Source organism: Vibrio sp. V04_P4A5T148 (assembly GCF_963875605.1).
Taxonomy (GTDB): domain Bacteria; phylum Pseudomonadota; class Gammaproteobacteria; order Enterobacterales; family Vibrionaceae; genus Vibrio; species Vibrio anguillarum.
In genome coordinates, this window is the sequence record NZ_CAWNMS010000024.1 from 1 (window position 1) to 57,671 (window position 57,671).

The following is a 57,671-nucleotide window of genomic DNA, read 5'->3' on the forward strand; positions in this document are numbered from 1 at the left end:
CGGTAAGGCAGCGGCTTTTGATGCCGCCATTCCCTGGTTCGAATCCAGGTAGCCCTGCCATATTTCATATGGTTAGCGATAAGCTACCCATAACAACGATAAATTGAGTAACCAATCCTCAGTTTATCTACAGCATAAGTTGCGGAAGTGGCGAAATTGGTAGACGCACCAGATTTAGGTTCTGGCGCCGTAAGGTGTGAGAGTTCAAGTCTCTCCTTCCGCACCATTATTTAGATGAGCAATCATCTTGTAGGGCTATCGCCAAGCGGTAAGGCAGCGGCTTTTGATGCCGCCATCCCCTGGTTCGAATCCAGGTAGCCCTGCCATTATTTGTAGTGTTAGCGATAAGCTGACCGTAAAAAGATAAGCTGAATCAATAACATTCGGTTTATTTAAAGAATACGCTGCGGAAATGGCGAAATTGGTAGACGCACCAGATTTAGGTTCTGGCGCCGCAAGGTGTGAGAGTTCAAGTCTCTCTTTCCGCACCATGATTTAAGATTGTCAAATGGCTACGTAGCTCAGTTGGTTAGAGCACATCACTCATAATGATGGGGTCACAGGTTCGAATCCCGTCGTAGCCACCATTTACAACGATAGTTTGAATAACCAATGTTCAATCTATCTACAGTACAAGTTGCGGAAGTGGCGAAATTGGTAGACGCACCAGATTTAGGTTCTGGCGCCGCAAGGTGTGAGAGTTCAAGTCTCTCCTTCCGCACCATCAATTCAAACCCAGCTTAGGCTGGGTTTTGTTTTATTAGCCTCATAACAATATATCCTTTCCTCCCGTTTTAACCGTTGATTCATTTTTCAGATCCATTATTTGATCACGTGAAAAGTGAGGCATAAAAAAATCCAGCCGAAGCTGGATTTTTAATTTAAAAGTTAACGACTTAACCAAGCAAACCAAGAGCAGCATTAGGCGCTTGTTTAGCTTGTGCCAACACTGAGCTTGATGCTTGAGAAAGGATCTGCGATTTAGTCAAGGCAGTGGTTTCTTTCGCAAAATCAGTGTCTTTGATTCGGCTCTTAGAAGCATTTACGTTTTCGTTGATGTTATCTAAGTTGTTAATCGCATGGTTGAAACGGTTTTGGAATGCACCCAGTTGAGCACGATGGCTGTCTACAAATTGCAGTGCCGCATCAACAATGGCAACTGATTCTTGCGAACCACCGACAGAGGTGACATCAATGGTATCGACTGTCACATCTTTTGCAGCTTGGAAACTCAGTTCACCCGCTAAGCTGCCACCAAAGGTTGCTACGCCATCAATACGGTTGCTATCAGTAAAGATTTGCAGTTTGCCTTCATCGTCAACAGAAGCTTTTAACATGTCGGTTTGACCATTGATGTAAGTGGCCAACTCTTCGATGTCATCGCCATCTTTTGCACTTAGGTTGATGGTTTGCTCGCCAGTACGTTTGTCAGTCAACGTAATGGTAAGATCATTAGCACCCGCTTTAACGGTCCAATCTTTATCTTGTCCATTTGCCGCTTGGTAACTCTTACCGCCCATCATTGCGTTGTCGCTGCGCATATTATTTAGGCTTAGCATGACCGCTTCACCGTTATCCGCACCGATTTGGAATGATTTCGTCTCAAAAGTACCATTGAGCAACTTATTGCCACCAAACGATGTAGTTTCAGCAATACGGTTGAGTTCGTCATTCAGCGCGGTGATCTCTTCTTGAATCGCTACGCGGTCGGCTTTCGAGTTCGAACCATTTGACGATTGTAGAGATAAGTCACGCATACGTTGCAAAATGTTGGTGGTTTCGTTCATTGCACCTTCAGCTGTCTGCGCAATTGAAATGCCATCATTTGCGTTGCGCACGGCAACATCTAAGCCTCTGCTTTGAACATTCAAACGGTTAGAGATTTGCAAACCTGCTGCGTCATCTTTTGCGTTATTAATTTTGAAGCCTGATGATAAACGTTCCATTGATAACTGTTGCGCATTGCTAGCACTGTTTAGGTAGCGTTGTGCTGTCATAGCTGAAACGTTAGTGTTTACATTAACCGCCATAGTGGTTCTCCTATTGATTTTCCGACTTAGCGTCATAGACAAACGGTTTCCGACGTCTCGGAAAACCAAGTAGTTCTCTCAAAGTACTATTATTAGCGACTGCGGTTAGGAATCCTTTAACGGGAAAACGACGATTTCGTAAAAAATAACCAATATCGATTAAAAGTGGGATAAACGCTGCAAAACTGGCTGAAATACAAAAATAGTATTAAAGATTTGACGTGATTGGTCGGCTTCACGGGCGATTGAGGAGCATTGATGAGAGCAAGAAATTATAGATAAAGAAAAGCCCCTTTTCCTTTGAGAGAACCGGGGCTAGTTGGTAGCCAGAGCCAATGTGGAGATCAGAGAAATGAACACATTACCGACTGACCGGGGCGTATGATTATCTATGACTATAAAGCAGGGTACATCTTGAGAGAGCTTTATATTCGGCCATAATCATACTTTGCCAAGGATTCCTTCACCTAACCCACGTCTGAGCTGTTGGATGAAGGGTCCTAACATTACTGCAATAGTGACATTGCAGAATTTGGCAACTGTTTTGCTTGAGCGAGAATCGAGGTACCCGCTTGTTGCAGAATCTGTGCTTTCGTCATTTGCGTGGTTTCTTTCGCAAAATCTGTATCTTTAATTCGACTGTTGGATGCTTCAACATTCTCTTGGATATTGGCCAAGTTGTTGATGCTATGGCTTAAACGGTTTTGCTTCGCACCGAGCTCTGCCCGTTGTGAATCCACATATCTCAACGCAGCATCCAGAACGCCCACTGCATTTTGAGAACCACCAACTGAGGTGATATCAATATCTTGAACCGTCGTCTTAACGCCCGGTCCGCCGTTTAGGCCAAGTTCGGTTGCCAAACCACCAGAGATGGCAAGGTCACCTTGTAAATTCGGTTCTGCGGCAAAAATTTGCAGTTTACCGTCTTGATCAACCGATGCTTTAAGCTTGTCGGTTTGACCATTAATGTAAGTCGCTAGCTCTTCAATATCATCGCCATCTTTGGCTAACACATCGAGAGTGACAAGCTCACCTGCCTGGGTGGTGAATTCAAATTTCAAATCACGCGCGCCCGCTGGAACTCCCCAATCCTTGTCCTTTCCTTGCTCTGCAAGGAACGATTGGCCGCCCATACGGAAGTCATCAGCACGTATGCTGGTAAGCCCCATAATGATCGCCTCACCTGAGCTCGCACCAATCTGGAACGATGCTTCACCAAACGAGCCGTTGAGCAGTTTACGTCCACCGAATGAGGTCGTTTCTGCAATACGGTTTAACTCATCTTGCAATGCGGTCGACTCTTCATCCAAAGCTTGTCGTTCTGACGCCGAGTTGGTGCCGTTTGCTGATTGAAGAGCAAGATCACGCATACGTTGCAAGATACTGGTCGACTCATTCATTGCCCCTTCCGCGGTCTGAGCAATCGAAATACCGTCGTTGGCATTACGCATTGCCACATCTAGGCCACGAGACTGAGCGGTTAAGCGGTTTGAAATTTGTAAGCCTGCCGCATCATCTTTAGCGCTGTTGATTTTATTACCTGATGATAAACGTTCCATCGAGGTATTTAATTCACCCGTCGCTTTATTAAGGTAACGCTGAGCAGTCATTGCTGAGACGTTAGTATTTACTGTAATGGTCATAGTTTGCTCTCCTAGTGAGTTCGCAAGCTTTTTGCGAAGCGGCCAGCTTTACTCTCATTTGGAAGCACTGACCGTGAACTTGCTAAATCCGCTATTTGCCGATTTAAAAACTTGTTGTATCAACTCTGATATAGACAATTCAATTAGTATGCCAACTTTTAAAACATCTGATATTAAAATTAATATTCTTTGTTTTTTAATCACTTAGAAGAACTTCAATCATTCTATCTTTGTGAGTGAGCATCCAGTTTTTTCTCGTTAGCAACAGAGTTGCCACTTTCGTTTGCCGCTCTATTGCCTCTTTATCTCTCGATAGTAGATGAGCAATTTCCAGGCCAATTTTTCAACACATTCCACTCTTCGCGCATATGGCTTAGCACATAAGGCATTGAAGATTAGATATAGTTGAAAAGGGTCAAATCTTTCGTTTTACCAAAAGCCAGCTGTGAAGCCTGCAACGCACGTGAATTCTCATTAAATTCAATCACCGCTTCCGCGTAATCAAGATCTTCAAAGTTACTTTTTGATTTCGCTAAACTGATTTTGAAATCTTCATGCTGTTCTTGTTGAATATCTAAAGTGCTCAAGCGTGCACCGACATCAGTACGCACTTTATTGAGATGAATAAAGGCGGCATGGAACTCTTCCGTAATTTGGTGCAGTTTCGCTGTCGTCGATGCATCCGATACGGAGCCCTGCGAGAGCTCAATCGCGTCTTTATAGCTATCAAATAAGGTAAAGGTTGAACGTGGCTCTAGGCTTAACACATCACCTTTCGAAATTTGCCCTTTTACGTGCACCGTCAGATCTTGATATCGAATGCCTTTTTGTGGATCAAACTCATCGGCCTGTACCACGCTGCCATCTTTCTCTAATTGGTAACCATATTTGCCGTTAGCCATATCAACAAACGTCACGGTATAGCGTGATGTATCATTCGAGTCTAAATTAGTTGCGCGCTCGAGCAGTAACTCTGAACCTTCGTTTAATTGATAGTTTGGTTCGTAGTTACCAAACGGGTTATCAATCTCCATAAACACTTTATTACCCGGATTATTGAACGGGATCTCTAAGCTGTTGGAGATACGCATTTTGCGCTGATAATCATCGCCGGAATAAGTCACGTTACTGGCATTATCTCTAAAAAATGGCTGATTCTTCGGCTTGGTGCCGGCAAACATGTAGTTACCGGACTCATCTTGCGTATTTGCTAGTTCAATTAAGTTGTTGAACATCTCTTGCAGCTCACGCGCTTTCGCTTCTCTATCTTCTGGAGAGAAAGAGCCGTTAATCATTTCCATAACAGTACGCTTTGCCTCATCGGTCGAGCTTTCCGCATTGGCAATGATTACTTCTTGATGCTCTAAGCGGTTTCGAACCAGCACGATTGCATCAAGATATTGGCGTAATTGCTCTTCTTGCTGCCCTACTTTTTGGATGTAATGAGTGGCTAATGGGCTATCACTGGCCGAAAGCAACTTCTTACCTGACGCTAGCTGCGCTTGGTTATGATGGATCTTTGATTCTTGACGGCGCATATCGTTTTGCACCGATTGATAGTTATGGAAGCTCGATATTCTGGTTAACATTTATCGCCTCCTATCTCAGCTGCAAAATCGTGTTGAAAGTATCATTAGCCACCTGCATGATGCGTGAGGAAGCCATATAAGCTTGTTGGAACTTCATCATGTTCGCGGCTTCCTCATCAAGGTTGACTCCGGAAATGGACGCAATGCGCTCCTGCGCTGACTCTTTTTCAAGCCTGGCCACATCACTTAAGCGTGACGCGGTGGCCAGCTGCAAACCAAAATCCGTATTGAGATCGTGATAAACCCCGAGCACGGTCGTTTCACCGTCGTTGAGTTTTTTCTCCGTTTGAATTTGCTGCATCTTACGTAAATTGCCGTTATCACCTTCTGAGGGGACAAGGTTTGCCGTAAATTTATCATTGGGTAGCGCGCCAGCCGTCAATTCAAACGTTGTACCAAGCACAGTAATCGAATTCGATGGTGGGTAGGCCTGTGGTTCTAGCAGCACGTTGCCTTTGGTATCCGTGACCGCAAATTGATCGCCCGTTGGTGAGATCACCACTTCAAATTCACGCAACCCACCTGCCGATAAAATATTAAATTTTGCCTGCCCTTGGGCAAAAGTGGTGGAGGCTTCATAACTTTGTGCGGCAATGGCTGTCGGATCGTTGGTCGCCATTTTCATAATAGCGGCACCATTACGCGTTGGACGCAGCAATATGCGCTCCCCTGCTTGAGGGGCGTTGCGAATCTCAACTCGCATTCCATCTAAAAATAAACTGCTGCCAACGACCGGAACGTTAACCCGCTCGCCCGTTGGCTTTAATACGGTATAATTGCTGCCGTTGTACTGTAGGGAGTATTCACCACTTTTCAACGCTGAAGTATCTTCGATATAGACCGCCATATCGGCTTTTGAATTGCCAGCGATGATCGCTCGCGAGCGGGCATTGACTTCAGAGTTCACATCCGTAAACAACGCTCTTCCTACATTGCCACGTAAGTCCAAGCCTTGTGATTGCAATTTGTTAACTTCATAAGAGAAAGATGTTGCCATGCGGCCAAGTTCATCCATTAGGTAAGGAATGTGCTTATCTCGCATCGTAAACAGCGCACTTAACTTACCGCCAATATCCTCAGTGGTAATGGTCTTGATCCCTTTGCCTTCAATCATGGCCAAGCGGCGCTGACTCACATCAGGATAACCATCAACCATCTTCATTTGGCTGGCTTCTGTACCTGAGACGAGCGTGTGCCCGCTCCCGATATGGATGTTAAACCCTTCAGCATTTTTACGTGGCGTCACGGTGACCTTGGTGTATTCAGACAACTCAGCCACCAATTTTTCATGCTGGTCCATTAAGTCATTGTGAGGACCAGGAGTACGCATCATTAAGCGTTGTAAATCTCGCAGCTCAAGCGCCAATTGGTTAATACGCTCAACGGCAACATCTAGCCCTTTGTTGGTCGCATCAGATTGGCGGCGAATGTTCTCGTGAAAATCATTCATGTTTTGAGTGATCAGATCCGCTTTCTCAAGTACAACTTTACGCGCACCTACATCATTCGGGCTGTCGGCGAGGGTTTTAATCGCATCAAACCATTCGTTTAAGTTTTCAGGGATTTTTTTCGAGGCCACTGACGACAATAACTTTGAAAGCATGTCTAAATTTTCTTCGTCGTCACGCTTAAAGGAAAAGCTGGTGGTAGATAGGTTTAATTCATTAACGGCAAATTGATCCCATGAGCGGCGAACTTTTTCCACATGTACGCCCATACCGTAGGTTTCACCACCGTATTGGCGAGGCGTATTGGTCCCTTGGATCACAGACTGACGGCTGTAACCTTCTGTATTAACATTAGAAATGTTATGACCTGTGGTGCTGAGTTGTCTCTGAGCGGTAAGTACACTTTGGGTACCTAGATTCAGAAGATCCGACGCCATACTGCCCCCGAAAACCTAATCAAATCAGTGGTTACTGAATATCTAAGTTAGTAATTGCAATATGTATGCCAAAGGAGTTTCAAAGAGGAGATTAGACAAAACAAAGGAAAGATAAAAGCCAGCAAAGCTGGCTTTAGAGGGGTTATTCCATTGCTTCAATTTGAGATTTTACTCTCAGCACTTTTTCAGCATAGTACGGGTCCGTCGCGTAACCAGCAGCGTGCAGGCCACGAATGAAAGACTCATCGCTGCCATTATGGTTCAGCGCCACAGTGTAGCGCGGATTGTCATTGAGAAAACGAACATAGTCATTAAAACTGTCTTGATAATTTCCATAAGAACGGAACGCAGCTTTTTCCATCACGGGTGTATTATCATGATATTCAATAGTTTGCGTCGCCACTTTCTCACCTAACCAACTTTTATCCGCTTTGATGTTGAATAAGTTATTACTGCTACCACGAGCATTTTGAACAACTTTTTGTCCCCATCCGGTTTCTAATGCCGCTTGAGCAAGTAGCAGTGAAGAGTCAACACCTAATGCCCGCGCTGCTTTTTCAGCATAAGGTTTCATTGAAGCCACAAACGCTTGCGGCGAATCAAATCGACTCGATTCGACCTTGCTAGGTTCGATCGTTTCTTGCGTTGAGAGGCGGCGGGTGTTACTGCGTTCGATACGGCGCATGGCTTCTTGGAAACCATCTTGCGTCGGGTCGGTTATTGATGGATCGTTTTTCGAGGTGCCGTTAGCCTGACTGAGCTGCGCCACAATCATATCGGCAAGCCCTAAAGAACCGGAGGCACTGAGCTCGCTCGACATTTGTTCATCAAGCATTTGTCGATAGAAATCTTCGTTTTGGCTGTTGAACATCTCAGATTTAAAATCGGCATTGGCGTCGCGCATCGATTTGAACAACATTGAGGTAAAAATCGCTTCAAACTGTTTGGCTGCGGCCTTGAGCGCCGCTGACTCGCCTTCTTTATCACCGGTTTTTGCTTGCTGACGTAGCTTATCTAAGCTAGCAATATCATGAATAAAGCCAATATCATTGGGATTATTAATCATCTTCCTCTCCTAGATAATGATCAGTTGGCCTTCAATCGCGCCTGCTTGTTTCAATGCTTGCAGAATCGCCATCAAATCTGAAGGGGCTGCGCCCACTTCGTTGACCGCGCGCACTAAATCATCCAAGGTCAAACCCGGTTCAAATTTAAACATTTTACCTTGTGCTTCAGACACTTCTATTTGGCTATTAGGCACCACAGCTGTCTGACCACCCGCTAACGCATTGGGCTGACTGACATTCAAATTCTCTTTAATGGCAACAGTCATACCACCGTGTGTCACCGCAGCAGGTTTTAAGCGCACATGCTGGCCGACAACAATGGTACCAGTTCGAGAATTAACGATAATTTTGGCTGAGCCATCCGCTGGATCAAACTCAACATTTTCGATTGCAGAAAGAAACGCGACGCGCTGCCCAACATCTCGTGGTGCACGGATACGTACTGACGTTGCATCAACCGCGGTCGCCATCTCTGGGCCTAGGAAGTTATTCACTGCATCTGCCATACGTTGCGCCGTGGTGAAGTCAGATTCAAGCAAATTGAAGGTAATAAAATCGCCACGGCTAAAAGGTGTTGGCACTTCGCGTTCCACCATAGCGCCGCCTGAAATCAGGCCAACCGTTGGGTTATTGCCGACAATTTTAGAACCATCAGCACCGGTGGCACTAAAACCACTGACCACTAAATTACCTTGGGCCACGGCGTAAATTTGACCATCCAACCCCTTAAGGAAGGTTTGCATTAGAGTGCCGCCACGTAAACTTTTAGCAGAGCCGATAGAAGAAACGGTGACATCGACACTTTGACCTTGCTTGGAAAACGCTGGTAATTCGGCCGTCACAATCACGGCGGCAACGTTCTTTGTTTTCGGTTTAGTGCCCGGCGGCAATTGAATGCCGAAATTTTGCAACATGGCGTTAAAACTTTGGTCGGTGAACGGTGTCGATTCGCCCGTTCCCGGTAGCCCAGTGACTAGACCATAACCCACTAATTGGTTACTCCGCACGCCCGCAACTTGAGAGACATCTTTGATACGGGCCGCTTGTGCATGGGTTGCGATGAGCAACAGACTTAAAACAAGCAGGGTGAATTTTTTCATGGTCTAGTACCTTAATTTCTACGTTTCTTTACGCCAGAACTCCGGCGTTACAGAGAGACATTAAAGAATCGTGCCAAGAATCCAGGTTCTTGCATATCTTGATTGGTGCCTGTACCTGAATATTGGATGCGTGCATTAGAAATACGAGTAGAAGCAATGGTGTTGTCAAAGTCGATATCATCGGGACGAATGGTACCGCTTAAGCGAATGTATTCATCGCCAGTGTTCAGTGTGAGCCATTTTTCACCACGGATGACTAAGTTGCCGTTGGCGAGTACTTCAATCACTTCAACCGTGATCGAACCAGAAATACTGTTACTTTGGTTGGCTGCAGAACTGCCATTGAACTTGTTGTCATTTTTCAACGCATAAGAGAAGTTGTAATCACCCACGGTGAGATCTTTACCGCCGACAGCGAGTGGGTCCATAGACGCATCATTGGATTTGGATAGATCCGCATCAGCACTCTTGGCCGCTTTAGTACTTTCATCAAGATTGACGGTAATAATATCGCCAATGCCACGCGGTTTTGAATCATCATAAAGACTGTTCATTTGTGCCAAATTAAACAGTGAACCAGTTTCCGCGGCATAATGTTCTGGTTTCTGTTTTGGATGAATGGGGGCCCAAGCGGGATCACCGGCTACGGGATCGGAACGCTTACGCATTGAGTCCAGTAAACCAGAACCTTCTTCTGCAGACTTATCCCCTTCAACCGCGTCCACCACGGTTGTACCTTGAACCACTTCAGGAGTATCGACGGGTGGCGGCATTAACGAGCAACCAGACAAAGCAGTAACCAATACAAGACTCAATAGACGTTTCATCGCAGCATTCTCTTAGTTAATGATTAGAGTTGTTGGTTCACAAAACTCATCATCTTATCGACTGCTGAGATGACTTTTGAGTTCATTTCGTAAACGCGTTGCGCTTCAATCATGTTGACCAACTCTTCTGTGACGTTCACGTTAGAGGTTTCAAGCATGGATTGACGAACATCACCGAGGCCGTCAAGCCCTGGCACCCCTTCTTGTGGATCACCACTAGCACCGGTCGGTAGATACAAGTTTTGACCAATCGGCTCTAGACCGCCTGGGTTGATAAAATCAACCGTGGTAATTTGTCCAACCACTTGGTTATTTTGCTGGCCACGAAGCCTAACTGACACTTCACCATCATTACCGACAGTAATAGAGATTGCATCAGGTGGAATAACAATTTCCGGCTCTAAATTATATCCAGCACCGGAAGTCACAATTGCCCCTTCGTCGTTGAGGGTAAATTGACCATTGCGGCTATAAGCGATATTGCCATCTGGCATCAGGATTTGGAAAAAGCCGTCACCTTCAATCATCATATCGAGGCTATTGGTCGTGGTTTGTACGTTGCCGTGGGTATGCACTTTTTGTGTTGCCACGACTTTAGAACCCGCACCAAGCATCAAACCGCTTGGCAGTTTGGTATTTTGCGAAGATTGACCGCCCGGTTGATTAATATTTTGATAAAACAGATCTTCAAATACCGCACGACCCTTTTTAAAACCAATAGTCGAGGCGTTCGCTAGGTTGTTTGAGATAGTGGCAATATTGGTTTGTTGGGCATCAAGCCCGGTTTTACTTACCCATAATGCAGGTTGCATAGTAATCTCCTTTAACGCTTATCAGCTCATACGAAGTAATGAGTCGGACGATTTGTCCATCTCTTCTGCGGTGCTCATCATTTTGACTTGCATTTCAAATTGACGTTGTAGCTCAATCAAGCTAGTCATCTCACCCACCGCATTGACATTACTGCCTTCCAGCGCACCTTTTAATAGCTTTACGCTAGCATCTGCTTCGAATGCTGCATTAGGATCTTTAGCACGGAATAAACCATTCGTATCTTTGTATAGGGATTGATTATTGGGTCGAACCAGTTTAATTCGGCCTACCACTTCCATCGCATCGGCTGGAGCGCCTTGCGGACGAACGGAAATAGTACCGTCATTACCGATTTCTACTTTACTCAATGGAATAGGTAGAGTGATTGGCGCGCCCGTTCCATCTAGCACTAGATGGCCGCTACCATTTATGAGCATGCCATTTTGGTCAATGCTTAGGTTGCCACTGCGGGTTAACCCCTCTTTGCCGGTTTTATCCATCATGGAAATCCAACCGTCACCTTGAATGGTGATATCGAGATCGCGCCCTGTGGTAATGACACTGCCTTGCGCAAAATTATGTCCCGGACGTTCTGTCATGCTAAACACGCGGCTCGGTAACCCTTCGCCATAAGCTTGCATTGAGCGAGCTTGCGCCAAATCAGCACGGAACCCCGTGGTACTGACGTTTGCTAAATTGTTCGCTCTTAATTGCATGGCTTGCATGTTTTGCTTTGCGCCACTCATGGCGAGAAACAGTGCGCGATCCATAATCTGCTCCAATAATCATCGTTCGATCATTAAAAGCAATTGACGTGCCAACTTATATTTAAACTAAAAATCAATAGGTTAAATGTAATTGCACAAAAAATAGGGAGGATATAACGAAGATTGCCGCGAACAGATGGCAACAATACCAAGCTAACATTGCCGCTAACTTGGTATTGCCATTGGATGACGTTAAAAGAATTAACGGATCTGCAGTATGTTTTGTTGTAGCTGGTTGTGAACTTCAAGCGCACGCGAGTTCGCTTGGAAGTTGCGCTGAGCAGAGATAAGATCCACCAGCTCTTGAGTCATATCAATGTTGGATTGTTCAATAACACCATTGCTGATGGTACCAAATGAGCCTTTGTTTGATTCACCCCAAATTTTATCACCTGAGAATTGAGTCGAATCCCACTGCGTACCACCTTTTTTATCTAAGCCTTGTTCATTGGCTACGCGGACAAGCCCCACACGTCCTAGAATGGTATTTTGACCATTTGAGTAAGTGGCTAGCACACTGCCATTTTCATCGAAATCGATCTTCGTCAAAAAGCCCGTGGTTGCACCATCTTGTACAAATTTAGTCAACTCAAATGGAGCGGCAAATTGCGTAGCCGAATCGAGACTGAACGACAATGTTTGGTTAGCATCCGCACCGTTGAGTTCAACTGGGTTTGCCCCCAAACCTAAAGGCTCGGTTACAATTTGCTGACCATTATTCATGCTGGCTAGCGTACCATCATTATTAAACTTCATGGTATGCCCAATATGACCCGTCGGCGTAGTAGCATCACCACCAACTACATTGATTGGTTTCTCACCAGTTTTATCCGTCACGGTGTAATAGGTTTGCCATGTGTTAGCTTGCGTCTGATCTTTGAGGTAATAGGATGTCAACTTATAAGGCTGACCCATCGAATCGTAGATCGTAGATGAGGTGGTACGGTTGTACGTCTCAGGATCAGTAATATCAAATAAGGTTGGGTCTTTTAACTTACCATTAGCTGGCAAGTTCGCGCCAAGTTCAACATTGGCTGTCTGTTTAGGTTTACCAAACTGAGCAGGAATATTGATAGGTTTTGGCTCATACGAAAGAACATCACCAGTATCAGGGTTAACATCATAGCCAAGCAAAAACTCGTCATTTGACGTTACCATGTAATCATTTTTATCGAGGTGGAAAGCACCATTTCTGGTCAACTCATTTTGTTGAGGCGTCAGCTTATCTTTCGCAACCGCAAAGAACCCCGTTCCCGCAACGCGCAAGTCCATCGGGTTATTAGTATAAATACTGGAACCTTCGTGGAATTGTTGTGCCACTTTGTTCGCCTGAACACCTTGACCAGGAGTGGTTTTGGAGTTGGTAAACAATGAGGTTGAGTAAACATCACCAAACTCAGCACGCGACTCTTTAAAACCAAAGGTATTCGCGTTAGCAATGTTGTTACTGGTGGTGTTCAGATCTAACTGAGCTGCGGATAAACCGCTTAATGATATATACGACATTCCAAAATCTCCTATCTAGCTAGCATATCTACTCTATAAAGAGTTACGCTTTGCCAACTTCTAGTACTTCAGCAAGTTTAACTGGCGATGTAAATCCAGCCAGATTGAGCAGTACGTTACCATCACCTTTACCCAGCAGAACGCTATTGACGTTTGCGTAAGTCGATACCGCAAACTCCTTGCTTTCTCCATCGAGCAAACCCGAAGCTTTCACTTGGTATTTGCCGCCCGGCAATGGATTACCGTTTTGATCGTTACCGTCCCATTCAACGCGATTATCACCGGCTGATTTAGCCCCGACATCAAAGGTACGAACCAATTGTCCAGCTTCATTCTCTATTCGGACAAACAAGTTCTCTAAACTTTGAGGAAGTTTGACCATCGCAGCCATCCCAGCACCCTCTTTTTTGATCCCTGCCGCTCCCGGGACTAAGACATCACGGCCAACCAGTGATGAAGCCTGTAGAGCTTGGTTGGATGTCATCGACGAGTTGAGACTCTCAAACTGAGTGTTCATTTTGCCGATACCATCAACTGTGGCAAATGACGCCATTTGGGCGATCATCTGGTCATTACTGACCGGTTTAAAAGGATCTTGCTGAGCCAGTTGTTTGGTGAGTAACGATAGGAAGTCTTCTTGTTTAAGATCTTGCTTCCCCGTTGTCTCTTCTGTTTTCTTTTGGTCTTGAAGACTTTTCAGCTGGTCAACATAAGACAAGCCGCTTTGACCAATGTTATTTATTCCGGCCATACGCTACCTCCTTATCTTATTGACCCATCTGCAGCGTGCGCAGCAGCATTTGTTTACTTGCATCAGCCACCTGCACGTTCGTTTGATAAGAACGAGAAGCCGAAATCATGTTAGCCATCTCTTCCATCACATTGACATTAGGCTTGTAAATATAGCCTTCATCGTTGGCAAGTGGGTGATCTGGGTTATATTCTGCGTTAAGCGGTTTATCGCTTTCAACAATACCTAATACTTTTACAGGTACATTATGATCACGGTTATAACGCGCTTTACTTAACTCTGCACCAAACACCGCGTGACGCGCTTTGTAAGTATCTTTCGCCGAACTACTCACACTATCCGCATTGGCTAAGTTACTTGAGGTCGTATTTAGACGAACAGATTCAGCACTCATTGCAGAACCAGTCACATTGAACACATTAAATAAGCTCATCTACTTATTCCCCTTTGATTGCTTTCGTTAAGTTCTTGAATTTACTTCCTAAGAAGTCCAGTGAGGCTTGGTGTCTGATCTGGTTTTGCATAAACAAGTTACGCTCTAAATCTACGTCCACCGTGTTGCCATCACCCGTATCAGGTTGAGTCGGAATTCGATAGAGACTCTCGCCAGTTACTTTCGTGGAGGCAGATATATGCCGACCATCCGTACGGCTAAGACCAATGCTTGCCCCTGAACTTGCCGCCTGCAATGCTTTTTGAAAGTCCATTCCTTTTGCTTTAAAGCCCGGTGTGTTCGCCTGTGCAATATTGGTGGAAATCACCTCAGCATTGCGCTCACGTACACCAACCGTGTGTTGGTGAATACCTAATGCGTTGTCAAAAGAAATAGCCATGTTTGCCTCTACACTAAAAACTGACTGTTACTACTCATATTAAAAGCAATTAACGTACCAACTTAAAAAAACGAACAATGTTTACAACAATTTTTTCTAAATAAGAATCAATCGAAATGTAAGCAAAATATACGCCGCTTTATCCACTTGTCGCCCATAACTTCAGTAAATCTCACCAATCAAAACGAAATTAGGGGAAAGAAAAAGCCCAGCAAAAGCTGGGCAAGTAACTAAAAGTAAGCAAGTAACTCAACGTAAGAATGTGGCTATTTGAGTTTATAAATGATGCCAGGGTTACAACGAACCATTTCAAACTTATCGGTCAATCCTGTCAGTGACTCCGATGCGCCGAGCAATAAGTAGCCACCGGGGTTTAAGCTACTAGCCATTTGATTTAATACTTTCGACTTCATATCAGGTGAGAAATAAATCAAAACGTTACGACAGAAAATAATATCGAATTTACCCAATAAGGCATAGCTCTCCATTAAGTTCTGAGGACGGAAGTTAACTAAACGCTTAACGTTATCTTTGATTTTCATTCGGCCATCACCAGCATCCTCAAAAAAGATTTTGCGACGCTCCGGTGATAACCCTCTGCCAAGTGCTAAATTGTCATAGATCCCCGCTTTACACATATCCAGCATGCTGGCAGAAATATCCGTCGCGGTGATGGCTACGCTCGGCAACATACCCGGCTTGCGCTGTTGAGTTTCCAGCACCGTCATCGCCATTGAGTAAGGCTCTTGACCTGAAGAGCTTGCCGCTGACCAAATTTTTATAGGGCGTTTATTTGCAGCGACCTCGGGTAATAGACGTTCCGCTAAAACGGTGAATGGATAAGCATCACGGAACCACAGTGTTTCGTTGGTGGTCATGGCATCGACCGCTGCAACTCGTAGCTCACGGTTTCGCCCCGTAACCACATCACGTAACAAGTCAGAAAGAGAGGTTAACTTGAATTTAGCAACCAGTGGACTTAAGCGACTTCTCACTAAGTACTGTTTGCTATCTCCAAGTACAATCCCGCACTGAGATTCCAAAAAACGGCTGAAATCGCGATATTCTTGATCGCTTATAGTTATAGCAGTCATTAATTTCTCTTTAGTTAACTAGTGCAGCTTTCACCGCATTCCCAAGCTCATCAGGGTTGAATTTAGCAATGAATGAGTTTGCACCCACTCGCTCAACCATGGCTTGGTTAAAAACGCCGCTCAGTGAAGAGTGAAGAATAACGTATAGATCTTTCAAATCTGAATTTCTACGTATCTCTGCTGTTAATGTATAGCCGTCCATTTCAGGCATTTCAATATCAGAGATCACTAAAGATATTTGATTGTAAATTGGCCCTTCTGCTGCCATCTCGATCAATTTTTCATACGCCTCTTTACCATCTTTAACAGCAACGACTTCAAAACCTATCGATTCTACTGCTCTTTGAACCTGTTTACGCGCAACGGTTGAGTCATCGGCAATTAAAATTCGACGGATGATCTCTTTTTCTGTTTCTACTTGGGCGATCGATTCACCAATCGATGAATCCATTGTCTCATTAACCGGAGAAATCTCTGCCAAAATTTTCTCTACATCGAGAATTTCTACCAATTCGTTATCGATATTGGTGACTGCGGTTAAGTAGTTATCTTTGCCTGAGCCATCTGGTGGAGGAAGAATGGCTTCCCAGTGCATGTTTACAATTCGATCCACCGAGCTGACCAAGAAAGCTTGGATAGATCGGTTGAATTCAGCAATGACCACAAAACACTTATCAAGGTCCGCGGTGGGACGTCCGCCCACGGCCAAACTCAAATCAATGACAGAAACGGTTTGACCACGAATATGAGCAACACCTTTGACTAGGCGATGTAAATTGGGCATCAAAGTTAACTTAGGGCACTGGAGCACCTCTTTAACTTTAAATACGTTGATACCATAACGTTGCCGTCCCATTAGACGAAACGTTAAGAGTTCTAATCGGTTTTGACCAACGAGTTGCGTACGCTGATTCACAGAATCAAGAATACCCGTCATAAGCTCATCTCCATCTCAAACTTTTATGCAAAAAAGTGGTAGTCTACTACAGGCTATGAAGAAACCAGAGAAACAGAATGATGCATACAAAAATATGTTTACATCTACTTTCCATAACTAAGTGTAGAGCTTTCTATAGAAATTTTTATCTCTCTATCGGCTTTTTATTGTTTTTCTTTAATTTTTCTCTTCATTCTGCCACTTTGCCGCAAGTTGAAGCCATTCAACAAGCTGCGGAACAACATGTTTTAGAAACTATTGAGTGGCCTCCCAGCGGGGAGTTAAACGTAAAAGCGGCAAATGTTGATGACCGAATTTATGCCACCGACTGCCCCACACCGTTATCGACCTCTTCCTCATCCAGTAATGGTTCTGCAAGTAATATCACAGTTCTGGTTGAATGCATTGAAGATAACTGGAAAATTTATGTTCCTGTAAGACTGACCATTTCACTGCCACTTGTCACCGTTGCCGTACCCATTTCTCGTGGGCAGCAAATTACGCAGCAAGATGTCTTGATTACAATGGTAGACTTACACCGCTTTAGACGACAAGGTTTTTCCGATATAAATCGTATCGTCGGAGCTAAAGTGAAAAAAAACATGCGTATTGGCGATGTCGTTGAGCAAGATGATATATGCGTCGTATGTCGTAATGAAAACGTTATGATTCAAGCAGTCAAGCAGGGAATGATCATCACAACCAAAGGAACCGCTTTAAGTGATGGTATTTTTGGTGAGCAGATAAAAGTGAAAAATGATAAATCAAACCGTATAATAGATGCACAAGTAACCGGTATTGGCGAAGTCACGGTTCAATTTTAACGCTTTCATTACACTTCTAAATGTGTTTACGTTGTTAAGAAAGTGAAACAGAAAAAAAAGCTAAAGTAATCACAAGCACCGTCGATATTGACTGTACAGGTTTCCATTATTATTAATAAGGCTCACATATGGCAGGTATTGATAACATACGTTCGGGGCAAACATTAACGACGACAAATCGTAGTAATGCTCGTACTGAATCGAATGCATCTCCATCGACATCCGGCTCGGTCACTCGTTCACCTCAAAATCAAGATGCGGTATCACTTAGTACCCAAGGTAAGGCCATTGGTGAAATGCACAACCAAATGGTATCTCAGCCAAGTTTTGATAGTGTCAAAGTCGCTGCAATTAAAGATGCGATAGCCAATGGCTCATATAGAGTCGACCCAGAAAAGTTGGCTGATAATATGATTAAATTTGAAAAAGAGTTGGGTGGTTTTAACTAGCCCTACTTTTGACTAATTAAGGCAACATACAATGGCTGTATTAAAAGACTTAGTCGATTTCCAATTGAAAAATGCACTAGAACTCTCTTCGCTACTTGAACAAGAAAAGTTAGCAATTACGAGCCGTTCATCAAGTGAAATCGAAGCTATTGCCAAACAAAAGATGACCTTAGTTGGACAACTTCAACAAACTGACCTCCGAATTGCGAAACATCCCCATGTCGTGAGCCTGGCTGAAGATGTACTCCTGTCGCAAATCGTTGATCAGATTCGTTCCATTGTTCACGATTGCCAGCAAGCAAACCTTGTTAATGGTGAAGCGCTACAACGTGCACAACTCAGTTTTAATAAACTCAATAATTTGATGCAGCAAAGCCACGGAAAAATTGGCATGACGTATAACGCTGGTGGGCAAACCCACACTGTGTCCACTTTAGGGACCAATATTAAAGCGTAATCAACATGCAGCTGAGTGACTAAACTTTTAAGCTGAAACGAATTAAACAGAAAAGCGGCAAACTTTGCCGCTTTTTCGATCTGGAGAGAAGGAAGATTTAGAAGAGTGTTTGTTGACGTTTTTCTGGTACTTGCTGAACTTCTCCGTAGTCACGCAGTTTATCCATCTTACGGATATCGAGACGTAACTCAGTAACATAACTGTCACCCACCTTATAACTGCGGACCACTTCTGCTCCGCGGATAACACCATCAACCGCTCCCGACGTCAGCTCTGTGCCCAATCGCTGATCTTGTAGTTCAGCACGACCACTCACTCGCATTCCATAGACTTGCTCTGCCAGTTCGCGATAAGCATCGATTTTAGAGGCACGCATTGCACGGACTTGCTTTTCATCCACACTACGCCCAGTTTGCTCACTGATATTGGCATAACCTACCGCCGTCAACCATTCATCAGCGCGCATGGTTTGCAAGGGCTGGCAACCCACCATCATGATAGTCACTAGAAGTAATAGCCATTTTTTCATTGGTTTCTCCTATGGACGCAAGATAACCGTATACGGCTGCTTAATCGTAGGGTCAGAGCGAATTAACACACCATCTTGTGTACGGATACTGTTGAGCGTATCAAGATCACGACCAATACGATCGGCAGGCAAGAAGCCTTGTGCGGTAGCAACCACAACACGAGACTGCATTCCCACAACACGAGCATTGACTAATACACCGCCTTCTTGACGAAGCATTGTCCCTGTCAGTATGTATTGGATTTCTTGCTCTTGAGCGAGGTCTTTCCAGTCACGACTGAAAGCAAAATCACCTTGCTGCGTTACCTGAATCGAGCCTGTGGTTTTGAAATCAACCACTTTAAATCCTCGACGCTGAAACTGATGGATAAATCCTTCAGAAACCGAGTTACCCAACCAGTTAGTCGCGTCCATACTTTGCAGGTCCACAAACGATGTTACAGCAATAGGAGTGCGAGCAGAAACACTAGTATTGGACACCATCAAATCTTCTGTCATGCTTTCAACAAAGAAGTCCAACGTGTGACGTGGGCTCTCCATTAGCATAAACTGTGAACCATTGTATGGCTCTTTACCGTTATAAATCGGGGCGTAGGCACAAGCAGTTAACAAAACTGCTGGCACTATCGAAAGCCATTTTTTCATTCTCTTATCTCCAGATATACTGAGGCAATCTTGATTCCAAACTTCAGATTAAAAAACTTGGAACACTCTTTGCTTTTCAAAACTTGTTACACTTTCAAAACGCACTGCCTACATCAGCTAAGATTTTAAAAGCAAAATTTATACCCAACTGGTAAATAACAATGAAAAAAATTATTTCTGTTATATTTTCAATATGTTGCACCATTACCTTTTCTCAAGCCGTTAATGCTGCTTGGTATGAAGTGACCGGATCGTCAGCCATTGTTTCCTCAGAGGAAGTCGCTCGCCTCAATGCATTGGAAGATGCCATCTATAAGGCGGTAAACTTTGCCGGGGCAGACATCGGTAGTATCAGTAACTTGCGACCACTGCTGGAATCAGACCGTAAAGAGTACCAGTTTACTAACCATGAAGTACGCTATGTGTTAGTTGAAGAGAATAAAACACGTCGGGGAGTGATGTATGTTAAAGCTCGAATTGATATTTACCCTTCGGCAACAGGTTGCCACGTTAGCCAATATAAGAAAACGTTTTTAGTGGGTAACATTGATCTTGCATCGCCACAACAGGCGGTTATGGGGCAAATTTACAGTGTGGGAGATGATTTTGCACAGGTACTCAACCGCCAACTCGATCAAGAATCTCGCAGTTTTGTGTCGGTTGGCACCACAGATTATGCAATTGAAAAACAGCACCCAGAACGCTTAACCATGATTGCAGAGGACACGGGGGCACAGTACATTTTGGGGGGAACCATCATCGATTTAACTGCCACGATAGAGCAAAAATTACTCGCCGATGATGTGATTAACCGTCAATTTGCTATGCAAATCCAAGTGTTTGATGGCAAAACAGGCCAAGAAGTCATGACTAGGCATTATAGAGAAGTCGCTAAATGGCCCTTCGCCAAAACCAGTCAGATAGATACGCGCAGTGCACGTTTTTGGTCTTCAACCTTTGGCAGCATGATGCTGCGTGTCAGCCGAAATATCATGCTCGATCTTGAATCGGAGCTTTCATGTAAAATAACTCTCCCCGAGGTTGTGGCTAAATATGGTAATACCATCACGATAGATTTAGGACGTGTGCATGGCGTTAAAACCGGTGACCAATTGCAGTTGTGGCATACAGGTTCATTCATTGATCAGAAAGGGCTACCACGAAATAAAGTGACTCAAAGTGATATTACCCTTACGGTTACTCGCGTCTATGAAAATGAAGCAGAGCTGAGTGTTGATCAAGAAAATCTCGCCTCTAGCATACAAATTGGCGATGTTATGCACAAACAGCTTTAATTTTCGTTTTAACTAGTTAACTTCACAAAATTATTGAGTAAACTAGCTCACCTTGCTCCCGTAGCTCAGTAGGATAGAGCGGCCCCCTCCTAAGGGGCAGGCCACAGGTTCGACTCCTGTCGGGAGCGCCATTTTGATAAAGCCTCAACACCCAACCGGTATTGAGGCTTTTTTTTCTGACGAAAAATTGACCTAATATTGATTTGAGCCACTACTATTCATATACAGTGATTACTGTAAGTTCTATGTCAAATAATCTAGAATTAGTATTAACAGATTTATCGATAGATAAGATCATGAAAAAGAGTAATCTAATCACGAATACTGGTCACCGCTTTATCTCTAAAGCAAAGACCGCCTATAAAATTCATATCCATACGCCGGACGATACGGTGCTGCACCGTTCTGTCGGCTACATACGTATTGGTGAGAAAAAGGGGCTTAAAAAGGCGATAAAGCTGCGTAATGAATTAGGTTCAGAGATGTGGGGCAAACATTGGCGTCGTCTGCTCAAAGATCCCTACTTGATGACTCGCCTACCACACAGTTTAGAACCTAAAATCATATACAAACCCAGACCAACGCTCGATAACCCGGAAGCTAGGGATCCTTGTTATATCGCGGCTTGGAGACACTATGATGAAAAAGGTAACTGTATATTTCAAAGCGTCGTTTGTTCGATCAACAAGCATGGCAAGCTTGCCGCTTATACCAAAACGAAGAAGGCGCTATTAGAGGCTTATAAAGAAGACTTGGATATTCTTGTCTACATGGGCCGATTGAATAGTATTGATTTGAAATAACGTGGCGTGATACCGGAGCGGTTAGAGGCTAAAATCCATTGTTTTACAAGAAGAAAGCCCGCGTTTTTCACGGGCTTTCTCTATTTTCTAATACTTAAGCGTTATTATTTCACTTCATAATCAAAGCTTGGAATAACGATATCAACACGACGGTTTTGCTTTCGACCTTCGACTGTATCGTTCGATGCGATTGGGCTATTTTCCCCTTCACCTTTTACGGTAAGACGGTTCGCATCCACACCTTTAGCAATCACAACATCAGCAACAACTTGTGCGCGTTTTTCTGATAGTTTCTGGTTGTAAGCCGCAGCGCCAGTTGAGTCAGTGTGACCAATAATTTCAGCATCGGCTTGTGGGTAAGCTTGCAAATATTTCACTAGTTTATCAAGCTGGTTAGTACTCTCTGCTGTTAGCTTAGTACTGTTATGGGCAAAGCTACTGCTGTCCAAACGTTGAAATGGCACATGCTTAACAACTGTTTCAGGTTCTTGGGGAATAACGACAGGCTCAACCACTGGCTGTGCAACTTCTTCAACAAACACCTCTTGCACGATGACTGGCGCAGGTTCTGCTTTACTTCCACCAAATTTATACGAAACACCTAAGGTAGCCGAGTTACCTGCCGCTCGGACAAGATCGTTATTAATATCGGTGAGGCTTTGATATTCCAAACGTAAAGTGACGTTATTATCGGTGTTGAACTCAATACCAGCGGCACCTAAATATGAGTAATCATCTTTATTGCCATAGTCAACATAAGCACCGCCGACTTTAGCATATAAGGCAATGGCATCAGTCAAAGGAAGGCTGACTTTCGGTGCGAGTGTAATGGCCGTTACTTTTTCATCATTCAGCCCCGCACCACTAAATTTGCCCAAGTAATCGTAACCTGCCTCTAATGAAAGCCAATTAAACGCTTGGTAACCAAGGTAAGCACCGACGGTAGAAGATTCATCTTCACACACATCTCCAGCACGACAAGCGTCATCAAGCCAAGATTTACCAACTTTAGCACCTACGTATACTTCAGCCATTGCGGCAGAAGATGCAAAAACAAGCGCCATTGAAACTGCTGCTGCTAACTTTTTCATACTTTTTCCTTTCCTATTTATCGTTATCATAATGCGGTTGCGGTACCCAAAAAACGGTTTACTTTTCGCCTACACACATACCTGCATAACTCGGAACCACTATACTGTATGTAAAGAAAGCTTAAATAGCGCATTAGTTTATTCTCTGTCATCGTTTTGTGAAATATTGTCAGTGCTCTACACCAAAGGATTTAACAAAGCCGATATAAAGAAAAACCGCAGCATAAGCTGCGGTTCAAAGCGTTGTTCGTATGATTGACTTATTGAGCGTTCGCTTCACGCTCAGCAATAAAGGCCAATGCCATATTGATACGAGCAATGACACGCTCTTTGCCAATCAGTTGCATAACAGCATCAACCGATGGCGATTGACCACCGCCAGTGACAGCAACACGCAGCGGCATGCCTATTTTACCCATACCGATTTCAAGCTCTTCACACACTTGAGCGATGACAGCGTGCAGGTTTTCCGTTGTCCAGTCACTCAATGCTTCTAATTTGCTTAAAGCAAGTGCTAGCGGCTCTTTCGCCACACCGCGCAAGTGTTTTTTCGCCGCATCAGCATCAAACTCAGCAAAATCTTCAAAGAAGTAACGAGATTGAGCAGCAAGTTCAACCAAGGTATTGCAGCGTTCACCAACCAGTTTAACGATCTCAGCTAATGCTGGGCCATTGTCTTTATTGATGCCTTGTTGCTCAAAGTGCCATTCAAGGTGTTTTGCAACATATTCAGGCTCTGATGTTTTGATGTAGTGATTGTTCAACCACAGCAACTTATCAGTATTAAATGCAGATGCCGATTTGCTAATAGCATTTAAACTGAAGAACTGAATCATCTCTTCACGCGAGAAAATTTCTTGGTCGCCATGAGACCAACCTAGACGAACTAAATAGTTATTCAGTGCTTCAGGCAGATAACCTTCATCGCGATACTGCATCACAGAAACAGCGCCATGACGTTTAGATAGCTTCGCGCCGTCGTCACCTAAGATCATTGCGCAGTGCGCAAACACAGGTACAGGAGCACCTAACGCTTCGTAAATGTTGATTTGACGAGGTGTGTTGTTGATGTGATCTTCGCCACGAACGACATGAGTAATCCCCATATCCCAGTCATCCACCACCACACAGAAGTTATAGGTGGGTGAGCCATCAGTACGGCGAATGATCAGATCATCCATCTGGCTGTTGGAGATTTCGATACGGCCGCGGATCTGGTCGTCAAAAATTACGCTGCCTTCTTTAGGATTACGGAAACGGATAACACACGGATCCCCTTCTTTTGCGGCGTCGTTAACCGCTTTGATTTTTGGGTGATCAGCATCGTAGCGCGGCATCTCTTTGTTCGCTTCTTGCTCGGCACGAACTTCATCTAACAGCTCTTTAGAGGCGTAACATTTGTAGGCTTTATCTTCAGCAAGCAGCTTATCGACAACTTCGTTATAACGATCAAAATGTTTAGTTTGGAAATATGGGCCTTCATCCCAATTCAAACCTAGCCAAGTCATACCTTCAAGAATCGCGTCTACGGCTTCTTGCGTCGAGCGCTCTAGGTCGGTGTCTTCAATACGCAAAACAAACTCACCACCTTGGCTTTTTGCATAAAGCCAAGAGTAAAGTGCAGTACGCGCACCACCAACGTGAAGATAGCCTGTCGGGCTAGGAGCAAAACGAGTTTTAACCGTCATTTGATTTCCTTAGGGATAAAAAGACAGCGGAGAACATGTCCACTGCAAGTACCAGGATAAAAAGTGGCGACATTTTACCACTGACGGCTAAATCTACAATCCTCGATTGCCTTTCGTTTTTCTGCGCTCAAGAATAACGCTTAAAATTCGCTTAACTTTCCTTTAGTGGAACTTGACCTTGCCCTAAAGGTAAGGTTTATGCTTCTAGCTATTGAGTTGGTTTACGGGGAATTTATCAATGAAACGCTTTCAATTGCCTTTATCAGGGCTGAAATGCATGGGGTGCGCGAAGAAACTTGAGCAGCATCTCAAGCAAGAATTTGAGGTACAAATCCACCAGCTGTCACCCACATTCATCGAACTGAGCACTTCGGCCTCTTTAAGTGAACTCATCGCCGCTATCGAATCCTTAGGCTATCAAGCCTTGCTCAGCACGAACAGCGATCCTCTGCCCTCATCGCAACCCACAACCTTGGTTAGCGATACACAGCCACTCGCACAAGAGACAGAAGTCTCAACAACGGGTTTGGTTAGTACCCACTTACTGATCCAAGGAATGACTTGCGCAAGCTGTGTTTCTTCGGTGGAAAAAGCACTTCTAAGCGTTAACGGTGTACAAAAAGCGCAAATCAATTTAGCTGAACAAAGCGCCTTAGTGCTCTCGCAAGCAGATATCGCTGACCTTGAACTGCAATTGCTCAATGCCATTACTCATGCAGGCTACCGTGCAGAGCGAGTCGATGATCCAGCCCAACAGCAAGAAAAACAAAAACAGCAATCACTTGATTTACAAAAGCAACATAAAACCAATGCATTACTAGGTTTAATAATGGGTATTCCGTTAATGCTCTGGGGCCTTCTTGGTGGCAGCATGATGATTGTGACCACTCAGCAGCAAATATACTGGGGCGTTATCGGCATTGTGTGCTTAGCCCTATTGGCCACCGCTGGCCGCCACTTTTTTAGCCATGCTTGGCTTGCGTTAACCCATAGGCGCGCCACCATGGATAGCTTAGTTGCCCTAGGAACCGGAGCGGCTTGGGCCTATTCAATGTTGGTAGTGATTTACCCAACTTGGTTTCCCGTCGCCTCGCGTCATGTTTATTTTGAAGCCAGCGCGATGATTATCGGTTTGATTTCACTGGGCCACTACATTGAGGCGAAAGCCAAAGCAAAGACAACCCAATCCTTGCAAGCCCTAATTAACTTGCAGCCACAACAAGCAACACGCATCACGGCGCAAGGCGATCAACAGATTGCGGTTGAATTAGTACAACTTGGCATGCAACTACGCATAAAACCGGGAGAAAAAGTGCCGATAGACGGCAAAGTCCTCAGCGGTGAATCTTATGTTGATGAGTCCATGCTCACTGGTGAGCCGATCCCCGTCCTAAAAGTGGCAGGCGATGCCATTGCGGCAGGCACCATCAATCATGATGGCAGCTTAGTCATCGAAGCCACTGGCGTAGGGGCGCAAACCATGCTCTCGCGCATCATCCAAATGGTGCGTCAGGCGCAAAGCAGTAAACCAGCCATTGCCAAACTGGCAGATCAGATATCCGCTATTTTTGTACCGACAGTGGTTATGATTGCCCTGTTTTCTGCTCTGATTTGGTACTTTGTAGGCCCTGAACCTAAGGCCAGTTATATGCTAGTGGTTGCGACAACAGTATTGATCATTGCTTGCCCTTGTGCCTTGGGTTTAGCTACTCCACTCTCGGTTACGGTAGGAGTTGGTAAAGCCGCTGAAATGGGTATTTTGATCAGAGATGCCAATGTATTGCAATCGGCAAGCAAAATCACCACTGTAGTATTTGATAAGACAGGTACGCTCACTCAAGGTAAACCAACTGTTCAGAACTTAGTCACGTGGGGAATTGAAGATAGCAAATTGTTAACCCTTGTTTACGCTTTGGAACTGCGCTCTGAACATCCTCTTGGCAAGGCTATCTGCCATTATGCGCAACCGCTGGTATCAACCAGCGCCGAAGTCGAGCAATTTACCAACCTAAGAGGCAAAGGGCTAATGGCTAATATTGGCGGTGATTCCGTCGTCGTTGCCTCTTTATCGCACCTTGAGTCACTGGGCGTTCCTCTTACTCAAGCACAAACGACCATTGAACACTACGCAGAACAAGCGTGGACGCCGGTCGCGGTTGCCATTAACGGTGAACTCAAAGGTCTCATCGCAATTGCTGATCCAATCAAACCTAACGCTGCACAAGCTATCAGCACACTGAACAAAATGAACATTCGTACCGTGATGCTAACCGGAGATAACCAAAGCGTGGCCACTGCAATCGCCAAACAACTAGGCATACAGCAAGTGATCGCTCAAGTACTTCCGGATCAAAAAGCACAAAAAATCGTGCAGTTACAAGAGAAAGGCCAAATCGTCGCCATGGTCGGTGATGGTATTAATGATGCGCCAGCCCTTGCGCAAGCCGATATTGGTATCGCAATGGGCAGTGGCAGTGATGTCGCAATAGAGAGTGCGCAAATGACATTGCTCAACTCCTCACCGCTTGCCGTAGTCAATGCTATCGCTCTTTCTAAAGCGACAGTAAAAAACATGAAGCAGAACCTATTGGGCGCGTTTATTTATAACACCTTCGGCATTCCCATTGCCGCTGGTGTGCTTTATCCCGCTTTTGGCTTTTTACTTAGCCCTGTAGTTGCAGGAGCGGCAATGGCTTTGTCCTCAATCACAGTCGTGAGCAACGCTAACCGCTTGCGTCTATTTAAATCCCCTTTTCACTCTTAGAGGTTAGATAAAAATGAAAATGATCACAGCCGCTATGCTTAGCACCTTGTCTCTTATGAGCTACTCCGCATTCGCCACGGTGACCGAGATGACCAATTACAAATCCCCTTATTGTGGCTGCTGTACTGAGTGGTCCACTCACATGCAACAAGCAGGATTTAAGGTTAACGAGCAATTGCAAGAAGATATGACGGCGATAAAACAACAATTGGGCATTACACCCAAGCTCGCCTCTTGCCATACAGCCGTTATCGACGGCTATGTTTTCGAAGGTCACATTCCAGCCACAGATATTCAAGCCTTTCTCGCTAATCCACCGAAAAATGCCAAAGGGTTAGCCGCGCCCGGTATGCCAATCGGTTCTCCAGGTATGGAATCTGGTGATAAGAAAGAAGCCTATTCGGTTTTTGCTTTTAACGAGCAAGGTCAGGTGTTTGAGTTTGCTCACCACGAAGGTAATTGATTTTATGTAATAAAGCCTCCGACAGATGCGGAGGCTTTCATTTGGGTGCATTGATATGGCTACGAGTTATTTAACACTAGTTACTCGGCTGACTCGCTCGCCTGAAGCAGAAATAGAACGGATCCAGACCTCACCGGACACCTTCGGTTGTTCGATGCTCGAGTAAGTAAGCCATTGTTGACCATCTAATGAGTATTGCAGCTCAACGCCTGGGAATGACGAATTCATCGACAATTTACCCGCTTCAATCTTAGCTCCGGGAATTGGCAGGCGATAATCAATGCCAGCTTTTTCCAGTTTCGCCAGCTCACGTTGCCCAACAATATTAGCAAAACGAGTCCAATCTTGATTCAGTGCAGACTTATTGACTAAGTTCGTTTGCTGAGAGTATTCAACCCCTACTTTATAGTCGTTTTCCCACTCCGCTTTATGCCAAGCACGTTCAGCGGCAGCCAACACTCGAGGGAAAACCATATACTCATACTGCTCATCATTACGAACCGTTTCTGACCACAATTGAGCTGACAAGCCGTAGAATGGTTTCGACGTCACCTCTCCTTTACCGACAAAACCATTACCATCACGATCTAATGAAGTTTCAGCGTTTTGCGGCATATTTTCCGGTGCAAAACCAAACATTTTGCGCGTATCGGTCGCACGGGTGGCCCAGTAATAACCGCGCTCTTTAGGATCCGCTTCATAAGGCATATCCATGTAGACATAATCAGGGTTAGAAACAATTACGTCGTAACCTTGTTTTGCCCATTCATAAACAGAGCTTGTACCGCCCCAATAGAGGACATCCCAAAAGTTCACACGTGTATTGCGCGTGGCAAAAGAGGATTCTCCCTCGCTGTATTTCAAGCCATCTTGCCATGCTTGGAAATTCTCAATCCCTTTATCGGCGACAATTTCCGATACTTGCTCAGCAAAATAACTCGGTAAATGAGCAAAGTCACTTACTACTCCTTGGCTGACTAATGCTTGGCACTGTGGCGATTTCGCAAATGGTTTATCTTGTTGTGAAAGATCTAAGTTACCTTTCCAACTGACTTTTTCCGTCGCATTAATATCTTGGAAACCCGCGCCCAATTTGATGTTTTTCGCCTCATCGCCACCAAAATGCCAAGTCGATAAAGGCATGCCCGCCTCACTGTGCATCAAGGCCACTTCAGTGATCACCTTATCCACAAAACGTTTAGACGAGTCTAAACAAGGGTTAATAAAACTCTGCTTATCATAAAACTGAACCGTCGTAACATTGGAGCTGTCTTGAGGATCCATCAAGCGATACTGGCTAGCCTGTTCGGTTTTCCCCTCTTGGCTCAAACGATCAAAACGAGCCTCCATTGAAACAACCGCAGAGCGAGCATGGGCTGGCATATCAATTTCAGGGATCACTTCAATATTGCGCGCTTTAGCGTGCTTGAGGATTTCAATGTAATCGGCTCGACTAAAATAACCCGAGCCAAAGTTATCAGAATTTGGACCGGAGCCAAGCTGTGGCAGCAAGCAGTTTTTCTCATCTAAATCAAAGCAGCGCTGTCCACCAATGTCGGTCAATTCAGGTAAGCCCGGAATTTCTAAACGCCAACCTTCATCATCGGTCAAATGAAGATGTAATTTATTCATCTTATAAGCCGCCATTTGATCTAACGTGGCCAAAATCGCTTGCTTAGAATGGAAGTTACGTGCGACATCCACCATCACACTACGGTAATCAAAACGTGGAGCATCTTCGATGCGGATCGCTGGCAGCGCTGTGACATTCTGGCTATCCACTAAACCCAAAATAGATTGAACGGCGTAGAAAGCTCCCGCCTCATCAAATGCACGAATAGAGATAGCATTCGGTGCAATCTCCAACTCATAAGCACCCGATGTCGCCATCTGGTCAGAAAATTCGCTCGGTGTAATCGCAACACCAACCGCCAACTCTCCATCAAGCTTCAGCCCAATCGTTTTAGCACGCGCCTGCAATGCTGAAAACTGATCCGTCGCAAAGTCCTTCACATCAAGCTTAAGGCCACGAGTAATGTCAACAACACCTTGACCAAGCGTTGTTTTTAGAGGCGTTGGTAACAGAGCCGTTGATACATCTTGCAGTGATACATCGCTATTTCTCTCAAATCGGCTGATGGCCGTGGCAAACACATTATTATCGCTGGTGGTGCGTTTTATATTGTCGCCCTCAAGCCCACGCACAAATGACGACGTGTCCTCTGTATTGAGAGATACAATAAGTTTAGGCTCTGTATTGGGCGCCGCAACGAATGCACGCGGCATAAAGTCCGTTTCAAACAACTGCCAATACTCAGCGACCAGAGGCAAAACAACCTCTTCGCCCGCAGCAAAACCATCAAATTTATCAGTAGGTTCAAGCTTATGTAAATCACCCGTTAAACGGGTAATTTTGAATTGATCATTTTCAACATCCAGAATCAGTCGAATGCTGTGGAAATAGATAGCCCACTGCTTTGAATTCACGGCTTCACCTTGGTTAACCAAGGTCATGTTCACTTTATTACACGATGCCCATTCCGCTTCGAGAGCCTGACATGCCAATCCTTCATCTGCCCCGTGATTGGTTACTACGGTGTAATGAATATCCAAATTTTCCGCCAGCGCATCGACTACTTTCTGCTCTGGTGATTGCAACAAAGAGCAACCTGATAATGTGGCGATAACCGAAACAGCAATCAAACTAGGTTTCAACATTTGACTCACCCTACCTTTAAAATAAAAACCCAATATCCTGTTAAAAGGACTCAAAACAGCAACAAGCATAAAGGCTTGTGACCTAAGGCATTCACCATACAAGGAGTTATTTCTAAGCGTAAAATAATTAGCTACACGAAGTGATCCAGTTCAAATTCCCTAAAACACAATCAGAATAAAACCATTTAAAATCAACAAATTAAAATTAACGTCAAAACCGTAATTTATTATTTGACGAGTTTAACTTGAGAAAGATCACATAAAAATGCATAACAAAAATGAATTTATGAATAGAGATCACTACTCACTACAAGGCGAGAAGTTCATTAAAGGGATTTGGCAGGTTAAATCGTGATATAGGTCATAAATTGTAATGACTCATCAAACGTCAAAATGCGCTAAAGTGACGTTTTATACACATCCTAATGCTATTTATTATCGTGGAATATTGACTGCTATTTTCAATAGTTGAATTTACTCTGTGAAGGGTGGACAGTGAAAGAGCCTGATAGAGAAAGAGGAAAAGGAAAACCCTTTCTCTTTGGTAATGAAAATGATCACATCCAGATGTAACAAAGCCTCACATTACTGCGAGGCCTTTAATGTGGTCGGTGAAGAGCCAGATAGTGAAAGAGGCGAACCCTTTTCTCTTTGGTAACGAAAAAACTTACCGCTTCCAAATGCAACAAAGCCCCGCATTACTGCGAGGCCTTTAATGTGGTCGGTGAAGAGCCAGATAGTGAAAGAGGCGAACCCTTTTCTCTTTGGTAACGAAAACTTACCGCTTCCAAATGCAACAAAGCCTCGCATTACTGCGAGGCTTTTAATGTGGTCGGTGAAGAGCCAGATAATGAAAGAGGCGAACCCCTTTCTCTTTGGTAACGAAAAAACTTACCGCTTCCAAATGTAACAAAGCCCCGCATTACTGCGAGGCTTTTAAATATGGTCGGTGAAGAGGGATTCGAACCCCCGACCCTCTGGTCCCAAACCAGATGCGCTACCAAGCTGCGCTATTCACCGAAATTTTTGCTCTGCACTTAGCGAGCAGTTCCGAGCTTTTTGCCTAGAACGGATGCGTATATTACTCATCTAAAACTAAGACGCAAGCCTTTAATCTTATTTCCATCAAATAACAAACTCATTGGCTAAATCACCATCAAATACACATAAAAACGTGACTAATTACACACCAATAGAAACATCAAGTTAACCTATGCAACATAATTGATCCAGATCAGTGTCAGCAAACAGAGCAAACTTTAACTTGGCTGTGTCTTCGAAACTTTGGAGGAAACATGGACTTTTGGCTTGATCTCCTATTTGGTAATGCTGTGGGACTATCTTCAATGATAGTAATCTTTGGTGCTTTTGGTCTTATGCTGTTTTATGGCGGTTTCTTCATTTATAAAGTGATGAATGACAAATCTCCTCACTAGATCGCTTAGCACCTATTGAAAAATAGTGTGACGCTATGCACCGGGGTGGATTATCTGTCTGCTCCGGTTTTTTATCGCGTTAATAACTCTATCTTTTTGATGAATGGCATCATTCAGCTACTCAAGAGCGGTTCGATAAGAACACCTGTCTCAAAATAGTTTCCATTTTTTCATGCAAATAAGAGTATTCCCTCAGCGCATAAATAAAGACGTCAATGCCGTCTATATCTTGTTGAGGAAAAGTGATGGGGAAAGGCTGGAAACCATGAGTGTCATTAAAAACGCCTTGGTTAATTAATATTAACTGCTAAAATATAGCAACGTTAATAGGCAACACTTAGAGTGTTGCTTTCTTTTTATTCACCGCCGTTGGGAAACGTAAGAGCAATCTATGTCACAACAAGCCACCATTCGTTTAAACAAATACATCAGTGAAACTGGTTTCTGTTCTCGTCGAGAGGCCGATAAGTTAATTGAACAAGGCCGAGTAACCATCAATGGACTATTGCCGGAAATGGGCACTAAAGTCACGCCAAACGATGATGTTTGCATTGATGGTAATCCATTAAAATCAAAAGAAAAACCGATATATATTGCCCTTAACAAACCGACTGGAATCACCTGCACAACAGAGCGCGATATTCCAGGTAACATTGTTGATTTTATTGGCCACCACAAACGTATTTTCCCGATAGGTCGATTAGATAAACCATCAGATGGACTGATCTTTCTGACTAACGATGGTGACATAGTCAATAAGATATTACGTGCTGGTAATAACCATGAAAAAGAGTACGTCGTCCGAGTAGATAGACCCATCACCGACGAATTTCTACATAAGATGGCCTCTGGTGTGGAAATTCTTGATACGGTGACACTGCCTTGCAAAGTAACCCAAGAAACGAAGTTCTCCTTTAGAATTGTGTTAACACAAGGGTTAAACCGTCAAATTCGTCGTATGTGTGAGGCCTTAGGTTACGAAGTGTTTAAACTACGCCGAGTTCGTATTATGAACATCAGCCTAGACGGTATCCCGAATGGTGAATGGCGTTATTTAAGCGACGAGGAAGTCGCTGAAATATTAGCAATGTGTGAGAGTTCTTGCGGTACGGAAGGCGCGTCCAAGCTTGATGTGACGGGTAAGCGTATTCGCAAAGCTACCGATGCAAAACTGTTTGATAGTCGTGAGCAAAATCAAACCTCGACGGCACGCAGAAATCAAAAGCCAAAAACGTTCCAAGGACGCAATGCCGATGAGTTTCGCCATGCTCCAAATACAAAAAGAGCACCGCGCCGACCCACAAATTCATCACAAGGTGCGCCAGCTAATAGCCACAGAAAAAGCAGTACGTTAAGCCTTAAAAAATAATCATCGAACAATGCGTTAATTCTGTTGAGCAATAAAATGACCGTAATGACGCATCACTGAAGCAACTATAAAAAAGGAGAAACTTTCGTTTCTCCTTTAAGACAGTATAAAATTAACGCTTATTTCGTACCAAAAATCTTATCACCAGCATCGCCAAGACCAGGAACGATATAACCTTTATCATTCAATTTCTCATCAATTGCCGCCGTATAGAGCTCAACATCAGGGTGCGCTTTTTCTAACGCCGCGATGCCTTCAGGCGCTGCAACTAAAACGAGAATTTTAAATTGGTTACAGCCGCGCTCCTTGAGCAAATCGATCGTCGCAATCATGGAACCGCCAGTTGCCAGCATTGGGTCAACCACAAGCGCAATTCGCTCCTCAATATTAGAAGCGAGTTTGTTGAAATAAGGGACAGGCTCAAGCGTTTCTTCATCACGATAGATGCCAACAACACTAATCCGCGCACTTGGAATGTGCTCCAAAACGCCGTCCATCATGCCAAGACCAGCACGCAAAATAGGTACTACCGTTACTTTTTTACCTTTGACTTGATCAATTTCAACTGGGCCATTCCAGCCTTCAATCGTCACTTTTTCTGTTTCAAAGTCTGAGGTTGCTTCATAAGTTAGTAGGCTACCCACTTCTGTAGCTAACTCACGAAAACGCTTAGTGCTGATATCCCCTTCCCTCATTAACCCAAGTTTGTGCTTAACTAGAGGGTGTTTAACTTCAACAACTTTCATTTTCATCTCCGACGACATTTAAACAAACCTTCGAATTGTACACACTTTTTATGCTAATTTCAGTGCCAATTATAAACAAAAAAACTGACGCAAACGTTTTCCTTTTTGTTTTAAGCCCTGTTAGAATAGCGCCGTTTTCATATCCAACTTATGACCGAGGACTTCCCCGTGAGCGGTAATAACACTTCTCTTAGTTACAAAGATGCTGGCGTAGATATTGATGCAGGCAATGCACTTGTTGAACGAATTAAAGGCGCCGTCAAACGCACTCGTCGCCCTGAAGTTATGGGTGGCATTGGTGGTTTTGGCGCGCTTTGCGAGCTACCAACCAAATATAAACATCCTGTTTTAGTCTCTGGCACCGATGGAGTTGGCACAAAACTTCGCCTCGCATTGGATATGAATAAGCACGACACCATTGGCATTGACTTGGTTGCAATGTGTGTTAACGATTTGATTGTTCAAGGTGCTGAACCGCTTTTCTTTTTGGACTACTACGCCACGGGCAAATTGGATGTAGATACAGCTGCTGATGTGGTGTCGGGTATTGCCGATGGTTGTGTGCAAGCAGGTTGCGCTTTGATCGGTGGTGAAACCGCTGAAATGCCGGGTATGTACGAAGGTGAAGATTACGATGTCGCTGGCTTTTGTGTCGGTGTGGTTGAAAAAGAAGAGATCATCGATGGCTCAAAAGTAGCAGCAGGTGATGCTCTGATTGCGGTTGGCTCTAGCGGCCCCCACTCAAACGGCTATTCATTAGTTCGCAAGATCCTCGAAGTATCAGGTGCCGACAAAAATGAAGACTTGGCTGGCAAAACGATTGGTGAGCACTTACTGACACCAACCAAAATTTACATCAAATCAGCACTTAAAATGATCGCCGAGCACGATATTCACGCCATTTCACACATTACTGGCGGTGGTTTCTGGGAAAACATTCCTCGCGTTCTTCCGCAAGGGACGAAAGCGGTGATTGACGGCAATAGCTGGGAATGGCCAATTATTTTCCAATGGCTGCAAGAAAAAGGGAATGTAACCACTCACGAAATGTACCGCACATTTAACTGTGGTGTCGGACTGATTGTTGCGCTTCCAATGGATCAAGCACAAGCGGCAGTTCAATTACTGCAAGCGGAAGGCGAAAATGCGTGGGTTATCGGTCATATTGCTGAAGCTCAACTCGATGAAGAGCAAGTAGAGATCAAATAACTGATGAAAAGTATTGTTGTTTTAGTTTCAGGAAATGGCACCAACTTACAGGCTATCCTTGATGCGTGTGAAACGAAAATTAAAGATGGCAAAGTAACGGCTGTTTTTTCAAACAAAGCAACTGCTTATGGCTTAGAACGAGCTAAAAAAGCAGGTGCGGCGGCGGTGCATATTGACCCAAATGCCTTTGACACGCGAGATGCGTTTGATGCGGTATTGATGGAGAAAATTGACCAATACGCGCCTGACTTAATCATTCTTGCTGGCTACATGCGTATTCTGAGTGGTGAGTTTGTGCGTCACTATTTAGGACGGATGCTCAATATTCATCCTTCTTTACTTCCTAAATATCCTGGGTTGAATACCTACCAACGCGCGATTCACGCAGGTGATGAAGAGCATGGCACCAGTGTGCATTTTGTGACTGAACAACTTGATGGTGGCCCAGTCATTCTACAAGCAAAAGTGCCTATTTTTGATGAAGATACCGTTGAGATTCTGACTCAACGTGTCCAAGCTCAAGAGTATCGAATTTACCCACTAGTGGCACAATGGTTCGTTGAAGGACGCTTGGAAATGCGTGAAGGTAAAGCCTATTTAGATGGACAATTACTTGGCATGCATGGTTATGCTTTCGATGAATAAATCGTATCTCTAAATAGTGCGAAAAAGGTTGCCTCAACAGCAACCTTTTTTATTGTCATCTCAAATACAATTCAAACAGCAGTAAATAGACAAGCTTAAGAATACAAAACTTAAATGGGTGCTTGGCAGCTTGGCTTTGCCGCGGCAAACGGAATGTCAGCTAAGAACTGCGCATTGCCATCAACGTATTCGCCATAATGGAAAATCGCATATTCGCCTGGCTTCATTCGTTGCCAAGTTTCATTTCCCGTCAGTGGCTGAGTCGCAATCACTGACACAACATCATCAGGCGTTGTTTCTTCTTGGAAGTTAATCTCGACATCTTCATCAAGTAAACTTGCTTTCCCAAAGGGGGCACGTCGAGTAATCCAGTACAGATGATTCGTGCAATAGGTCACCACAAACTCACCGTCAGAAAGTAGCATATTAAACACACCTTGCTGCTTAAGTTGATCGCAACACTTCGCAACGAATTGAAACATGCTGAGCATATCTTGAGGCGGTTCAGGATAACGCGCTTCTAACTGCTTTAACAACCAACAGAAAGCTTGCTCGCTATCGGTTTCACCAACAGGGCGATAGCGCCCAGTTTCTAGCTGCTGATGATCAGCCAATTGTCCATTGTGAGCGAACGTCCAATATCTCCCCCACAATTCTCGAGTGAATGGGTGAGTATTTTCCAAATTCACCCCACCCCGATTTGCTTGACGAATATGGCTAACCACTGCCCGACTTTTTATAGGGTAACTCTGCACAAGCTCTGCAATTTTTGACTGAAAGCTAGGGTTAGGGTCTTTAAAGGTGCGAAAACCCTTCCCTTCATAGAAAGTGATTCCCCAACCATCACGATGCGGCCCCGTGTTGCCGCCACGCTGAATCAACCCAGTAAAACTAAAGCAAATATCAGTCGGCACATTGGCACTCATACCGAGCAATTCACACATGGTTTAATGCACTCCCTTTTGCAACCACAAACACATTAAAAGAAAAGAACGGTGTTGAACTTTCTTACGCCATCTCTTTTTCAATCAGTTGGATAACGATGTGGATGATCTTGATATGGATTTCTTGGATACGATCCGCGTAGCCGAAGTGCGGGACACGAATCTCGATATCCGCTAAACCTGCCATTTTCCCACCGTCTTTACCGGTCAGTGCAATGGTCTTCATCCCTTTGGCTTGGGCCGCTTCAATCGCTTTCAAAATGTTCCCCGAGTTACCAGAAGTCGATAGGCCAAACAGGACATCGCCTTTTGAACCCACCGCTTCCACATAGCGAGAGAATACAAAATCGTAACCAAAATCATTGCTAACGCAAGACAAATGGCTTGGATCTGAAATAGCAATACCAGGATAACCCGGACGATTCTCGCGATAGCGCCCCGTTAGCTCTTCAGCAAAGTGCATTGCATCACAGTGGGAACCGCCATTACCGCAAGAGAGCACTTTCCCGCCTTGCTTAAATGAGTCGGCAATCAGTTTTGCGGCGGCCTCAATTTGAGCGATGTTATGCTCATCATTAAGAAATTTGTTTAGCACGTCAGCCGCTTCGGTCAATTCACTTTTAATTAAATCCTGGTACATAGATATATTCTCTTTTTAATCTGTTTACCGATAGGCTCCATCAATCAAGAGCCAGTAACAGGCTTGAGTTTACCCAAACCATCCTTTCTGTCGATAGTTCGACTTCAAGAATTGTTGTTTTCTCCCGCTTCCCACTCCAGAAAGCCCTCTATGGGTTGTTTATTTTGAGGTTTTGCCCTACATGGATCACTTTTTGAACAATACAAGGTTTTACATTTCGTTAATAATTTGATTACACTTAGCACTGGTTAGACCACTTACACAAACGAGACGACTAACAACACTTCCCAATGCACTGACAAAAATCAGCCGCAATGGCGTGAATACAGTCTCAAAGGAATGAAATTATGGACATCTTGCTCTCTATACTTGGTTTTCTCACCGTGTTCGGTGTGTGCCTCTACCACCGAATGTCACTTTTTAGCGCATTAGTTGCGCTAACGGTAACCATGGTGGTTCTTACCCTGCTGGATTACACCGGGGTGATTGGATGGTTGCTATATTTAGCGGCTATCGCTTTATTAGCCGTTCCCTCTATCCGTCAAAGCGTGATTAGCGAAAAAGCATTAACACTGTTCAAAAAAGTGCTGCCAGCAATGTCACAAACCGAAAAAGAGGCATTAGATGCAGGAACCGTTTGGTGGGAAGCTGAACTGTTTAAAGGCAAACCGAACTGGAACAAACTACACAAAATTGCAGCGCCGACATTAAGTGCACAAGAGCAAGCCTTTATTGATGGACCAGTCAACGAAGTGTGTGCCATGGTTAGCGATTATCAAGTTACGCATGAATTAGCCGACTTACCTCCTGAGGTTTGGCAATATTTAAAAGATCATAAATTCTTCGCCATGATCATTAAAAAACAATACGGCGGCTTGGAGTTTTCAGCTTATGCACAATCCATTGTGCTACAAAAGCTAACGGGTGTATCTGGAGTGCTTTCATCCACCGTTGGTGTACCGAACTCTTTAGGCCCGGGCGAACTTTTACAACATTATGGTACTGAAGATCAGAAAAACCATTACCTGCCACGTTTAGCGGAAGGTAAAGAGATTCCCTGCTTTGCATTAACCAGCCCAGAAGCGGGTTCCGATGCAGGTTCAATTCCTGATTTTGGCGTGGTATGTAAAGGGAAATGGGAAGGAAAAGAAGTGTTAGGGATGCGCCTAACGTGGAACAAGCGCTACATCACGCTCGCCCCGGTTGCAACCGTATTAGGCCTAGCATTCAAACTGCGCGATCCTGACGGCTTACTTGGGGATAAAACAGAGCTTGGCATCACTTGTGCGCTCATCCCAACCCACTTAAAAGGAGTTGAAATTGGCAATCGCCACATGCCATTGAACGTTCCATTCCAAAATGGTCCGACACGTGCTAACGACTTATTTGTGCCGCTTGATTTCATTATTGGCGGACCAAGCATGGCAGGACAAGGCTGGCGTATGCTTGTAGAGTGTTTATCGGTTGGACGTGGCATTACGTTACCTTCTAACTCGACGGGCGGAATTAAAACTGCGGCGCTAGCAACAGGAGCTTACGCTCGGATTCGTCGTCAATTTAAGCAACCAATTGGCCATATGGAAGGTGTCGAAGAGCCATTAGCACGTTTAGGTGGTAACGCTTATGTGATGGATGCGGCGAGCAATTTAACCGTAGCTGGTATTGATCTGGGCGAAAAACCCTCGGTCATTTCCGCTATAGTCAAATACCACTGTACCCACCGTGGTCAACGCAGCATTATTGATGCAATGGATATCGTGGGCGGGAAAGGCATTTGTATTGGTCCTGCTAACTTTTTAGCTCGCAGCTACCAAGGTGCACCGATTGCCGTAACCGTCGAAGGGGCCAATATTCTGACTCGCTCAATGATCATCTTTGGTCAAGGCGCTATCCGTTGTCATCCTTATGTTTTAGAAGAAATGAACGCCGCTTATTCACAAGATTCTGATGCCGTTGAGAAATTTGACGCCGCTCTTGCAGGTCACGTCAGCTTCACCATGAGTAATCTTGTGCGCAGTATTTGGTTTGGTGTTACCGATGGTTTTGGTTCATCTGCACCGACTAATGATGCAACCAAACGCTACTATCAACAACTAAACCGTTACAGCGCTAACTTAGCACTGCTTTCTGATATTTCGATGGCTGTATTGGGAGGCTCTCTCAAACGTAAAGAGCGTTTGTCAGCACGCCTTGGCGATATTTTGAGCCAACTCTACCTCAGTTCTGCCACACTTAAGCGTTTTGAAAATGATTGTCGTCCCGTGGAGGATCTTCCTTTGGTTCATTGGGGTCTGCAAGACAGTTTGAAGCAGACGGAAGTCGCCATTGATGAATTCTTAGCCAACTTCCCGAATAAAGCGATTGGTAAGGTACTTCGTATATTGTTGATGCCGATTGGTCGAGTACGCAAAGCACCTAGCGATAAATTAGATAGCCAAGTTGCGCAGATCCTGCAAACACCGAGTGAAACTCGTTCACGCATTGGTCGCAACCAATATCTCGCCCCAACGGCGCATAATGCGGCGGGTAAGATTGAACAAGCACTGGACATCATTTTACGTGCAGAGCCTTTGTTCGATAAAGTGTGCAGCGTCACCAATCAACGCCGTCCATTTTTGCGTTTAGATGAAGTGGCTGCCATTGGCTTACAACAAAAAATTCTAACCGAACAAGAAGCACAGCTATTAACGGAAGCTGAGGCTCATCGTTTGTATACCATTAATGTCGATGATTTTGCGCCACAGGAACTGGCCGCAAAGCCTCAATATCCGGCAATGAATGATGTTGCGTAAGTCAATCTATTGAATGTCAAAGGGCGTTTTAAACGCCCTTTTTTATGACTGGAATACAGAATCAAGAGGTTGCCAACTCGGCAACATCCCTTGTTATTTCTTCGGCATATTCAACTGTAATTCGGGTTGCAACGCCTTTTTCGCTTTAATCTTACGCATCACAAACCACGCCAAAAGCCCAATCAATATCGCACCAATATTACCAATCACGATGAACATAATACTGCGGCTCGTTGCTTCCTCTCTCATCTGAATAATCAACTGCTCTTGTTCAAGCTTACGCTGCTGGATTTCTTCTTCAATCTGTAAGCGGCGAGTCTCCTCAATGTTGACATCATCAACCACGCTGTAAGTATGCTCAGCAAGCGGGAAGTAAAGTGGACGCTGGCTGGCAAGCTCTGTCGCATACAATCTTCCAGACCAACGATAGTTACCGTTGTCTCCATTGTATGGAATTTCTAAACTTAACTTTAGCGCCTCTTTTTCTGACTGCCCCTCAGTAATAAAGATATCATCATAAATATTCGCATGTTCGACATGGGCAACGATGGAGCCTGGGGCTATCATTCCTTGCTCACCCGAAAAAACAATTTGATGTGGCGCACCATCAACACGAGATTGGATAAAGGTGGTTGAGACTGGAGCTGGGTAAACCAGCACCTCTTGCTCTTGGGCGCGTAAAAACACGCCGTTGCCAGAGGTGATCCTAACGCGATACTTACCCGGCATTGGGGTGATGGGCAGCGCTACAGTGAAAATGCCATCACCTGGCTGTTCATCTAAACCACGTCCATCATCGGCAAATTCACCAATCACTTCCGGTAATGGACGCGCTTCTTTAATCAGATCTTCTTCATTTTCAACGTATTTAGTAAAGGTTACTTTTAAGTTGACTCTATCGAGAAAGTCTCTCAACAATAAAGGCTTACCGTCGGAGGTTAAGCGAGCTGTAAATTTTAATTCTTCACCATGATACAAACGGCTAGGAAATACATCTGTATCCAATTGCAAGTGTGAGATTAGCTTAATGCTATTTTGTGGCGAAACCTTTCCTATAGCCTGCCAAGGGCCAGGCATTGGCTTATCAATTGAAATGATATCCATTGTGGGTTCTTGATACCAACGCATATTCTCATCGTACCGCCACGCGTAATATTTCTTACCATCTGGCCGCACAAGCACCACTGGCTGAGATGACTTTTCGCGATACACGACAAAAGTAATTTGTGAAATGGTTGGATCCACTCGAAAACGATTATCGAGTAGCGACATCGAGGAGGGATTTGCCGCAAAAACGCCAATACTCCACATCAGCGCAGCAATAGCCACCATTATCCTCAACATATTTTCTCCTACTGACGCCAAAGGCAACTTCCACTCTTTTCGACTAGATCCAATCTTTCTTGGTGTGCTTGTAGTTCATCGGCACAAGCATGCAAAACCTTTAGCTTTTTCCGACCTGCGATAGCTCGTTTTATTGACTCTCCTCCCACACTGCCATCACTGCGCGTTCCAGCATTAAATTGTAAAGAGGTTTGCCCACCTGTCATCAGCAGATAAACGTCCGCTAATATCTCCGCATCGAGCAATGCACCGTGCAAGGTACGATGTGAGTTATCGATACCATAACGATCACAAAGTATATCCAAATTGTTGCGTTTGCCGGGGAAAATACGCTTTGCCATAGCAAGCGTATCGGTCACTTTGCAATACTGCTCCGTCTTACCGATTTTAGCGTCGAGCTTGCGAAACTCGTAATCCATAAAACCGACGTCGAAGGGAGCGTTGTGTGCCACCAGCTCAGCTCCCTTGATGAAATCTAAAAACTCTTGATGCACATCGCGATATTGCGGTTTATCCATCAAAAACTCATCGGTAATACCGTGGATTTCGATCGCTTCTAACTGAATCTCACGATCGGGTTTCAGGTAGACATGGAAGTGGCGGCCTGTCAGCTTGCGGTTGATAATTTCAACGGCACCGATTTCAATAATGCGGTGTCCCTCATAATGAGGGCCGCCTTCACGGTTCATACCCGTGGTTTCCGTATCGAGAACGACGATACGTTGGGATTGGGAATTGCTGCTAGTATTCATAAGGATATGTATGTCAGACTATGCCAATAATGTGCGTAACCTAATAGTATCAAATCATGACAAAACAGGTGGAAATTTTCACTGATGGATCTTGCTTAGGTAATCCTGGCCCGGGTGGTTATGGGGTTGTCCTTCGTTACAAAGAAACCGAAAAAACGTTAGCCAAAGGCTACCGACTCACCACTAACAACCGAATGGAAATGTTAGCGGCAGTGGTTGCACTGCAAACACTGAAAGAACCATGTAATGTTATTCTCACCACAGACAGCCAATACGTTCGTCAAGGTATTACTCAGTGGATCCACAACTGGAAAAAACGCGGTTGGAAAACATCGGATAAAAAGCCAGTGAAGAATGCCGATTTATGGCAAGCACTCGATAAAGAAAGCGCCCGCCATACCATTGACTGGCGCTGGGTGAAAGGCCATACGGGTCATCGTGAAAATGAAATGTGCGATGAATTAGCACGCAATGCAGCAGAAAACCCAACCGAAGACGATATTGGGTATCAAGCATCCGAATAAGGGTCACAGGCCTTATCTTGGTTCTGAGTTGATAAACGGTAGTTCAAGCTAACTGGCGAAAGACGCCGTTTAAAACGCCAATGAGGTTTAATCGGTTTCAAGGGATAAGTACGTTTGCGCGCTACAATGAAATACAGGCTACCAAATGGAGCGGCCCAGTCGCCAATACCATTTTCCAACCACGCCCACATGGGTTGATATTTTTGCATCGGAAAAAGGGCATATTGGTCACAGTCAATCACTTGATAGTTCAAGACACTCAGCCAGTCCTTAATTCGGTTAGCGGTAAACATACGACCGCTCCAAGGTAAGTTATGTTTTCGCCAAGGCATCAAACTTGCGATCCCCGTAAAACTGATTGGATTAAACCCCGTAATAATGATGTAGCCATCATCCATCATCACGCGATCAACTTCGCGTAAGATACGGTGCGGATCGCCACAATAATCCAGTTGGTGCGCTAAAATAGCCACATCAAAACTCTTTTCGAGAAAAGGCAGTTCGTAGCTATCGGCAATCACCGTATGGAGTGGGTTTTCAATATCAAGATGAACTTGGTGTTGAATATTGCAGTTGCAACTGGCAAGCTCACAACTCAAACCACCGAGCTTAAGCATATGATAGCCAAATAATTTAGAGCACCATTCATCAAGCCGAGTCTGAATAGAATCACTAACCCACTGGCCATTTTTAAGTTGGGACCAAGAATGAGGCTTATCTAATTTTTTTTCGCTACGCGCTGGCTTCATCGATAACCTATTTCACCTCGGTGATTGGAGATACTCATGTTACAGATCAAAAGCATACCCGCATTTAATGATAATTACATCTGGCTGATCCAAAATAGCGATCAGCGTTGTGCTGTGGTCGATCCCGGTGATGCAGCACCAGTGCTTGAGTACCTCTCGAAGCATCAATTAACGCTCGAAGCAATATTAATTACCCACCATCACCATGATCACATTGGTGGTGTTGCAGAACTGGTTCGCCAGTTTCCCAGCATTAACGTTGTTGGTCCCGCTCATGAACCTATTCCTACCTTAACGCACACGGTTGAAGCTGGCGATCAGCTAGAACTGTTCAATGAAATCTTTATGGTGCTTGATCTCGCAGGACACACAAAAGGCCACATAGGCTATGTCGGTGACAATAAACTGTTTTGTGGCGATGTACTGTTCTCCGCAGGGTGTGGCCGTGTTTTTGAGGGCACAATGGAGCAAATGTTTACGTCACTGTGTAAACTTGCCGCATTGCCAGAAGAGACTGAGGTCTATTGCGCGCACGAATATACCGCAAGTAACGTCGCATTTGCTTTAGCCGTTGAGCCCGATAATGACCAACTTCAACAGTATCGAGATACCGTCAACCGGCTCCGAGCCCAGCAGAAATCGACATTACCGACCACGATCCGCCAAGAAAAATGGATCAATCCATTTTTGCGGACCCAGCAAGAGAGTGTGATGAAATCCGTCGCGAATCGTACTCAACAAACCGATCCTCTATCAATTTTTACCGCGTTACGTGAGTGGAAGAACGAATTTTGACGATTTGCTGCTTGTCATAGCAATAAAGTGCCAAGTATTATCAGCAGCCATTAAGTCAAAGGGCTGAGATAGATGCGATTTCAATTTAGCTGGGTGATGGTGCTCTTGTTAGCGGGGTGCCAAATCACTCAGCCAACAGACCAAACAACAGCGCCAAATGCCAAAGAGGCAAATAGCCCTCAGATTCAGACACAAAAAGAGATGGCTAAACAAAAGTCGTCATCTGCAAAAAAGACAACGCCGAAAGTGATCACGCCACAAGAGCAAGCGGACGTATGGCAGCGCATCGCAATGCAGTTGTCGATGGATATCCCAGATCATAAATCAGTGAATTATTATCGAACTTGGTATCTTAAACACCCTAATCACCTACAAACTGTTGCCGAGCGAGCAAAGCCATTTCTTTACCTTATCACTGAGAAAATTGAGCAGCGCGGCTTACCACTTGAGTTAGCACTCTTACCTATTGTTGAAAGCTCGTTTGATGCCTTTGCCTACTCACACGGTAGCGCTGCGGGGCTGTGGCAATTTGTGCCGAGTACGGGAGAGATGTATGGCCTAGAGCAAAATTTTTGGTATGACGGAAGACGAGATGTAGACGCCGCCACCGATGCGGCTTTGGATTATCTCACTGCATTAAATAAGCGTTTTGATGGTGATTGGAGCCATGCGATTGCCGCCTATAATAGCGGTGGTGGGCGGATCTCTAGCGCGATTCGTAAAAATCACAAGGCTGGTAAACCAACCGACTTTTTCTCACTCGATTTACCCGATGAAACCACAGGCTACGTCCCTAAATTACTCGCACTGGCCGATATTGTTGCCAATCAAGAAAAATATGGCATTGAAATCCCAGCGATCGCTAACAAACCAGTGTTAACGTTAGTCGACCCTCAAGAACAGCTTGATCTTGCCATTGCCGCCAATTACGCCGGAATGAGCGTGAAAGAGTTGCAAAGTTACAACCCGGCTTACAATCAATGGGCGACCTCGCCGACGGGACCTCATCAACTGCTTATCCCAGTAGATAAAGTGGAACGCTTTGCTCAGAAAGTTGAAGAGAATCGCGGTAAGGGGATGAAATTAGTACGCTACAAGGTAAAATCCGGCGATAGCTTGAGTGAGATTGCTCAACAGCACAATACCACCAGCAAAGTAATTCAGACGGCCAACAATCTCAATGGCAACGTCATTCGCGTTGGGCAGTATTTAATGATCCCAACATCCGTAAAAGACGAAAAAGCATACGCACTCAGTGCCAGTAACCGCTTAGCAAAAACGCAAGCGATGGCCCGTGGTCAGTATAAGCTGTCTCATACGGTAGCCAGAGGTGATAGCTTATGGAGCATTGCCAAACAGCACAATGTTTCCCATCAGTCCTTAGCAAAGTGGAACGGTATGGGGCCAAGAGACACGTTGAAGATTGGCCAAAAACTGGTCATTTGGAAAAATAGCAGTGAGGGTGCCATCATTCGCACCGTCTTTTATCAAGTGCGTAGCGGCGATACACTCAGCGCCATCGCTAATAAGTTTAAAGTCAAAAGCCTCGACATTGTAAAATGGAACGAGCTTGCAAACCAAAAGTACTTAAAGCCGGGTCAAAAACTCAAGCTCTACGTCGATGTCACTAAGGTCAGTGTATGAATCCTTCCAGTAACCCGTTAATCATGTTGGTGGATATTTTCCGTTCCCCCACGTCTTGTTTTTTAGCCCTTTATCAACGCGGCATATGGGGTTGGCAACCTTATCTCTTTTTAATCCTGAGTCCCTTTCTATTTTGGGGGGCTTATTTTGACGTGGTTAACCTTGAATGGTTAAAAGCTGGGCTCTCGGCGCAGTTGGCTATGGTCAACCCCGCTCAGCTTGAAATGTTAGATGCCAACACCTTGATGGCCAGCGAAATTATCAGTGATGTGGTAGGCCGCACGCTAACGATTTTCATGTTGGCATTGTGGTTCAATTTGGCGACCAAGCAGAGCCAACATCAGCACGGTTTCTGGCGTTGGTTTGCCGCAAGTGCTGTCATCACTTTCCCAGCCGTGTTGGGCGATCTCGCCAGTTACGCGAGCTTATTACTCAAACATGGCCACGTGATGACTTACGCTGCTGACCTTAATAGTTTAAATGGCCTAATTAAGTTGCCACTGACTAATGATTGGTCTCAATTTGCCAGCTCCTTCCCACTGCTTTTGCCTTGGTACATCGTACTTGGCTACGCGGCGGTGGGCGCATGGACAGAGCTTGAACGCGGCCAAGCTCTGGTGATTTCGGCGCTGCCTTGGATTGGCTATTACCTGATTTGGGCGCTGTACATCGCCATCAGCTAGAAAGTGGTTATAAACTAAAACTCGCCAATAGTGGGTTATGATCAGAAGCGTCCGTTACGGGCGCTTTTGCATTGAGTAGTGTTAAACCGCGATAAAAAAGATGATCAAGCACCAAGCCCGTTACAAACTGAACACGGTGATCGGGTTCGAACGACACTTCCTTCAAACCCACACGATTTAATGCAGCGGTTAATGTGTCCATTCTTGCTTGACTCCAGCTATTAAAATCGCCACCGACAATCACCGGCCCTTGATGTGTTTTTAATTGAACGAGTAACGCTTCCAGCTGATTGGTATACTCTTGCGTTCCATAGGTAAAGTTCACTGCATGCAGGTTTACAACCGCCAGAGTCTGACCATCACTTAAACGATACAGGGCGTAAATCGCCGATTTGGGTAAGCGTAACCAAGGCTCTAATTCGGTGTAAGCACACGCTAATACTGGCATCTGCCTGCCAAGATTTAACACTCCGGCTGATTCACCAAAAACACGAAAAGCATCCGCTTGTGTCCCTCCCCACTGCTTTTGGCTGATCCACTCTTTCAATGACAAGGTCATGCTCGCTTCTTGTAGCAACACCAATTGGGCATCTTGGCTGAATTTATCCAGCTCACTTTGCCATGTTGCTCTATTTTGTTTATAGATATTCCAAACCAGTACATTAAGCTGACCACGCACATCAATTGCGCGAGCGTTTGGATTATCGTAACAAATCAGTGGAGATGAAGCGTTTTTCCCATCAATAGTCAACAATTGCGGCGTTGAAGGAATAGTAAAAATAGAGAAAAAACTAACCACAGCCGCGGTAATCAGCAACAGCGGCAAAACAAGCAGATATTTTCTTTTCATAACGTTCAACAAAATTGGTAGGGATGTATTAATAAAGAGACAAAAAAGGAGCCATTGGCTCCCTTCTTCTCGGTGTACGGCTAAATAGCGTCTTCGTCTTCTTCACCGGTACGAATTCGTACCACTCGTTCAATATTAGTAATGAAAATTTTACCATCACCAATTTTTCCCGTTTGCGCCGTCTCAATAATGGTGTCAACGCAGCGATCAGCGACATCGTCAGTCACCACAATTTCAAGCTTCACTTTAGGTAAGAAATCCACCATGTACTCAGCGCCACGGTACAATTCAGTATGCCCTTTTTGACGACCAAATCCTTTTACTTCAGAAACAGTCATACCCGTGATCCCTACTTCAGCTAACGCTTCGCGGACGTCATCAAGTTTAAATGGCTTAATAATGGCTTCGATTTTTTTCATGTTCATCCCTTACACTTTCGTCAATTGGTGGCATTATCTGCTAGCAAAAAAAAACAATCAATAAAAAGCCCAAGCAACGCTTGGGCTGATTGAAACCCGTTCACTGTCATTTACTTAAGACTTGCGAAATAGGCCGCTAAGTTTTCAATATCGGCATCACTGAGCATTGCCGCTTGCGCTTGCATTACGACGGCTAAACCACCATTACGCTCTTTATTCTTGTAGGCTTTAACTGATGAGATAAGGTATTGCTCATTTTGCCCTTTTAGATTTGGGTATCCCGGAATAAGGGCAATCCCGTCTGCGCCGTGACACGCCGCGCAGATAGCCGCTTTGGCTTGCCCTGCGGCTGGGTCTCCAGCAAACGCGCTTCCCGCTAACAACGTAAAACCCATAACTATTCCAATCGCGACTTTTTTCATTGCTCCACCTTTATGTCCATATTCATTGTATGTTTTATACGAATTTTGCATGAAAAGCGTTCATTTGTCCCAGATGAGTTCACAATCTTGCCCACTGAAGTCACGATCAACAAATAAATTTGCAATCGCAACCACTTGATTCCGATGCATCAATATTGGCGTTCTTCGTCGTAACCAACTCGGCACGCCATACTCTTGGAACAATTTTTTTAGCTTTCGACTTCCCACTCGTCCTGAAGGGCATGCTGCCAGCCCTTCAGGATTAAACGTAACGCTTAATTGATGGCAATCATCGGGCAAAGCTATTCCCTTGCTAGCACCATGAGACGATAACCTCAGATTACCTAGTCCATCAGGCAAGGTTAGTGATTGATCGGGCACAATCATCGCCTGCCAATCTGAAATGTCTTGATAAGTTTGGATGCAATATAGCTTTTGGTCAAAGCGGCGGATCTCACTTTGCCCTAGTTTAAGCCGAGGATTAGCATCAATACGCGCAGACGCCACTTGTTGCCAAATCATCGCCAAATGTTCTTGAGTCGGCATTGGCTCCCCCAATTGAGCAAGCCACATTCTTAGCAATTGATAGCGTGCTAATTCGCTGCGATGAGAAAGCGCAGTAATTGATAAACTGCCATCAGGCATCTTTGCCTCTTGCATTGCCTCTTGTAGCAGCTCTTCAAGCAACACCTGCTGCTGAGCACACAATGTCGCACTACGAGCAACCGCTTGGTGAATATGCGGCCAGCGCTGCGTAAGAACTGGCGTGATGTGATGGCGGATAAAATTACGATCAAAACGGGTATCTTGGTTGCTTTCGTCCTCGACCCAATCCAAATTCTGGGTTACGGCAAAGCTTTCGATCTGTACGCGAGTCGCCGCAAGCAAAGGACGGACGATTTTCCCCGCGCCAAATGGCATCGCTTGTGCCATCGAAGAAAGTCCTTTGGGTCCACTACCACGCTTTAACGCGAGAAAAAATGTCTCGATCTGATCATCGCTATGCTGTCCAGTTAGCAACAAATCGTCAGTGTTAATGTATTTCGCTAAAACTTGGTAACGCGCCATACGCGCCAATGACTCCAAACTTTCACCGCTAGCGGTATCGAGTTGCACCCGTTCAATAAAAAAAGGGATCGCGGCGTGTTGGGCCCAGCGCTGGCACTGTTTGGCCCACTCATCGGCATGTTGACTTAATCCATGATGAACATAAACAGCGCAGCACTCACAGGAGGTTTCGTCACGATATTGCGCCAATAGTTCAAGCATCGCCCGCGAGTCCATGCCACCACTAAAACCCAAGACTAATTGGCTGCTTGCTAAGCGATGACGATTGATAACGTGTGAAAATAGCGAATAAAGTTCAGACATGGGTTTTCAGCGCTAAGAGGAATTGATGCCAGTTTACCTTGAAACGCGCCAAGCAAACCAGTCCTGAAATCGGGCCGATAAAAAAGGGCTGGACAGAATCCAACCCTTTTTATTTATTGTTCGCTCTGCTGTTTAGCAGTAGCCGTAGTTCATCAAACGTTGATAACGACGAGCCAATAATGCTTCTTCATTCAGCGGCTCTAAATCAGCAAGCTGTTTTAGCAGTGTTGCTTTCATATTGGCGGCCATTTGTATTGGATCGCGATGCGCGCCACCTAATGGTTCTTCGATAATTTCATCAATCAGCTCAAGCTCTTTTAAGCGAGGAGCGACTAAGCCCATCGCTTCAGCCGCTTGCGGCGCTTTATCTGAATCTCGCCACAAGATTGAAGCGCATCCTTCTGGCGAAATTACCGCATAAGTGGAATATTGCAGCATGTTCACGTAGTCACCCACGCCAATCGCTAAAGCGCCACCAGAGCCACCTTCACCGACAACATTACAAATAACTGGCACTTTCAAGCCTGACATCACTTTTAGGTTTGTAGCAATCGCTTCAGATTGGCCACGTTCTTCAGCGCCAACACCAGGATAAGCACCTGCGGTATCAATGAAGGTAATAATAGGCATGCCAAAACGTTCAGCCATTTTCATCAAACGTAGCGCTTTGCGATAGCCTTCTGGTTTTGGCATTCCGAAGTTACGTCTTACTTTCTCTCTCGTTTCACGTCCTTTTTGGTGACCAATCACCATCACCGGACGTCCTTCTAAACGAGCAATGCCGCCGACAATCGCTTTGTCATCAGCAAAAGCGCGATCACCAGCCAACTCGTCAAACTCAGTGAAGACATGGTTGATGTAATCAAGCGTGTAAGGGCGTTGTGGATGGCGTGCCAATTGAGCCACTTGCCATGCCCCTAAATCACCAAAGATTTTCTTCTTAAGCTCTAAGCTTTTCTTTTCTAGCTGTTCGATCTCTTTGTCGAGATCAACGGACTTATCACCACCATGGCGAGACACGTCGCGTAGCGCCTGAATTTTAGCCTCAAGTTCAGCAATTGGTTTTTCAAATTCTAGAAAATTTAGGCTCATCTACCGATCCTTTTATACTCAGCGTTCAACATATTTGACGCCAAATTTTAGTTAAATTCGAGTTCTACCTGATCTTTGCCAAGTAGCTGTTTCAATTCGTCTAACAATGTATCACTTGGGGTTACACGCCACTGCGTACCAAGAGTGAGTCGCACTCTCGCCTCTGCGCGTTGGTAGTATACATTGACAGGTATAGTCCCTGCTCGGTGAGGCTCTAAGATCTGACTAAAGCGCTCAAAAAACTGGCTGTCTATCTGTGATTGTTCAATCGATATCGACAAGCCACGGGCATATTTTTCACGCGCACTGCCCAAGTCCATGACTTCGCGCGCCGACATTTTAAGGCCACCATTGAAGTCATCAAAGCTGACCTGTCCAGAAATCACTAAAATTCTATCTTTTTCTAACAGCTCTGCATACCGCTCTAACGCATCAGAGAATAACATCACTTCCATACGTCCTGAACGATCATCTAACGTCATGATGCCAATCCGCGTGCCACGCTTGGTGGTCATGACTTTAGCAGCAATCACTAACCCCGCTAAAGTGACGGATTGATCGCGTCGCGTTGGCGTGGCATCTTTTAGTCGACAACTGGTGTACTTCGCAAGTTCCTTAATATGTGCGTTTATTGGATGCCCGGTCAAATAAAGGCCTAATGTATCGCGCTCACCTTCAAGCCAAACTTTCTCAGGCCACTCGGGGACTTGCGTATATTTATGCTCTACTTCTTCTGGCGCATCAGTCAATACACCAAACATATCAACCTGACCAAAGGCTTCAGCTTGGTGGAATTGGCTGGCCGCTTTCACAGCATCATTTAATGAGGCCATCATTGCAGCACGGTGTGGGCCTAAACGATCCAAAGCACCCGCATAAATAAGCTTTTCAATCACACGCTTATTGACTTTTTTCAAATCAATTCTGGCGCAAAAATCAAACAAATCTTTAAAATAACCGCCTGCTGTGCGCGCTTCTAAAATCGCTTCAATCGGCCCTTCACCCACACCTTTGATCGCGCCAATACCATAGACAATCGCGCCATTTTCATCGACGTTAAAGCGGTACAAACCGGCGTTAATATCCGGTGGTAACACTTTAAGATTCATGCGTAAACATTCATCCACTAAGCCAACCACCTTTTCGGTGTTGTCCATGTCGGCCGTCATTACTGCCGCCATAAATTCGGCTGGGTAGTGGGTTTTTAACCATAAGGTTTGATAAGAAACCAGAGCATAAGCCGCAGAGTGCGATTTGTTAAACCCGTAACCGGCGAATTTTTCTACTAAGTCGAAGATTTTCATCGACAATTCGCCATCCACGCCGTTTTTTATCGAACCTTCTTCAAAAATCGCCCGCTGCTTGGCCATCTCTTCTGGCTTTTTCTTACCCATCGCACGGCGCAGCATATCCGCGCCGCCTAGTGTGTATCCGGCTAGGACTTGGGCGATCTGCATCACTTGCTCTTGGTACAAGATGATGCCGTAGGTTGGGTCTAGAATTTCTTTTAATGACTCATGTTGCCATTTTTCATCTGGGTAGGAGATCGCCTCTCGGCCATGTTTACGGTCGATAAAGTTATCCACCATACCCGATTGCAAAGGCCCAGGGCGAAACAGAGCCACTAGTGCAATGATATCTTCGAAGCAGTCTGGCTGGAGACGTTTGATCAGATCTTTCATGCCGCGCGATTCTAACTGGAATACCGCGGTGGTTTCAGAATTTTGCAATACACGAAATGAAACTGGGTCTTCTAACGGGATAGCTTCAATACGAACGGGCTCTTTGCCTTCTCGTTGTAAGCGCGGGTTAATCAGCCCTAGTGCCCAATCGATAATGGTTAAGGTACGTAGACCTAAGAAGTCAAACTTGACTAAGCCTGCGGTTTCAACATCGTTCTTATCAAATTGAGTAACGGGGAAATGCCCTTCAGCATCCGCATAAATCGGCGAAAAGTCGGTAATTGTGGTTGGGGAGATCACCACCCCACCCGCATGCTTACCAGCGTTACGCGTGCAACCTTCTAGAATTCGGCACTTATCAATCAGCTCTTTGACGTCTTCGTCATTGTTGTACAGCTCAGGTAACGCGGGTTCAGCCTTAAACGCCTTTTCGAGTGTCATTCCTGGATCTAGTGGAATAAGCTTTGAAATGCGGTCGACAAATCCAAACGGATGACCAAGCACGCGTCCCACGTCACGAATGACCGCTTTGGCAGCCATAGTACCAAAGGTGATGATCTGTGATACCGCATCACGACCATACATTTCAGCAACGTGATCAATAACTTGGTCACGTTTATCCATACAGAAATCGACGTCAAAATCGGGCATTGAGACCCGTTCTGGGTTCAAGAAACGTTCGAAAAGTAAATCATATTGTAGTGGATCTAAATCGGTAATTTTGAGCGCGTAAGCCACCAATGAACCCGCACCCGATCCGCGTCCCGGTCCCACCGGAATATCGTTATCTTTTGACCACTGGATGAACTCCATCACAATCAAGAAATAACCGGGGAATCCCATGTTATTAATTACTTCGAGCTCAATTTGCAGCCGTTCATCATATTCAGGGCGACGTTGTGCGCGAACATCAGGATCGGGGAACAGAAATTCAAGACGCTCTTCAAGGCCTTCTTGTGATTTCATCACCAAGTATTCGGTTTCTTTCATTCCTTCCGTTGGGAAGGCGGGCAAGAAATATTCCCCCAAACGGACGGTAACATTACACCGTTTGGCAATCTCAACACTGTTTTGCAGCGCTTCAGGAATGTCGGCAAACAGCTCACACATTTCCGCTTCGGAGCGCAAATATTGCTGTGGGCTGTAATTTTTTGGCCGACGAGGATCTTCCATGGTGTAGCCATCATGAATCGCTACTCGAATTTCATGCGCTTCAAAAAACTCTTCGCTGAGAAACACCACTTCATTGGTTGCAACGACGGGCAGATCGTTATTTTCAGCTAATTCTAGAGCAAAGTGCAGATAGCTCTCTTCGTCGGCTCGCCCTGTGCGAGTCAATTCAAGGTAAAAACGATCGACAAAATGAGTTTGATAAAACTCGACACATTTATCGACTAACGCCTGATTACCTTTAAGCAGTGCTTTGCCTATTTCACCACTTTTTCCACCCGAAAGCACAATCAAGCCTTCGGCATATTTCACTAGCCACGCTTTATCAATCACAGGTAGGTGTTGCACATGACCGCGTAGATAAGCATCGGAGATCAGTAAGGTCAGATTTTTATAACCAACATTATCACTCGCTAGAACCGTCAGCTTGGTGAGCTCATCACCAAACTCCTCGGATTGCATGACAAAATCTGCACCGATAATCGGCTTTACCCCACAGTTATGAGCGGTACCATAAAATTTGACCAAACCACATAAGTTCGTGAAGTCGGTCAACGCCACGGCAGGCATCCCCATCTCGGCCACTTTTTTCACAAGCGGTGGCACTTTGGACAAGCCATCGATCATAGAAAAGTCGCTGTGGACACGAAGGTGGACAAACTTTGGTTCTGGCATGCAATAAAATCCTAGATGCTAGGTTTGGTACAAGATTTGGCGGTTATTCTACGCGAATCTGCTCGTGGCTGACACCCGCAATTAGTCAATTCCCAGCACGCGTTTCACTGGCTTAAAGCTTTTACGGTGCTCTGCGATGACGCCATGCTGTTCGATCGCGGCAAAATGCGCTTTAGTTGGATAGCCCTTATGTTGAGCAAAGCCAAATTGTGGGTACAATTTATCGAGCGCTTCCATCTCTTTATCGCGTACCACTTTAGCAATGATTGAGGCGGCACTGATTTGCGCCACACGCATATCCCCCTTGACGACCGCGATACCATGCATCGGTAATTGTGGGACACGGTTGCCATCAATTAAAGCCAAATCAGGTTGAATCGCTAGACCTGCAATCGCGCGTTGCATCGCCACCATAGTCGCTTGAAGAATATTAAGCTGATCAATTTCAGCTGGTGAACAGCGGCCAACAGACCAAGCGAGCGCCTTTTGTTGAATTTCAGGAAAAAGCGCTAGGCGTTTTTTTTCTGATAACTTTTTCGAGTCGGCTAAACCTTCAATCGGATTATTCGGATCCAAGATTACTGCGGCAGTCACTACGTCGCCCACTAATGGACCTCGGCCAACTTCATCCACTCCTGCAATCAAAACATAGCCCTTAGGGTATTCAAAAGGAGTCAGTGTTTGTTCTGCCATCTTGTCTATTTTCCTCTCGTTATTTTTCAATCGCTCTTAATCGTTAATGGTTAATCAAGCTTAAAACCGCTTTGGCAGCTTGTTGATCGGCGCCTTTGCGGATCCAGTGATGCATTTCAGTAAAACGTTCAATTAAAGAGGAATTATCACGGCTAAGCATGCTATCGACCGCAGGAAACAGATGTTGCGGGTCGCATTCATCAAGAATGAACTCAGGAACCAGTTCTTCTCCGGCTAAAATATTGGGCAGTGAAACAAATTCGGTTATCGCAAGCTTCTGAACCAACCATCCGGTAAGCCAGTTCACTTTGTATCCCACCACCATCGGCCGTTTGAGCAACATGCATTCCAGTGCGACTGTGCCAGAGGCAAGCAGCACAGCATCTGCAGCCGTAATGACATTACGCGCGGTGTCTTCAATAATAACAAAATCGAGCTCTGGGGCGATCTCCTGCCAAATGGTTTCAAACTGCTGTTTACGTTTGGGATTGACGGCAGCTACCACAAAACCAATATCAGGGTATTTCTGTTTGATTTGTCGACATGTTTCAATAAATGGCTTGGCAATTAAACCGACTTCTCCCCCTCGGCTACCGGGTAGCACAGCCAGCCACTGTTTATCTGTCTCTAATTTCAACAGTTCACGAGCGGCGATTTTATCGGGTTGCAGTGGAATGGCATCGGCCAGTGTGTGGCCGACAAATTCGCACGCAACCTGATACTTGTCGTAAAACGCTTTTTCAAACGGAAGAAATGCCAGCACTAGATCGGTCGCCGCATCGATTTTAAAAATACGTTTGGGACGCCATGCCCATACAGATGGGCTCACGTAGTGGACGGTTTTGATGCCCGCTTTTTTGAGATCAAGCTCTAGTCGTAAATTAAAATCTGGTGCATCAATACCAACAAACACATCCGGCGGATTGGCTTTAAAATACTTCACCAACTGCGCTTTAACTTTCAGTAAACGCGGTAAGCGGCCAAGCACCTCAACCAGACCCATCACGGCTAGCTCTTCCATATCAAATAAAGATTCACAACCTTGAGCAATCATCTTAGGGCCACCAATACCGACAAATTGTGCATTGGGGTATTGCTGCTTGATGGCTTGAATGAAGCCTTCTCCTAATGTATCGCCAGAAAGCTCTCCGGCAACAATACCGATTCTTAGGGGATTTTCATGTGAGTGCATATCGTTTCCTAACAGAATCCGCTCAGCCGTTATGCGGCATCAAAAAGACAAAAGATCGCTAAACAAGTAGCGATCTTCGGATATTAATCAAAATTCAGTGGCGAACTAACGAATAATGCCGCGCTCAGTTTTTTCTAGTAAATCAGTAAAACGCTGAATCGATGGGTACTCTTTCGCCATCTCAACCAATATAGGTAAGACCTCTGCTTGCGTTTTACCTGATCGGTAAATCTCTTTATACGCTTTTTGTAGCGCGCGAATTTCGGCTTTTTCAAAACCATTTCGCTTCAAACCAACAAGGTTAAGGCCAAATGGTGAAGCATGGTTACCTTGTGCTAACACGTAAGCGGGTACATCTTGCACCACAGCAGAACAACCACCGATATAGGCATAAGCACCAACGCTACAGAAAGGATGAATCGCCGACAATGCCATAACACCAGCATAGTCTCCGACCGTCACATGGCCGCCAAGAATTGCGTTGTTACCAATGTGCGTATGATTACCAACAATCACATCGTGCGCAATATGGGCATTCACACACAATAGGTTGTCGTTGCCAACAACTGTTTGCGTTTTATCTTGCATAGTACCACGGTGAATTTGCACCGCTTCACGAATAACATTGCGATCACCAATGACGACTCGCGTATCTTCACCACCATACTTCTTATCTTGGTTCTCTTCGCCAATGACGGCGTGAGGGAAAATACGGTTCTCTTCACCAATGACGGTGTTTCCTTTGATGACCACATGCGACATCACTTCCGTACCTTGGCCAATGCTTACCCCAGAGGTGATGTAAGTAAATGGACCAACCGTGACGTTAGCTCCGATGATAGCGCCATCTTCAACCACCGCACTTGGGTGGATTTGTGCAGTTTCATGAATCATATTAAAACTCTCTACGAGCACATTTCATTTCAGCTGAACACACAACCTCACCATCAACTTTCGCTACGCCATTAAATAACGCAATACCACGACGCTCTTTAATGAACTGCACTTCGATGATCAGTTGGTCGCCAGGGCCTACAGGTTTACGAAACTTCGCATTATCAATACTAGCAAAGTAATACAATTCGTTATCTTTCGGTGCACCAAAGGTTTTGAATGCTAATAGGCCCGTTGCTTGTGCCATTGCTTCTAAAATCAGCACACCTGGAAAAATAGGTAACTGCGGAAAATGACCAGTGAACTGAGGTTCATTAACTGACACATTTTTCAAGCCAACAAGGTATTTGCCTTCTTCAAAGTCAATT

52 protein-coding genes and 7 tRNA genes (1 of these 59 running past the window's edge) are annotated in these 57,671 nt (G+C 44.9%); 22 read left to right on the top strand and 37 right to left on the bottom strand.

Going from position 1 to position 57,671, the window contains the following annotated elements:
• Window positions 1-141 precede the first annotated feature (141 nt).
• The 5 genes from AACT18_RS03175 to AACT18_RS03195 all read left to right on the top strand — a co-directional run bounded on the left by AACT18_RS03175 (window position 142) and on the right by AACT18_RS03195 (window position 724).
• Window positions 142-226: transfer RNA gene (locus AACT18_RS03175), tRNA-Leu, on the top strand.
• Between the two features lie 25 nt (window positions 227-251).
• Window positions 252-326: transfer RNA gene (locus AACT18_RS03180), tRNA-Gln, on the top strand.
• An 80-nt stretch (window positions 327-406) separates the two neighbouring features.
• Window positions 407-491, top strand: a tRNA-Leu gene (locus AACT18_RS03185).
• A 19-nt stretch (window positions 492-510) separates the two neighbouring features.
• A tRNA-Met gene (locus AACT18_RS03190) sits at window positions 511-587 on the top strand.
• 52 nt (window positions 588-639) lie between these two features.
• Window positions 640-724: transfer RNA gene (locus AACT18_RS03195), tRNA-Leu, on the top strand.
• Window positions 725-896: 172 nt separating this feature from the next.
• Here AACT18_RS03195 and AACT18_RS03200 read toward each other — a convergent pair.
• The 15 genes from AACT18_RS03200 to AACT18_RS03270 form a co-directional block, all read right to left on the bottom strand.
• The gene (locus AACT18_RS03200; protein ID WP_026029038.1) at window positions 897-2,030 is read right to left on the bottom strand and encodes a flagellin; all 1,134 of its coding nucleotides are present in this window, start codon (window positions 2,028-2,030) and stop codon (window positions 897-899) included.
• Between the two features lie 506 nt (window positions 2,031-2,536).
• The gene (locus AACT18_RS03205) at window positions 2,537-3,676 is read right to left on the bottom strand and encodes a flagellin (RefSeq protein ID WP_017045944.1); all 1,140 of its coding nucleotides are present in this window, start codon (window positions 3,674-3,676) and stop codon (window positions 2,537-2,539) included.
• A 395-nt stretch (window positions 3,677-4,071) separates the two neighbouring features.
• Window positions 4,072-5,265: a flagellar hook-associated protein FlgL gene (flgL, locus tag AACT18_RS03210; RefSeq protein WP_013856259.1), complete on the bottom strand. Its 1,194-nt coding sequence runs from the start codon at window positions 5,263-5,265 to the stop codon at window positions 4,072-4,074.
• Between the two features lie 10 nt (window positions 5,266-5,275).
• On the bottom strand, window positions 5,276-7,150 hold the full coding sequence (gene flgK, locus AACT18_RS03215; protein WP_017045945.1) for a flagellar hook-associated protein FlgK: 1,875 nt from the start codon (window positions 7,148-7,150) through the stop codon (window positions 5,276-5,278).
• Between the two features lie 142 nt (window positions 7,151-7,292).
• The gene (gene flgJ / locus AACT18_RS03220; RefSeq protein ID WP_094125348.1) at window positions 7,293-8,216 is read right to left on the bottom strand and encodes a flagellar assembly peptidoglycan hydrolase FlgJ; all 924 of its coding nucleotides are present in this window, start codon (window positions 8,214-8,216) and stop codon (window positions 7,293-7,295) included.
• Window positions 8,217-8,225: 9 nt separating this feature from the next.
• Window positions 8,226-9,317, bottom strand: a complete 1,092-nt coding sequence (locus tag AACT18_RS03225; protein WP_013856256.1) for a flagellar basal body P-ring protein FlgI — start codon at window positions 9,315-9,317, stop codon at window positions 8,226-8,228.
• Between the two features lie 47 nt (window positions 9,318-9,364).
• Window positions 9,365-10,144, bottom strand: coding sequence for a flagellar basal body L-ring protein FlgH (gene flgH / locus AACT18_RS03230; protein ID WP_017045947.1), 780 nt, complete (start codon window positions 10,142-10,144; stop codon window positions 9,365-9,367).
• 23 nt (window positions 10,145-10,167) lie between these two features.
• Window positions 10,168-10,956 (bottom strand): flagellar basal-body rod protein FlgG, encoded by a 789-nt coding sequence (gene flgG, locus AACT18_RS03235; protein WP_010319379.1) that lies wholly within the window; start codon window positions 10,954-10,956, stop codon window positions 10,168-10,170.
• A 21-nt stretch (window positions 10,957-10,977) separates the two neighbouring features.
• Complete coding sequence (gene flgF / locus AACT18_RS03240; protein WP_026027903.1) at window positions 10,978-11,727, bottom strand: flagellar basal-body rod protein FlgF; 750 nt, start codon at window positions 11,725-11,727, stop codon at window positions 10,978-10,980.
• Window positions 11,728-11,925: 198 nt separating this feature from the next.
• On the bottom strand, window positions 11,926-13,230 hold the full coding sequence (gene flgE, locus AACT18_RS03245; protein WP_026027395.1) for a flagellar hook protein FlgE: 1,305 nt from the start codon (window positions 13,228-13,230) through the stop codon (window positions 11,926-11,928).
• A gap of 43 nt (window positions 13,231-13,273) precedes the next feature.
• Complete coding sequence (gene flgD, locus AACT18_RS03250; protein ID WP_017049694.1) at window positions 13,274-13,981, bottom strand: flagellar hook assembly protein FlgD; 708 nt, start codon at window positions 13,979-13,981, stop codon at window positions 13,274-13,276.
• A 16-nt stretch (window positions 13,982-13,997) separates the two neighbouring features.
• Entirely contained in the window at window positions 13,998-14,414 is a 417-nt protein-coding gene (flgC, locus tag AACT18_RS03255; RefSeq protein WP_010319383.1) for a flagellar basal body rod protein FlgC, read from the bottom strand.
• Between the two features lie 4 nt (window positions 14,415-14,418).
• Window positions 14,419-14,814 (bottom strand): flagellar basal body rod protein FlgB, encoded by a 396-nt coding sequence (gene flgB, locus AACT18_RS03260; protein ID WP_013856251.1) that lies wholly within the window; start codon window positions 14,812-14,814, stop codon window positions 14,419-14,421.
• 266 nt (window positions 14,815-15,080) lie between these two features.
• Window positions 15,081-15,908 (bottom strand): protein-glutamate O-methyltransferase, encoded by an 828-nt coding sequence (locus AACT18_RS03265; RefSeq protein ID WP_013856250.1) that lies wholly within the window; start codon window positions 15,906-15,908, stop codon window positions 15,081-15,083.
• A gap of 10 nt (window positions 15,909-15,918) precedes the next feature.
• Window positions 15,919-16,845 carry a chemotaxis protein CheV gene (locus AACT18_RS03270; protein WP_013856249.1) on the bottom strand — a complete coding sequence of 309 codons (927 nt, stop codon included), beginning with the start codon at window positions 16,843-16,845 and terminating at the stop codon, window positions 15,919-15,921.
• Window positions 16,846-16,922: 77 nt separating this feature from the next.
• On the opposite strand from AACT18_RS03270, the gene flgA reads away from it, so the two are divergent.
• From flgA to AACT18_RS03285, 3 genes are all read left to right on the top strand, one after another.
• Entirely contained in the window at window positions 16,923-17,669 is a 747-nt protein-coding gene (flgA, locus tag AACT18_RS03275; RefSeq protein ID WP_013856248.1) for a flagellar basal body P-ring formation chaperone FlgA, read from the top strand.
• 128 nt (window positions 17,670-17,797) lie between these two features.
• The gene (gene flgM, locus AACT18_RS03280) at window positions 17,798-18,118 is read left to right on the top strand and encodes a flagellar biosynthesis anti-sigma factor FlgM (protein ID WP_094125349.1); all 321 of its coding nucleotides are present in this window, start codon (window positions 17,798-17,800) and stop codon (window positions 18,116-18,118) included.
• A 31-nt stretch (window positions 18,119-18,149) separates the two neighbouring features.
• A complete protein-coding gene (locus tag AACT18_RS03285; protein ID WP_013856246.1) occupies window positions 18,150-18,575 on the top strand; it encodes a flagella synthesis protein FlgN in 426 nt (141 codons plus the stop codon).
• Window positions 18,576-18,672: 97 nt separating this feature from the next.
• Here AACT18_RS03285 and flgP read toward each other — a convergent pair whose 3' ends face one another.
• Window positions 18,673-19,104 (bottom strand): flagellar assembly lipoprotein FlgP, encoded by a 432-nt coding sequence (flgP, locus tag AACT18_RS03290; protein WP_017043110.1) that lies wholly within the window; start codon window positions 19,102-19,104, stop codon window positions 18,673-18,675.
• A gap of 9 nt (window positions 19,105-19,113) precedes the next feature.
• Window positions 19,114-19,749, bottom strand: a complete 636-nt coding sequence (locus AACT18_RS03295; protein ID WP_013856244.1) for a FlgO family outer membrane protein — start codon at window positions 19,747-19,749, stop codon at window positions 19,114-19,116.
• A gap of 161 nt (window positions 19,750-19,910) precedes the next feature.
• Here AACT18_RS03295 and AACT18_RS03300 point away from each other — a divergent pair, with 161 nt between their 5' ends.
• From AACT18_RS03300 to AACT18_RS03310, 3 genes are all read left to right on the top strand, one after another.
• Complete coding sequence (locus AACT18_RS03300; RefSeq protein ID WP_094125350.1) at window positions 19,911-21,044, top strand: flagellar assembly protein FlgT; 1,134 nt, start codon at window positions 19,911-19,913, stop codon at window positions 21,042-21,044.
• A 54-nt stretch (window positions 21,045-21,098) separates the two neighbouring features.
• Window positions 21,099-21,175: transfer RNA gene (locus AACT18_RS03305), tRNA-Arg, on the top strand.
• A gap of 165 nt (window positions 21,176-21,340) precedes the next feature.
• Window positions 21,341-21,847: a Fe3+-citrate ABC transporter substrate-binding protein gene (locus tag AACT18_RS03310; protein ID WP_029189872.1), complete on the top strand. Its 507-nt coding sequence runs from the start codon at window positions 21,341-21,343 to the stop codon at window positions 21,845-21,847.
• A 104-nt stretch (window positions 21,848-21,951) separates the two neighbouring features.
• Here the strand turns inward: AACT18_RS03310 and AACT18_RS03315 are convergent, their stop codons facing one another.
• Both AACT18_RS03315 and gltX read right to left on the bottom strand, forming a co-directional pair.
• Window positions 21,952-22,938, bottom strand: coding sequence for an OmpA family protein (locus tag AACT18_RS03315; protein WP_026029039.1), 987 nt, complete (start codon window positions 22,936-22,938; stop codon window positions 21,952-21,954).
• A gap of 260 nt (window positions 22,939-23,198) precedes the next feature.
• Window positions 23,199-24,626 (bottom strand): glutamate--tRNA ligase, encoded by a 1,428-nt coding sequence (gene gltX / locus AACT18_RS03320; RefSeq protein ID WP_013856240.1) that lies wholly within the window; start codon window positions 24,624-24,626, stop codon window positions 23,199-23,201.
• A gap of 238 nt (window positions 24,627-24,864) precedes the next feature.
• Here gltX and AACT18_RS03325 point away from each other — a divergent pair, with 238 nt between their 5' ends.
• Both AACT18_RS03325 and AACT18_RS03330 read left to right on the top strand, forming a co-directional pair.
• On the top strand, window positions 24,865-27,390 hold the full coding sequence (locus AACT18_RS03325) for a heavy metal translocating P-type ATPase (RefSeq protein WP_176428305.1): 2,526 nt from the start codon (window positions 24,865-24,867) through the stop codon (window positions 27,388-27,390).
• Window positions 27,391-27,403: 13 nt separating this feature from the next.
• Complete coding sequence (locus AACT18_RS03330) at window positions 27,404-27,853, top strand: DUF411 domain-containing protein (RefSeq protein ID WP_094125018.1); 450 nt, start codon at window positions 27,404-27,406, stop codon at window positions 27,851-27,853.
• 66 nt (window positions 27,854-27,919) lie between these two features.
• Here AACT18_RS03330 and AACT18_RS03335 read toward each other — a convergent pair whose 3' ends face one another.
• The gene (locus AACT18_RS03335) at window positions 27,920-30,571 is read right to left on the bottom strand and encodes a beta-N-acetylhexosaminidase (protein ID WP_094125019.1); all 2,652 of its coding nucleotides are present in this window, start codon (window positions 30,569-30,571) and stop codon (window positions 27,920-27,922) included.
• A gap of 943 nt (window positions 30,572-31,514) precedes the next feature.
• Window positions 31,515-31,591: transfer RNA gene (locus AACT18_RS03340), tRNA-Pro, on the bottom strand.
• A 275-nt stretch (window positions 31,592-31,866) separates the two neighbouring features.
• Here AACT18_RS03340 and AACT18_RS03345 point away from each other — a divergent pair.
• A complete protein-coding gene (locus AACT18_RS03345) occupies window positions 31,867-32,007 on the top strand; it encodes a DUF3149 domain-containing protein (protein ID WP_010319399.1) in 141 nt (46 codons plus the stop codon).
• A 391-nt stretch (window positions 32,008-32,398) separates the two neighbouring features.
• Window positions 32,399-33,376 carry a 23S rRNA pseudouridine(2604) synthase RluF gene (gene rluF / locus AACT18_RS03350; RefSeq protein WP_094125334.1) on the top strand — a complete coding sequence of 326 codons (978 nt, stop codon included), beginning with the start codon at window positions 32,399-32,401 and terminating at the stop codon, window positions 33,374-33,376.
• Window positions 33,377-33,495: 119 nt separating this feature from the next.
• Here rluF and upp read toward each other — a convergent pair whose 3' ends face one another.
• Window positions 33,496-34,122, bottom strand: a complete 627-nt coding sequence (gene upp, locus AACT18_RS03355) for a uracil phosphoribosyltransferase (protein WP_026027908.1) — start codon at window positions 34,120-34,122, stop codon at window positions 33,496-33,498.
• Window positions 34,123-34,290: 168 nt separating this feature from the next.
• Here upp and purM point away from each other — a divergent pair, with 168 nt between their 5' ends.
• Both purM and purN read left to right on the top strand, forming a co-directional pair.
• Window positions 34,291-35,331 (top strand): phosphoribosylformylglycinamidine cyclo-ligase, encoded by a 1,041-nt coding sequence (gene purM / locus AACT18_RS03360; RefSeq protein ID WP_010320092.1) that lies wholly within the window; start codon window positions 34,291-34,293, stop codon window positions 35,329-35,331.
• Window positions 35,332-35,334: 3 nt separating this feature from the next.
• Window positions 35,335-35,976, top strand: coding sequence for a phosphoribosylglycinamide formyltransferase (gene purN / locus AACT18_RS03365; protein ID WP_017047307.1), 642 nt, complete (start codon window positions 35,335-35,337; stop codon window positions 35,974-35,976).
• A 110-nt stretch (window positions 35,977-36,086) separates the two neighbouring features.
• Here purN and AACT18_RS03370 read toward each other — a convergent pair whose 3' ends face one another.
• Together AACT18_RS03370 and lpcA are read right to left on the bottom strand one after the other, a co-directional pair.
• A complete protein-coding gene (locus tag AACT18_RS03370) occupies window positions 36,087-36,920 on the bottom strand; it encodes a class II glutamine amidotransferase (protein WP_094123761.1) in 834 nt (277 codons plus the stop codon).
• A gap of 64 nt (window positions 36,921-36,984) precedes the next feature.
• On the bottom strand, window positions 36,985-37,560 hold the full coding sequence (gene lpcA / locus AACT18_RS03375; protein WP_010320095.1) for a D-sedoheptulose 7-phosphate isomerase: 576 nt from the start codon (window positions 37,558-37,560) through the stop codon (window positions 36,985-36,987).
• A gap of 347 nt (window positions 37,561-37,907) precedes the next feature.
• On the opposite strand from lpcA, the gene fadE reads away from it, so the two are divergent.
• Window positions 37,908-40,352: an acyl-CoA dehydrogenase FadE gene (gene fadE, locus AACT18_RS03380; RefSeq protein ID WP_094125181.1), complete on the top strand. Its 2,445-nt coding sequence runs from the start codon at window positions 37,908-37,910 to the stop codon at window positions 40,350-40,352.
• A gap of 93 nt (window positions 40,353-40,445) precedes the next feature.
• Here the strand turns inward: fadE and AACT18_RS03385 are convergent, their stop codons facing one another.
• Window positions 40,446-41,696 (bottom strand): TIGR03503 family protein, encoded by a 1,251-nt coding sequence (locus tag AACT18_RS03385; protein WP_161439597.1) that lies wholly within the window; start codon window positions 41,694-41,696, stop codon window positions 40,446-40,448.
• Window positions 41,697-41,704: 8 nt separating this feature from the next.
• Window positions 41,705-42,448: a DNA polymerase III subunit epsilon gene (dnaQ, locus tag AACT18_RS03390; protein WP_094125182.1), complete on the bottom strand. Its 744-nt coding sequence runs from the start codon at window positions 42,446-42,448 to the stop codon at window positions 41,705-41,707.
• 56 nt (window positions 42,449-42,504) lie between these two features.
• Here dnaQ and rnhA point away from each other — a divergent pair, with 56 nt between their 5' ends.
• Window positions 42,505-42,972, top strand: coding sequence for a ribonuclease HI (gene rnhA, locus AACT18_RS03395; RefSeq protein ID WP_094125183.1), 468 nt, complete (start codon window positions 42,505-42,507; stop codon window positions 42,970-42,972).
• Here the strand turns inward: rnhA and AACT18_RS03400 are convergent.
• Window positions 42,957-43,721: a methyltransferase domain-containing protein gene (locus AACT18_RS03400; RefSeq protein WP_013856227.1), complete on the bottom strand. Its 765-nt coding sequence runs from the start codon at window positions 43,719-43,721 to the stop codon at window positions 42,957-42,959. The two genes, rnhA and AACT18_RS03400, sit on opposite strands and share 16 nt — an antisense overlap.
• A gap of 36 nt (window positions 43,722-43,757) precedes the next feature.
• Between AACT18_RS03400 and gloB the strand changes: the two genes are divergently transcribed.
• From gloB to AACT18_RS03415, 3 genes are all read left to right on the top strand, one after another.
• Window positions 43,758-44,516 (top strand): hydroxyacylglutathione hydrolase, encoded by a 759-nt coding sequence (gene gloB / locus AACT18_RS03405; protein WP_094125184.1) that lies wholly within the window; start codon window positions 43,758-43,760, stop codon window positions 44,514-44,516.
• 72 nt (window positions 44,517-44,588) lie between these two features.
• Window positions 44,589-46,160, top strand: a complete 1,572-nt coding sequence (locus AACT18_RS03410) for a lytic transglycosylase (protein WP_094125185.1) — start codon at window positions 44,589-44,591, stop codon at window positions 46,158-46,160.
• Window positions 46,157-46,843 (top strand): YIP1 family protein, encoded by a 687-nt coding sequence (locus AACT18_RS03415; RefSeq protein ID WP_094125186.1) that lies wholly within the window; start codon window positions 46,157-46,159, stop codon window positions 46,841-46,843. Before AACT18_RS03410 ends, AACT18_RS03415 begins: the two co-directional genes overlap by 4 nt.
• A gap of 7 nt (window positions 46,844-46,850) precedes the next feature.
• On the opposite strand, the gene AACT18_RS03420 is transcribed toward AACT18_RS03415, so the two are convergent.
• The 10 genes from AACT18_RS03420 to fabZ all read right to left on the bottom strand — a co-directional run.
• Entirely contained in the window at window positions 46,851-47,693 is an 843-nt protein-coding gene (locus AACT18_RS03420; protein ID WP_026027911.1) for an endonuclease/exonuclease/phosphatase family protein, read from the bottom strand.
• 80 nt (window positions 47,694-47,773) lie between these two features.
• Window positions 47,774-48,112, bottom strand: a complete 339-nt coding sequence (gene glnB, locus AACT18_RS03425; protein ID WP_010320105.1) for a nitrogen regulatory protein P-II — start codon at window positions 48,110-48,112, stop codon at window positions 47,774-47,776.
• A gap of 110 nt (window positions 48,113-48,222) precedes the next feature.
• The gene (locus AACT18_RS03430) at window positions 48,223-48,534 is read right to left on the bottom strand and encodes a c-type cytochrome (RefSeq protein WP_026027913.1); all 312 of its coding nucleotides are present in this window, start codon (window positions 48,532-48,534) and stop codon (window positions 48,223-48,225) included.
• A gap of 60 nt (window positions 48,535-48,594) precedes the next feature.
• The gene (gene tilS / locus AACT18_RS03435) at window positions 48,595-49,905 is read right to left on the bottom strand and encodes a tRNA lysidine(34) synthetase TilS (protein ID WP_094124758.1); all 1,311 of its coding nucleotides are present in this window, start codon (window positions 49,903-49,905) and stop codon (window positions 48,595-48,597) included.
• Between the two features lie 132 nt (window positions 49,906-50,037).
• The gene (accA, locus tag AACT18_RS03440) at window positions 50,038-50,997 is read right to left on the bottom strand and encodes an acetyl-CoA carboxylase carboxyl transferase subunit alpha (protein WP_013856219.1); all 960 of its coding nucleotides are present in this window, start codon (window positions 50,995-50,997) and stop codon (window positions 50,038-50,040) included.
• A 47-nt stretch (window positions 50,998-51,044) separates the two neighbouring features.
• Entirely contained in the window at window positions 51,045-54,524 is a 3,480-nt protein-coding gene (dnaE, locus tag AACT18_RS03445; protein ID WP_094124759.1) for a DNA polymerase III subunit alpha, read from the bottom strand.
• 81 nt (window positions 54,525-54,605) lie between these two features.
• Complete coding sequence (gene rnhB, locus AACT18_RS03450; RefSeq protein WP_081245052.1) at window positions 54,606-55,217, bottom strand: ribonuclease HII; 612 nt, start codon at window positions 55,215-55,217, stop codon at window positions 54,606-54,608.
• Window positions 55,218-55,260: 43 nt separating this feature from the next.
• A complete protein-coding gene (lpxB, locus tag AACT18_RS03455) occupies window positions 55,261-56,409 on the bottom strand; it encodes a lipid-A-disaccharide synthase (protein ID WP_017046603.1) in 1,149 nt (382 codons plus the stop codon).
• A 105-nt stretch (window positions 56,410-56,514) separates the two neighbouring features.
• On the bottom strand, window positions 56,515-57,303 hold the full coding sequence (lpxA, locus tag AACT18_RS03460) for an acyl-ACP--UDP-N-acetylglucosamine O-acyltransferase (protein WP_010320113.1): 789 nt from the start codon (window positions 57,301-57,303) through the stop codon (window positions 56,515-56,517).
• Between the two features lies 1 nt (window position 57,304).
• A protein-coding gene (gene fabZ, locus AACT18_RS03465; protein WP_026027636.1) for a 3-hydroxyacyl-ACP dehydratase FabZ crosses the window boundary here: on the bottom strand, window positions 57,305-57,671 show its 3' portion. The gene runs 65 nt beyond the window's last position; the window shows 367 of its 432 coding nt (coding positions 66-432); its start codon lies beyond the right edge, outside the window — the gene reads right to left on this strand; it ends in the stop codon at window positions 57,305-57,307.

Coding starts and splice junctions, on each gene's coding strand:
- AACT18_RS03415 (WP_094125186.1), top strand. CDS start 46,157: ATGAATCCTTCCAGTAACCCGTTAATCATGTTGGTGGATATTTTCCGT.
- lpxB (WP_017046603.1), bottom strand. CDS start 56,409: ATGCACTCACATGAAAATCCCCTAAGAATCGGTATTGTTGCCGGAGAG.
- AACT18_RS03205 (WP_017045944.1), bottom strand. CDS start 3,676: ATGACCATTACAGTAAATACTAACGTCTCAGCAATGACTGCTCAGCGT.
- flgP (WP_017043110.1), bottom strand. CDS start 19,104: ATGAAAAAATGGCTATTACTTCTAGTGACTATCATGATGGTGGGTTGC.
- flgE (WP_026027395.1), bottom strand. CDS start 13,230: ATGTCGTATATATCATTAAGCGGTTTATCCGCAGCTCAGTTAGATCTG.
- AACT18_RS03430 (WP_026027913.1), bottom strand. CDS start 48,534: ATGAAAAAAGTCGCGATTGGAATAGTTATGGGTTTTACGTTGTTAGCG.
- lpcA (WP_010320095.1), bottom strand. CDS start 37,560: ATGTACCAGGATTTAATTAAAAGTGAATTGACCGAAGCGGCTGACGTG.
- AACT18_RS03295 (WP_013856244.1), bottom strand. CDS start 19,749: ATGAAAAAATGGCTTTCGATAGTGCCAGCAGTTTTGTTAACTGCTTGT.
- flgC (WP_010319383.1), bottom strand. CDS start 14,414: ATGAGCTTATTTAATGTGTTCAATGTGACTGGTTCTGCAATGAGTGCT.
- glnB (WP_010320105.1), bottom strand. CDS start 48,112: ATGAAAAAAATCGAAGCCATTATTAAGCCATTTAAACTTGATGACGTC.
- AACT18_RS03410 (WP_094125185.1), top strand. CDS start 44,589: ATGCGATTTCAATTTAGCTGGGTGATGGTGCTCTTGTTAGCGGGGTGC.
- flgA (WP_013856248.1), top strand. CDS start 16,923: ATGATGCATACAAAAATATGTTTACATCTACTTTCCATAACTAAGTGT.
- rnhB (WP_081245052.1), bottom strand. CDS start 55,217: ATGGCAGAACAAACACTGACTCCTTTTGAATACCCTAAGGGCTATGTT.
- AACT18_RS03370 (WP_094123761.1), bottom strand. CDS start 36,920: ATGTGTGAATTGCTCGGTATGAGTGCCAATGTGCCGACTGATATTTGC.
- AACT18_RS03420 (WP_026027911.1), bottom strand. CDS start 47,693: ATGAAAAGAAAATATCTGCTTGTTTTGCCGCTGTTGCTGATTACCGCG.
- AACT18_RS03270 (WP_013856249.1), bottom strand. CDS start 16,845: ATGACGGGTATTCTTGATTCTGTGAATCAGCGTACGCAACTCGTTGGT.
- purN (WP_017047307.1), top strand. CDS start 35,335: ATGAAAAGTATTGTTGTTTTAGTTTCAGGAAATGGCACCAACTTACAG.
- flgB (WP_013856251.1), bottom strand. CDS start 14,814: ATGGCTATTTCTTTTGACAACGCATTAGGTATTCACCAACACACGGTT.
- AACT18_RS03330 (WP_094125018.1), top strand. CDS start 27,404: ATGAAAATGATCACAGCCGCTATGCTTAGCACCTTGTCTCTTATGAGC.
- tilS (WP_094124758.1), bottom strand. CDS start 49,905: ATGTCTGAACTTTATTCGCTATTTTCACACGTTATCAATCGTCATCGC.
- AACT18_RS03335 (WP_094125019.1), bottom strand. CDS start 30,571: ATGTTGAAACCTAGTTTGATTGCTGTTTCGGTTATCGCCACATTATCA.
- AACT18_RS03265 (WP_013856250.1), bottom strand. CDS start 15,908: ATGACTGCTATAACTATAAGCGATCAAGAATATCGCGATTTCAGCCGT.
- rnhA (WP_094125183.1), top strand. CDS start 42,505: ATGACAAAACAGGTGGAAATTTTCACTGATGGATCTTGCTTAGGTAAT.
- AACT18_RS03400 (WP_013856227.1), bottom strand. CDS start 43,721: ATGAAGCCAGCGCGTAGCGAAAAAAAATTAGATAAGCCTCATTCTTGG.
- AACT18_RS03385 (WP_161439597.1), bottom strand. CDS start 41,696: ATGTTGAGGATAATGGTGGCTATTGCTGCGCTGATGTGGAGTATTGGC.
- lpxA (WP_010320113.1), bottom strand. CDS start 57,303: ATGATTCATGAAACTGCACAAATCCACCCAAGTGCGGTGGTTGAAGAT.
- AACT18_RS03315 (WP_026029039.1), bottom strand. CDS start 22,938: ATGAAAAAGTTAGCAGCAGCAGTTTCAATGGCGCTTGTTTTTGCATCT.
- dnaE (WP_094124759.1), bottom strand. CDS start 54,524: ATGCCAGAACCAAAGTTTGTCCACCTTCGTGTCCACAGCGACTTTTCT.
- flgJ (WP_094125348.1), bottom strand. CDS start 8,216: ATGATTAATAATCCCAATGATATTGGCTTTATTCATGATATTGCTAGC.
- rluF (WP_094125334.1), top strand. CDS start 32,399: ATGTCACAACAAGCCACCATTCGTTTAAACAAATACATCAGTGAAACT.
- accA (WP_013856219.1), bottom strand. CDS start 50,997: ATGAGCCTAAATTTTCTAGAATTTGAAAAACCAATTGCTGAACTTGAG.
- fadE (WP_094125181.1), top strand. CDS start 37,908: ATGGACATCTTGCTCTCTATACTTGGTTTTCTCACCGTGTTCGGTGTG.
- flgK (WP_017045945.1), bottom strand. CDS start 7,150: ATGGCGTCGGATCTTCTGAATCTAGGTACCCAAAGTGTACTTACCGCT.
- AACT18_RS03300 (WP_094125350.1), top strand. CDS start 19,911: ATGAAAAAAATTATTTCTGTTATATTTTCAATATGTTGCACCATTACC.
- AACT18_RS03225 (WP_013856256.1), bottom strand. CDS start 9,317: ATGAAAAAATTCACCCTGCTTGTTTTAAGTCTGTTGCTCATCGCAACC.
- flgL (WP_013856259.1), bottom strand. CDS start 5,265: ATGTTAACCAGAATATCGAGCTTCCATAACTATCAATCGGTGCAAAAC.
- AACT18_RS03200 (WP_026029038.1), bottom strand. CDS start 2,030: ATGGCGGTTAATGTAAACACTAACGTTTCAGCTATGACAGCACAACGC.
- flgM (WP_094125349.1), top strand. CDS start 17,798: ATGGCAGGTATTGATAACATACGTTCGGGGCAAACATTAACGACGACA.
- AACT18_RS03345 (WP_010319399.1), top strand. CDS start 31,867: ATGGACTTTTGGCTTGATCTCCTATTTGGTAATGCTGTGGGACTATCT.
- flgF (WP_026027903.1), bottom strand. CDS start 11,727: ATGGATCGCGCACTGTTTCTCGCCATGAGTGGCGCAAAGCAAAACATG.
- dnaQ (WP_094125182.1), bottom strand. CDS start 42,448: ATGAATACTAGCAGCAATTCCCAATCCCAACGTATCGTCGTTCTCGAT.
- flgD (WP_017049694.1), bottom strand. CDS start 13,981: ATGGCCGGAATAAATAACATTGGTCAAAGCGGCTTGTCTTATGTTGAC.
- gltX (WP_013856240.1), bottom strand. CDS start 24,626: ATGACGGTTAAAACTCGTTTTGCTCCTAGCCCGACAGGCTATCTTCAC.
- flgG (WP_010319379.1), bottom strand. CDS start 10,956: ATGCAACCTGCATTATGGGTAAGTAAAACCGGGCTTGATGCCCAACAA.
- gloB (WP_094125184.1), top strand. CDS start 43,758: ATGTTACAGATCAAAAGCATACCCGCATTTAATGATAATTACATCTGG.
- AACT18_RS03285 (WP_013856246.1), top strand. CDS start 18,150: ATGGCTGTATTAAAAGACTTAGTCGATTTCCAATTGAAAAATGCACTA.
- AACT18_RS03325 (WP_176428305.1), top strand. CDS start 24,865: ATGAAACGCTTTCAATTGCCTTTATCAGGGCTGAAATGCATGGGGTGC.
- upp (WP_026027908.1), bottom strand. CDS start 34,122: ATGAAAGTTGTTGAAGTTAAACACCCTCTAGTTAAGCACAAACTTGGG.
- flgH (WP_017045947.1), bottom strand. CDS start 10,144: ATGAAACGTCTATTGAGTCTTGTATTGGTTACTGCTTTGTCTGGTTGC.
- AACT18_RS03310 (WP_029189872.1), top strand. CDS start 21,341: ATGAAAAAGAGTAATCTAATCACGAATACTGGTCACCGCTTTATCTCT.